Annotated in this window: 55 protein-coding genes and 1 tRNA gene (1 of these 56 running past the window's edge); 26 read left to right on the forward strand and 30 right to left on the reverse strand. The window is 66.9% G+C overall.

Going from position 1 to position 55,398, the window contains the following annotated elements:
- The first annotated feature begins 21 nt into the window (after window positions 1–21).
- The 7 genes from PG878_RS10430 (at window position 22) to PG878_RS10460 (ending at window position 8,917) form a co-directional block, all read left to right on the forward strand.
- A complete protein-coding gene (locus PG878_RS10430; RefSeq protein WP_152412167.1) occupies window positions 22–402 on the forward strand; it encodes a hypothetical protein in 381 nt (126 codons plus the stop codon).
- A 54-nt stretch (window positions 403–456) separates the two neighbouring features.
- A complete protein-coding gene (locus tag PG878_RS10435) occupies window positions 457–1,740 on the forward strand; it encodes a TolC family protein (protein WP_017160753.1) in 1,284 nt (427 codons plus the stop codon).
- Window positions 1,737–2,708 carry an efflux RND transporter periplasmic adaptor subunit gene (locus tag PG878_RS10440; RefSeq protein WP_017160752.1) on the forward strand — a complete coding sequence of 324 codons (972 nt, stop codon included), beginning with the start codon at window positions 1,737–1,739 and terminating at the stop codon, window positions 2,706–2,708. Before PG878_RS10435 ends, PG878_RS10440 begins: the two co-directional genes overlap by 4 nt.
- A 10-nt stretch (window positions 2,709–2,718) precedes the next feature.
- Window positions 2,719–5,874 carry an efflux RND transporter permease subunit gene (locus tag PG878_RS10445; protein ID WP_017160751.1) on the forward strand — a complete coding sequence of 1,052 codons (3,156 nt, stop codon included), beginning with the start codon at window positions 2,719–2,721 and terminating at the stop codon, window positions 5,872–5,874.
- Window positions 5,875–5,960: 86 nt separating this feature from the next.
- Window positions 5,961–6,866 (forward strand): cation diffusion facilitator family transporter, encoded by a 906-nt coding sequence (locus PG878_RS10450; RefSeq protein ID WP_017160750.1) that lies wholly within the window; start codon window positions 5,961–5,963, stop codon window positions 6,864–6,866.
- Complete coding sequence (locus PG878_RS10455) at window positions 6,847–8,502, forward strand: phosphoethanolamine transferase (protein WP_017160749.1); 1,656 nt, start codon at window positions 6,847–6,849, stop codon at window positions 8,500–8,502. Before PG878_RS10450 ends, PG878_RS10455 begins: the two co-directional genes overlap by 20 nt.
- Before the next feature lie 136 nt (window positions 8,503–8,638).
- Window positions 8,639–8,917, forward strand: coding sequence for a hypothetical protein (locus PG878_RS10460; RefSeq protein WP_017160748.1), 279 nt, complete (start codon window positions 8,639–8,641; stop codon window positions 8,915–8,917).
- A 15-nt stretch (window positions 8,918–8,932) separates the two neighbouring features.
- On the opposite strand, the gene PG878_RS10465 is transcribed toward PG878_RS10460, so the two are convergent.
- Together PG878_RS10465 and PG878_RS10470 are read right to left on the reverse strand one after the other, a co-directional pair.
- Window positions 8,933–10,030: a UvrD-helicase domain-containing protein gene (locus tag PG878_RS10465; protein WP_017160747.1), complete on the reverse strand. Its 1,098-nt coding sequence runs from the start codon at window positions 10,028–10,030 to the stop codon at window positions 8,933–8,935.
- Window positions 10,008–11,588 (reverse strand): ATP-dependent nuclease, encoded by a 1,581-nt coding sequence (locus tag PG878_RS10470; protein ID WP_017160746.1) that lies wholly within the window; start codon window positions 11,586–11,588, stop codon window positions 10,008–10,010. The genes PG878_RS10465 and PG878_RS10470 overlap by 23 nt, the downstream gene beginning before the upstream one ends.
- Window positions 11,589–11,861: 273 nt before the next feature.
- Between PG878_RS10470 and PG878_RS10475 the strand changes: the two genes are divergently transcribed.
- Window positions 11,862–12,914 carry a DNA-binding protein gene (locus tag PG878_RS10475; protein WP_046932389.1) on the forward strand — a complete coding sequence of 351 codons (1,053 nt, stop codon included), beginning with the start codon at window positions 11,862–11,864 and terminating at the stop codon, window positions 12,912–12,914.
- Window positions 12,915–12,959: 45 nt separating this feature from the next.
- On the forward strand, window positions 12,960–13,586 hold the full coding sequence (locus tag PG878_RS10480; protein ID WP_052757257.1) for an SEC-C domain-containing protein: 627 nt from the start codon (window positions 12,960–12,962) through the stop codon (window positions 13,584–13,586).
- 3 nt (window positions 13,587–13,589) lie between these two features.
- On the opposite strand, the gene PG878_RS10485 is transcribed toward PG878_RS10480, so the two are convergent.
- The 4 genes from PG878_RS10485 to PG878_RS10500 all read right to left on the reverse strand — a co-directional run bounded on the left by PG878_RS10485 (window position 13,590) and on the right by PG878_RS10500 (window position 16,723).
- Window positions 13,590–13,692: transfer RNA gene (locus tag PG878_RS10485), tRNA-Ile, on the reverse strand.
- A 92-nt stretch (window positions 13,693–13,784) separates the two neighbouring features.
- Window positions 13,785–14,336, reverse strand: a complete 552-nt coding sequence (locus PG878_RS10490; RefSeq protein WP_046932391.1) for a 3'-5' exoribonuclease — start codon at window positions 14,334–14,336, stop codon at window positions 13,785–13,787.
- A 74-nt stretch (window positions 14,337–14,410) separates the two neighbouring features.
- Window positions 14,411–14,956 carry a hypothetical protein gene (locus tag PG878_RS10495; RefSeq protein ID WP_209029308.1) on the reverse strand — a complete coding sequence of 182 codons (546 nt, stop codon included), beginning with the start codon at window positions 14,954–14,956 and terminating at the stop codon, window positions 14,411–14,413.
- Between the two features lie 549 nt (window positions 14,957–15,505).
- Entirely contained in the window at window positions 15,506–16,723 is a 1,218-nt protein-coding gene (locus tag PG878_RS10500) for an FAD-dependent monooxygenase (RefSeq protein WP_209029307.1), read from the reverse strand.
- A 137-nt stretch (window positions 16,724–16,860) separates the two neighbouring features.
- Between PG878_RS10500 and PG878_RS10505 the strand changes: the two genes are divergently transcribed.
- Window positions 16,861–17,778 (forward strand): LysR family transcriptional regulator, encoded by a 918-nt coding sequence (locus tag PG878_RS10505; protein WP_311163228.1) that lies wholly within the window; start codon window positions 16,861–16,863, stop codon window positions 17,776–17,778.
- A gap of 121 nt (window positions 17,779–17,899) precedes the next feature.
- On the opposite strand, the gene PG878_RS10510 is transcribed toward PG878_RS10505, so the two are convergent.
- Genes PG878_RS10510 through PG878_RS10535 form a run of 6 tightly spaced genes read right to left on the reverse strand, consistent with a single transcriptional unit; the run spans window position 17,900 to window position 22,466 of the window.
- Window positions 17,900–18,706, reverse strand: coding sequence for a hypothetical protein (locus PG878_RS10510; RefSeq protein WP_244663848.1), 807 nt, complete (start codon window positions 18,704–18,706; stop codon window positions 17,900–17,902).
- A 12-nt stretch (window positions 18,707–18,718) separates the two neighbouring features.
- Complete coding sequence (locus PG878_RS10515) at window positions 18,719–19,378, reverse strand: DUF3299 domain-containing protein (RefSeq protein WP_244663847.1); 660 nt, start codon at window positions 19,376–19,378, stop codon at window positions 18,719–18,721.
- Window positions 19,365–19,961: a DUF3299 domain-containing protein gene (locus PG878_RS10520; protein WP_209029306.1), complete on the reverse strand. Its 597-nt coding sequence runs from the start codon at window positions 19,959–19,961 to the stop codon at window positions 19,365–19,367. Before PG878_RS10520 ends, PG878_RS10515 begins: the two co-directional genes overlap by 14 nt.
- 2 nt (window positions 19,962–19,963) lie before the next feature.
- Window positions 19,964–21,217 carry an ABC transporter permease gene (locus PG878_RS10525; RefSeq protein ID WP_209029357.1) on the reverse strand — a complete coding sequence of 418 codons (1,254 nt, stop codon included), beginning with the start codon at window positions 21,215–21,217 and terminating at the stop codon, window positions 19,964–19,966.
- Between the two features lie 2 nt (window positions 21,218–21,219).
- Window positions 21,220–21,933: an ABC transporter ATP-binding protein gene (locus tag PG878_RS10530; RefSeq protein ID WP_209029305.1), complete on the reverse strand. Its 714-nt coding sequence runs from the start codon at window positions 21,931–21,933 to the stop codon at window positions 21,220–21,222.
- Window positions 21,930–22,466 (reverse strand): ZrgA family zinc uptake protein, encoded by a 537-nt coding sequence (locus PG878_RS10535; protein WP_311185946.1) that lies wholly within the window; start codon window positions 22,464–22,466, stop codon window positions 21,930–21,932. The genes PG878_RS10530 and PG878_RS10535 overlap by 4 nt, the downstream gene beginning before the upstream one ends.
- A 163-nt stretch (window positions 22,467–22,629) precedes the next feature.
- Between PG878_RS10535 and PG878_RS10540 the strand changes: the two genes are divergently transcribed.
- The 3 genes from PG878_RS10540 (at window position 22,630) to PG878_RS10550 (ending at window position 25,067) form a co-directional block, all read left to right on the forward strand.
- Window positions 22,630–22,860 carry a hypothetical protein gene (locus PG878_RS10540; protein ID WP_209029303.1) on the forward strand — a complete coding sequence of 77 codons (231 nt, stop codon included), beginning with the start codon at window positions 22,630–22,632 and terminating at the stop codon, window positions 22,858–22,860.
- A gap of 373 nt (window positions 22,861–23,233) precedes the next feature.
- Window positions 23,234–24,514, forward strand: a complete 1,281-nt coding sequence (locus PG878_RS10545) for a phospholipase D-like domain-containing protein (RefSeq protein ID WP_311185947.1) — start codon at window positions 23,234–23,236, stop codon at window positions 24,512–24,514.
- A gap of 271 nt (window positions 24,515–24,785) precedes the next feature.
- A complete protein-coding gene (locus PG878_RS10550) occupies window positions 24,786–25,067 on the forward strand; it encodes a hypothetical protein (protein WP_209029302.1) in 282 nt (93 codons plus the stop codon).
- Window positions 25,068–25,262: 195 nt separating this feature from the next.
- On the opposite strand, the gene PG878_RS10555 is transcribed toward PG878_RS10550, so the two are convergent.
- The 3 genes from PG878_RS10555 to PG878_RS10565 all read right to left on the reverse strand — a co-directional run bounded on the left by PG878_RS10555 (window position 25,263) and on the right by PG878_RS10565 (window position 28,988).
- Complete coding sequence (locus tag PG878_RS10555; RefSeq protein WP_209029301.1) at window positions 25,263–25,961, reverse strand: TraX family protein; 699 nt, start codon at window positions 25,959–25,961, stop codon at window positions 25,263–25,265.
- A 192-nt stretch (window positions 25,962–26,153) separates the two neighbouring features.
- Window positions 26,154–27,875, reverse strand: a complete 1,722-nt coding sequence (locus PG878_RS10560) for an ATP-binding cassette domain-containing protein (protein ID WP_209029300.1) — start codon at window positions 27,873–27,875, stop codon at window positions 26,154–26,156.
- Window positions 27,876–27,926: 51 nt separating this feature from the next.
- A complete protein-coding gene (locus PG878_RS10565) occupies window positions 27,927–28,988 on the reverse strand; it encodes a phosphoenolpyruvate carboxykinase (ATP) (RefSeq protein ID WP_209029299.1) in 1,062 nt (353 codons plus the stop codon).
- Between the two features lie 183 nt (window positions 28,989–29,171).
- Between PG878_RS10565 and PG878_RS10570 the strand changes: the two genes are divergently transcribed.
- Window positions 29,172–30,680: a B12-binding domain-containing radical SAM protein gene (locus tag PG878_RS10570; protein WP_209029298.1), complete on the forward strand. Its 1,509-nt coding sequence runs from the start codon at window positions 29,172–29,174 to the stop codon at window positions 30,678–30,680.
- A gap of 50 nt (window positions 30,681–30,730) precedes the next feature.
- Window positions 30,731–31,960, forward strand: a complete 1,230-nt coding sequence (locus tag PG878_RS10575; RefSeq protein ID WP_209029354.1) for a nucleotidyltransferase family protein — start codon at window positions 30,731–30,733, stop codon at window positions 31,958–31,960.
- 154 nt (window positions 31,961–32,114) lie between these two features.
- Here PG878_RS10575 and PG878_RS10580 read toward each other — a convergent pair whose 3' ends face one another.
- The 15 genes from PG878_RS10580 to PG878_RS10650 form a co-directional block, all read right to left on the reverse strand.
- Window positions 32,115–33,251: a glycosyltransferase family 4 protein gene (locus PG878_RS10580; protein ID WP_209029297.1), complete on the reverse strand. Its 1,137-nt coding sequence runs from the start codon at window positions 33,249–33,251 to the stop codon at window positions 32,115–32,117.
- On the reverse strand, window positions 33,248–34,396 hold the full coding sequence (locus PG878_RS10585; protein ID WP_209029296.1) for a glycosyltransferase family 4 protein: 1,149 nt from the start codon (window positions 34,394–34,396) through the stop codon (window positions 33,248–33,250). The genes PG878_RS10580 and PG878_RS10585 overlap by 4 nt, the downstream gene beginning before the upstream one ends.
- A 2-nt stretch (window positions 34,397–34,398) precedes the next feature.
- Window positions 34,399–35,937 (reverse strand): B12-binding domain-containing radical SAM protein, encoded by a 1,539-nt coding sequence (locus PG878_RS10590; protein ID WP_244672395.1) that lies wholly within the window; start codon window positions 35,935–35,937, stop codon window positions 34,399–34,401.
- Window positions 35,934–36,629, reverse strand: coding sequence for a class I SAM-dependent methyltransferase (locus PG878_RS10595; RefSeq protein ID WP_209029295.1), 696 nt, complete (start codon window positions 36,627–36,629; stop codon window positions 35,934–35,936). Before PG878_RS10595 ends, PG878_RS10590 begins: the two co-directional genes overlap by 4 nt.
- On the reverse strand, window positions 36,626–37,858 hold the full coding sequence (locus PG878_RS10600) for an amidohydrolase family protein (RefSeq protein ID WP_209029294.1): 1,233 nt from the start codon (window positions 37,856–37,858) through the stop codon (window positions 36,626–36,628). Before PG878_RS10600 ends, PG878_RS10595 begins: the two co-directional genes overlap by 4 nt.
- A 2-nt stretch (window positions 37,859–37,860) precedes the next feature.
- Entirely contained in the window at window positions 37,861–38,709 is an 849-nt protein-coding gene (locus tag PG878_RS10605; protein ID WP_209029293.1) for a class I SAM-dependent methyltransferase, read from the reverse strand.
- Window positions 38,710–38,817: 108 nt separating this feature from the next.
- Entirely contained in the window at window positions 38,818–39,666 is an 849-nt protein-coding gene (locus PG878_RS10610) for a Wzz/FepE/Etk N-terminal domain-containing protein (protein ID WP_209029351.1), read from the reverse strand.
- An 11-nt stretch (window positions 39,667–39,677) separates the two neighbouring features.
- The gene (locus PG878_RS10615) at window positions 39,678–40,844 is read right to left on the reverse strand and encodes a hypothetical protein (RefSeq protein WP_209029292.1); all 1,167 of its coding nucleotides are present in this window, start codon (window positions 40,842–40,844) and stop codon (window positions 39,678–39,680) included.
- Window positions 40,841–41,782 carry a glycosyltransferase gene (locus PG878_RS10620; RefSeq protein WP_209029291.1) on the reverse strand — a complete coding sequence of 314 codons (942 nt, stop codon included), beginning with the start codon at window positions 41,780–41,782 and terminating at the stop codon, window positions 40,841–40,843. The genes PG878_RS10615 and PG878_RS10620 overlap by 4 nt, the downstream gene beginning before the upstream one ends.
- Window positions 41,782–43,035, reverse strand: coding sequence for an O-antigen translocase (locus tag PG878_RS10625; protein ID WP_209029290.1), 1,254 nt, complete (start codon window positions 43,033–43,035; stop codon window positions 41,782–41,784). The genes PG878_RS10620 and PG878_RS10625 overlap by 1 nt, the downstream gene beginning before the upstream one ends.
- The gene (locus PG878_RS10630; RefSeq protein ID WP_209029289.1) at window positions 43,032–44,162 is read right to left on the reverse strand and encodes a DegT/DnrJ/EryC1/StrS family aminotransferase; all 1,131 of its coding nucleotides are present in this window, start codon (window positions 44,160–44,162) and stop codon (window positions 43,032–43,034) included. Before PG878_RS10630 ends, PG878_RS10625 begins: the two co-directional genes overlap by 4 nt.
- Window positions 44,159–45,094, reverse strand: coding sequence for a GNAT family N-acetyltransferase (locus PG878_RS10635; RefSeq protein WP_209029288.1), 936 nt, complete (start codon window positions 45,092–45,094; stop codon window positions 44,159–44,161). Before PG878_RS10635 ends, PG878_RS10630 begins: the two co-directional genes overlap by 4 nt.
- Window positions 45,081–46,040: a glycoside hydrolase family protein gene (locus PG878_RS10640; RefSeq protein ID WP_209029287.1), complete on the reverse strand. Its 960-nt coding sequence runs from the start codon at window positions 46,038–46,040 to the stop codon at window positions 45,081–45,083. Before PG878_RS10640 ends, PG878_RS10635 begins: the two co-directional genes overlap by 14 nt.
- A gap of 5 nt (window positions 46,041–46,045) precedes the next feature.
- The gene (locus PG878_RS10645) at window positions 46,046–46,711 is read right to left on the reverse strand and encodes an acetyltransferase (RefSeq protein WP_209029286.1); all 666 of its coding nucleotides are present in this window, start codon (window positions 46,709–46,711) and stop codon (window positions 46,046–46,048) included.
- A 3-nt stretch (window positions 46,712–46,714) separates the two neighbouring features.
- Window positions 46,715–47,131 carry a sugar 3,4-ketoisomerase gene (locus PG878_RS10650; RefSeq protein ID WP_209029285.1) on the reverse strand — a complete coding sequence of 139 codons (417 nt, stop codon included), beginning with the start codon at window positions 47,129–47,131 and terminating at the stop codon, window positions 46,715–46,717.
- Window positions 47,132–47,404: 273 nt separating this feature from the next.
- Between PG878_RS10650 and PG878_RS10655 the strand changes: the two genes are divergently transcribed.
- From PG878_RS10655 to PG878_RS10705, 11 genes are all read left to right on the forward strand, one after another.
- Complete coding sequence (locus PG878_RS10655; protein ID WP_209029349.1) at window positions 47,405–47,917, forward strand: cytochrome b; 513 nt, start codon at window positions 47,405–47,407, stop codon at window positions 47,915–47,917.
- A gap of 64 nt (window positions 47,918–47,981) precedes the next feature.
- On the forward strand, window positions 47,982–49,346 hold the full coding sequence (locus tag PG878_RS10660; protein WP_209029284.1) for a cytochrome C: 1,365 nt from the start codon (window positions 47,982–47,984) through the stop codon (window positions 49,344–49,346).
- Between the two features lie 23 nt (window positions 49,347–49,369).
- Entirely contained in the window at window positions 49,370–49,765 is a 396-nt protein-coding gene (locus PG878_RS10665; RefSeq protein WP_209029283.1) for a c-type cytochrome, read from the forward strand.
- 231 nt (window positions 49,766–49,996) lie between these two features.
- A complete protein-coding gene (locus tag PG878_RS10670; RefSeq protein WP_311185948.1) occupies window positions 49,997–50,674 on the forward strand; it encodes a hypothetical protein in 678 nt (225 codons plus the stop codon).
- Between the two features lie 63 nt (window positions 50,675–50,737).
- Window positions 50,738–51,319 (forward strand): RNA polymerase sigma factor, encoded by a 582-nt coding sequence (locus PG878_RS10675; RefSeq protein WP_209029282.1) that lies wholly within the window; start codon window positions 50,738–50,740, stop codon window positions 51,317–51,319.
- A complete protein-coding gene (locus tag PG878_RS10680) occupies window positions 51,319–51,960 on the forward strand; it encodes a zf-HC2 domain-containing protein (RefSeq protein WP_209029281.1) in 642 nt (213 codons plus the stop codon). The genes PG878_RS10675 and PG878_RS10680 overlap by 1 nt, the downstream gene beginning before the upstream one ends.
- Window positions 51,957–53,279 carry a S8 family serine peptidase gene (locus PG878_RS10685; RefSeq protein WP_209029280.1) on the forward strand — a complete coding sequence of 441 codons (1,323 nt, stop codon included), beginning with the start codon at window positions 51,957–51,959 and terminating at the stop codon, window positions 53,277–53,279. Before PG878_RS10680 ends, PG878_RS10685 begins: the two co-directional genes overlap by 4 nt.
- 10 nt (window positions 53,280–53,289) lie before the next feature.
- The gene (locus PG878_RS10690) at window positions 53,290–54,096 is read left to right on the forward strand and encodes a heme ABC transporter permease (RefSeq protein WP_209029279.1); all 807 of its coding nucleotides are present in this window, start codon (window positions 53,290–53,292) and stop codon (window positions 54,094–54,096) included.
- Window positions 54,093–54,305 (forward strand): heme exporter protein CcmD, encoded by a 213-nt coding sequence (gene ccmD, locus PG878_RS10695; protein ID WP_209029278.1) that lies wholly within the window; start codon window positions 54,093–54,095, stop codon window positions 54,303–54,305. Before PG878_RS10690 ends, ccmD begins: the two co-directional genes overlap by 4 nt.
- Window positions 54,289–54,768 carry a cytochrome c maturation protein CcmE gene (gene ccmE, locus PG878_RS10700; RefSeq protein WP_209029277.1) on the forward strand — a complete coding sequence of 160 codons (480 nt, stop codon included), beginning with the start codon at window positions 54,289–54,291 and terminating at the stop codon, window positions 54,766–54,768. The genes ccmD and ccmE overlap by 17 nt, the downstream gene beginning before the upstream one ends.
- 37 nt (window positions 54,769–54,805) lie before the next feature.
- Window positions 54,806–55,398, forward strand: the 5' end (the start) of a protein-coding gene (locus PG878_RS10705) for a heme lyase CcmF/NrfE family subunit (protein WP_209029276.1). The gene runs 1,378 nt beyond the window's last position; only the first 593 of its 1,971 coding nucleotides appear in the window; its start codon is at window positions 54,806–54,808; its stop codon lies beyond the right edge, outside the window.

Genomic DNA, 55,398 nt, shown 5'->3' on the forward strand with positions numbered 1-55,398 from the left:
GCTTTGAGTACTATCCTACAAATGTCTATTGTCGCATCACGACTCCGCCGCTACCTGCGCCTTCCGGCGCTGGTGTTGCTGCTGCTCGCGGTGCAGATAAACCCGATCTTCGCTGCCATAGGTGACACGCACGAAGCTGCGCGAGGCCTAGCTGAGCACCTGCACGATCGTGACGAGCAGGTTCTCACTCAGGATGCAGCTCATGACGAAGATGGTCAGGGCGGCGACTTCTTTCACGCTCTAATGCACGCCTCTCACTGCTGTGGCCATCTAAGTGCAATTCCATCTGCATTTGCATTAAGTCTTCCACTGGCAGTGGCGGCCAGCGCGCCTGAGTCCGGACAGTGGCAAGCACGTTCGGTGCGCATTCGTTTCGATATCCGTCCTCCGATCGGTCTGTAATGGTCTATCGCTCTTGCGGGCGATCACTGTTTTGACCTTTTCCGGAGAATTCCCATGTGGTTGCGATTGGCGACACTGGTCGCCTGTGCCTTTGCGCCTGCGCTTTATGCGCAAGAGCAAGTGCCTAGTCAAACGTTAACTCTTCAACAGGCGATCGAACATGTCGCCCAGACCCATCCCGATCTTCGCTTGGTAGACGGCCAGCGTGCTGTGCTGCAGGCCAACTATGACTCGGCAAGCTTCAAGCCTGCCCTGACCATTGGTGCAATGGTCGAAAATGCCCTGGGATCTGGCGCCTATCGCGCATTCGACCAGGCAGAAGTCACCGTAACGCTCGCCGGCACGCTGGAACGCGGTGGCAAGCTTGACGCGCGCAAAGCCTTGGCTCAAGCAAATATCGACAAGTTGGCGCCACAGCGCGAAGTAACGCGACTTGATCTATTGGCTGAGACCGCACGCCGCTACTTGGCTGTCGCTGCGGCTATACGCCAACGCGAGATTGCCGAGCTGGACATCGAGCAGCGCCGCCGTACGGTCGACGCTGCCAAGCGCCGATTTGCGGCAGGTGCATCTCCTGAGTCGGTGGTGCTCACGGCACTAGCTGCATTGGCTGAGGCAGAGCTGGATCGCGATCGCGCTAATCAGGCTGAGAAGGCTGCGCGACAATCGCTTTCATCGCTCTGGAACAGCCTAAGCCCCGCCGCTGGTGCGGTGTCTGGCGATCCCATGGTGTTGCCCAACCTGGAGGACTTCGCTCTGTTGAGTGGCTTTCTGGCGCGTACGCCAGAGCTAGCACAGCTCGCCGGCGAAGGGCGCATTCGGGAGGCGCAGCTGCGCTTGGCCCGAAGTGATGCCACACCTGACATCCAATGGCAGGTCGGTGGCCGGGCCTTTCGCAGTGGCAATGACGTCGGCATCTTGGCGGGCTTCACCATTCCACTAGGCGCGTCGCGTCGCGCACAGCCAGGTATACGTGCGGCGGAAGCAGAACTGGCACTAACAAACGTGGAGCGCGAGGCATTGCTGGTCGGAATGAACTCAGCTCTTGCTACGGCTTATGGTGATTACAGCACTGCACAGCTGGAAGTGCAGCGACTGCAGAGCGATGTTTTGCCTCGACTGGCAAAGGCCGAGACTGCGGCCGACCGGGCCTGGCGCGCAGGAGCCATCAGCTACATGGAGTGGGCGTTGTTACAAGACCAGCGCATCCAAGCGCGGCGGCGTCAGCTCAACGCGGCGCTCTCGGCACAGGCTGCGCTCATCGAAATCCAGCGATTGCTGGGACAACCCATCGTTAAGGCGCAAGGCGCCTCGAATACGGATACCCCTTCGAAATGAAAATCTCCAACCCCATGAACGTGTTGGTGTGGTTTCTCGTGCTTGCCCTTGCAGGCTGCGGAGGCTCGAAGCAGCCGACAGAAACCGAACCCGGTGCGGGTCCTGCGAACACGCAGGGAGATGAGCCAGGCGGGCATGCAGAAGAAGCGGTTGAATCGACCACGATCTCAGCTGCGGATGCGGAGGCAAACGGCGTCAAAGTCGCTGTCGTTGGCAGCGGCAAGGTGGCCAATGAAATCGATGTGCAAGGCGTAATCCGGGTCATCGATGGGAGCGTGGCTCACGTCAGCGCACGCTATCCAGGGCGTGTGGCGGCGCTTCGCGTCAATGTGGGCGACAAAGTCACGGCAGGACAGAATCTCGCCAGTATTGAGAGCAATCTGAGCCTCAGCACATATGGCGTTGTCTCGCCAATCTCGGGAGTGGTGCTAAGTCGTCAAGCGCAGACAGGCGGCGGAGCGGCCGAGGGGCAGACCTTGTTTGAGATCGCTAACTTCAGCCGAGTGTGGGCTGACCTGACTGTCTTTGGGCGCCAAATCAGCGACGTGCGGCCCGGACAGCAAGTCACGTTAGAGAGTCTATATGGTGGACAACAGATCACCACTACGATCGACAGCGTGCTGCCGGGCACGGCCAGCGCATCACAGAGCACAGTAGCGCGATTGACATTGGATAACGCTAAGGACCAATGGCGCCCAGGTATTGCAGTGACTGGCAAGATTGCGACTCGCGCGCGCGACGCCGCTGTAGTCGTCCCACTTCAAGCTATCCAGACAATGGATGGTCATGAAGCAGTGTTTGTTCGCACCGGAGAACTCTACTCCTCTCGCGCCGTGAAATTGGGCGAGAAGGATGCGCGAGTCGTCGAGGTGCTGGATGGCCTAAAAGCTGGCGAAGAGGTTGTCATTGAGCAGAGCTACCTGATCAAGGCAGACATCGAAAAGTCTGGCGCCTCGCACGAGCACTAAGGAGACCGACATGCTAGAAAAAATTATTAGGATCTCCGTCAGCCACAGATGGTTGATGATGGCACTTACTGTTGTGCTGATTGCGGTTGGTGTGTGGAGCTTCAAACAGCTGCCCATTGACGTCACCCCAGACATCACCAACGTCCAAGTGCAGGTCAACACGGCAGCGCCTGGCTATTCGCCGCTAGAAGCAGAGCAACGCATCACCTATGCGGTCGAAACGGCGATGGCCGGCTTGCCGAGAATGGATTACTTCAGATCGATTTCTAGATACGGACTGTCGCAGATTACGGTGGTCTTCAAAGATGGCACCGATATCTACTTCGCTCGCCAGCAAGTGGCCGAACGCCTGCAACAGGTCAAGTCGCAAATTCCTGTCGGCATCGAGCCAACCTTGGGACCAATCGCCACGGGCATGGGGGAAATCTTCTCCTACACGATCGATGCCGATCCAAAAGCACGAAAAGCTGATGGCACGCCTTTTACTGCAACAGATCTACGAACTCTGCAGGACTGGGTAATTCGCCCTCAATTGCGCAACGTGCCTGGTGTCACTGAGGTGAACACGCTCGGCGGTTACAAACGTGAAGTGCACATCACGCCTGATCCGGCTCGCCTGCGTTCACTGGACTTGACTCTGGAGAGTTTAGTCGAAGCGCTACAGAAAAATAACCAAAACGTAGGCGCCGGCTACATCGAGCGCAATGGTCAACAATTTTTGGTGCGGATGCCAGCGCAAGTGGCGGACATCCCGCAAATCGAACAGATCGTCGTGGCCAACCGCGGTGGGGCCGTCATTCGTGTGCAAGACATCGCGCAGGTGGCGGACGGTGCAGAATTGCGCACTGGTGCAGCTACGCAGAACGGACACGAAGTTGTTCTGGGTACGGTTGTGATGTTGGTTGGCTCGAACAGTCGTGACGTGGCACAGGCCGCTGCGGCGCGCTTGAAAGAAGCAGAAAAGAGCTTGCCGAAGGGTGTCACTGCAACACCGGTCTATGACCGCACTGTGCTGGTGGATCGCACGATCAGCACGGTGGCGAAAAATCTGATCGAAGGCGCATTACTCGTCATTGTTATCCTTTTCCTGCTACTAGGAAACTTCCGTGCGGCCTTGATCACTGCTTTGGTGATCCCGCTGGCCATGCTATTCACGCTAACTGGCATGGCCCGTGGCGGGGTTTCAGCCAACCTGATGAGCCTGGGTGCGCTGGACTTCGGCCTGATTGTTGATGGCGCAGTCATCATCATCGAGAACTGCTTACGGCGCTTCGGCGAACGCCAGCACCATCTTGGCCGTCAGATGGACTTGGCTGAACGTTTCGAAGAAACGGCAGCTGCGACCGCCGAGGTGATCCGTCCTAGTCTGTTTGGCCTGGGCATTATTACTGCGGTTTATTTGCCGATCTTCGCGCTTACAGGGGTGGAGGGGAAGATGTTCCACCCGATGGCCATCACTGTAGTGCTGGCGCTGACGGGTGCCATGATCTTGTCGTTGACCTTTGTGCCGGCCGCAATTGCCCTTGCGCTCAGTGGGAAGGTCGATGAGAAGGAAAATCGCATCATGGCCTGGATGCGGCGAGGTTACGAGCCACTGTTGAACTTCAGTCTACGACGTGGTGCGCTGGTCGGCATTGCGGCTGTGGTGTTACTTGGCATCAGCGCATTAATGGCATCGCGGCTAGGCAGCGAATTTGTACCCAGCCTGGATGAAGGCGACATTGCACTGCAGGCGATGCGTATACCCGGCACAAGCCTGACGCAATCGATCGGGATGCAGCGAGTCCTTGAGGAGCGCTTGGCGAAAATGCCCGAGGTTGAACGGGTGTTCTCAAAGATTGGAACATCTGAAGTAGCCTCTGACCCCATGCCACCTTCTGTGGCCGATACATTCGTGATGATCAAGCCGCGCGATCAGTGGCCCAACCCCAAAAAACTAAAAGCCGATCTGGTCTCGGAGGTGGAAAAAAGCTTAGAGACAATTCCGGGGAACAACTATGAGTTCAGTCAGCCGATCCAGATGAGAACGAACGAGCTCATCTCGGGCGTGCGAGCGGACGTGGCCATCAATGTATACGGCGACGACCTGGCGACGTTGCTGCAGATCGGACAGAAGGTTGAACAAGTTGCGAAGAACGTCGCCGGCGCGGCAGATGTCAGGGTCGAACAGGCCAGCGGACTTCCGTTGCTGACAATTGAACCTGATCGGCGAGCCTTAGCGATCTATGGCCTCAGTGCGGATGATGTGCAACGTACGGTTTCCACAGCCGTGGGCGGTGAAGTAGCCGGACAGCTATTTGAAGGTGACCGTCGATTTGATCTGGTAGTCCGGCTGCCCGAATCATTACGACAGAATCCTGCTGCGATAGAGAGCCTGCCGATTCCTCTGCCCGCCGATGCTAGTGCTGCAGCCGGCAGTGTTGCCCGGACAGTGCCGTTAAGTGAGGTAGCCAAGGTGATCGCAAGCGAAGGGGCTAACCAGATCAATCGCTACAACGGCAAACGTCGCATCGCTGTCACTGCAAACGTGCGGGATCGCGACCTGGGTGGCTTTGTGGCCGAACTGCAAAGCCAAGTGGGCAGTAAGGTGCAGGTGCCGAGTGGTTACTGGTTGGAATACGGTGGCAGCTTCGAGCAGCTGATTTCAGCGAGCGAGCGGTTGGCTATTGTTGTGCCGGTGACGCTGGTGTTGATCTTCGCTTTGCTTTTTATGGCTTTTGGCTCGATCAAGGATGCGGCAATCGTTTTCAGTGGAGTACCGCTGGCACTGACTGGTGGCATCCTGGCGCTGACCGTGCGTGGCATCCCCTTGTCCATCTCGGCAGGAATCGGTTTCATTGCGCTGTCCGGCGTGGCAGTGCTTAACGGTCTTGTGTTGATCAGCTTCATCAAGTCTTTGCGCGAAACTGGCACAAGCTTGGCGGATGCTGTGCGCGAGGGCGCGCTAAGCCGACTGCGACCAGTTTTGATGACCGCCCTGGTAGCGTCACTTGGCTTTGTACCCATGGCCTTGAATGTGGGGGCTGGCTCGGAGGTGCAGCGCCCGTTGGCGACGGTAGTGATCGGTGGAATCATTTCATCAACTTTGCTGACACTGGTCGTGCTGCCGGTGCTTTATCGCTGGGTACATAGCAGGTTTGCGAATCGCGCAAGCACGGCGTCCTAAGTCAATCAGTATTGCCCCTGCCGTGAAGTCACGGCCGGGGCCATCGGCTGGGCCCAGCTTCAACTCTGGTCCATGGGAGAACTCAAATGAGTGGAAACCACGATCACGGTGTTTCCGAGGTCAAATTCGAGAAGCCACTATGGTGGGCGCTCGTCCTGACGGCCACGTTTCTGGTCGCGGAAGTCATCGGCGGGCTGATCACTAATAGCCTCGCTTTGCTGTCCGATGCTGCGCACATGATGACCGACGTCATCGCGCTCGGTGTCTCCTTGTTCGCTGTTCGCATGGCCAAGCGGCCTGCAGATCTCAGCAATACTTATGGCTATGCTCGCATGGAGGCACTGGGGGCATTGATCAATGGGGGCCTGTTGTTCCTTGTGGCTTTCTACATCCTGTGGGAGGCAGTGGGCCGCTTTCGGCAGCCTCCAGAGGTTGCTTCAACTGGCATGTTTGTAGTGGCGGTACTTGGGCTGGTCGTCAATCTGATCTCGATGCGCCTATTGAAAGCAGGTAGTGGGGATTCGCTCAATGTTAGAGGTGCATACCTGGAAGTGTGGAGCGACATGCTGGGCTCCATTGGCGTGATCGTGGGCGCAGTCATTATCCGATTCACGGGCTGGACGCTAATCGATCCCATCATTGCTGTCGCGATTGGCCTGTGGGTGCTCCCGCGCACGTGGACCTTGCTGAAAGCAGCCTCACATGTATTGATGCAGGGTGCTCCATCTGGAGTTGCAGTCGAAGACGTGCGCGCTGCACTGATACGCAATCGCAACGTAAGCGAGGTGCATGACCTGCACGTATGGTCACTGTCCAGCAAACGTCCGGTCTTGACCGCGCATGTAGTGTTGCAGAAAGAGAGCGCTCCTTTAGATGAGGTCCGGAGCGAACTCAGCGCGACTGTGGATGAGCTATTTGGGATCGAGGAGATCACCCTACAGATTGAACAAGTGTCATGCGCTGATGAGGGCAATGCGCATGGGCATTCATGAGCGCGCTCGTGCGCTACTGAAGCGACCGCTTATCAGTCCCGAACTTTTAGTCTGGAGCGTCGCAGTCTATGCGGCGCTGATGCTGAATCCCGCGTTTTGGCGGGCAGTCACTGCCTCAGAGGCCTTGAACGGTTTCACAGGCGCAACATCCCGAGTCTGTATTGCGCTCGTTATGGTGGCTCTGAATGTCATTGTGGTACGACTTCTATGTACACGCTGGACAATCAAGCCAGTGCTGATCAGTTTTACTTTGATCACTGCAGTGCTGTCCTATTTCTCGCTCCAGTATGGCGTGCACTTCGACGTAGGTATGGCGCGAAATATCCTGGCAACAGACGCATCCGAATCTAACCAACTATTGACCCGCAACCTAGTTATGGGTGTGGCGTGGTCTGCTAGCTTCCCTATCCTTGTGCTGCTCTTTGTTCAGGTGACCTGGAGACCGCCGCTCGCTTCGCTGCTGCGGGCATTGGGTACGGTCGCCATCGCATTGGTCGTGTTGGTGGGCGCGGCAATCGCCGGATTTAAGGATATCTCGCCGCTAATGCACAACAATCGGGAAATGCGACATCTAATTGCTCCCGAAAACTTGCTGGTCTCATTTGTCCGTGTCGCTGCAAAGGATGGCTTGGGGCCATATCGGGGCCCTCGGACTGTGCTCGCGCCCGATGCGATCCTGACACCTGGACACAGCACGTCTCAGCGGCCTCATGCCCTGATCATCGTTATAGGTGAGACAGTCAGGGCTCAAAACTGGGGCCTGAATGGGTATTCACGGCAGACGACCCCCAGGCTTGTGACAGAAGACGTTACAAACTTTCGTAATGTTCGGGCCTGTGGATCGAGTACAGCGGTCTCATTGCCGTGCATGTTCTCAGCGTTTGGCCGCAGCAATTACGATGAGCAGAAGATTGAACGATCAGAGTCGCTGCTTCACATCCTGGCGCGAGCTGGCGCCGATGTCAGTTGGCGAGACAACCAAGGCGGCTGCAAGGGCGTATGCGATGGCTTGCCGTTTGAGTCGTTCCGTGATCAGCAAGACCCCGCCTTGTGCAGTAGCGAAGGCTGCATGGATCAGATACTGCTTAAAGGCCTACAAGAACGTATCGCTAGCTCGCCCGGTGATGTTGTGATCGTGCTCCACCAATTAGGAAATCACGGGCCTAGCTACTACCAGCGGTATCCGCAGCGGCTCCGCAAGTTCACGCCGGATTGTCGAAGCCCGGACATAGGAGAATGTACCGTCGAGGAGGTCGTTAACGCTTACGACAATGCCATCCTGGCTACTGACGAGATGGTAGCTGCTGCCATTGATCTACTGAAGGGCGTCACCACACACGACAGTGCGTTGATTTATCTATCAGATCACGGTGAATCTCTAGGCGAACGCAATTTGTATCTGCATGGCCTGCCGTATGCGATCGCGCCTGATACCCAAATGAAAGTTCCGATGTTGACGTGGCTATCCGAAGGCATGGCCCGATGGCGCGGGTTGAATCGTCCTTGTCTTGAGCGGCGTGCTCGGGAACCTGCCTCGCACGATAATCTTTTTCATTCGGTTCTGGGTCTAATGCAAGTTGGATCAAAGGTCTACGACCCTCGCAAAGATGTGTTCGCAGGTTGTACAAAATCATGAAGAGGCCGTCAGGAACTGCCGAGGCACGAAGCATGGGGCTGCATTTTCATATCCTGTCAGAGCTCCCGCGCTCTAGAGTGGATGCGTTGCGGCCTACCAGCCGCGTCTGTTGCACTGCCTTGGAGTCCTCGACACTATGAACGAGATGAACATCGAACAAGTTCGTGCGGCGATGTTTACCGACCCCGGTGTGAAGGCGGTGGACGATCTACGCCTGGTCCCCGGGAAAGAACATGGCCGTGCGATCACGGCCACCATCACTGTCGCTGCGCCCTCGGTCGATCTGAATCTGGTGCACGCCGTGATTGCCAAGGTGCTTGCCGATCAATTCGACATTGATCAAGTCATGCTGTGCTTCAACGACCCGGGCCCGGTACCGCCGCCGCCCACCGGCGCGCCGTTAGAGAAGATGTGATCGCTGCCCGTGGCTCTATGCGTCTGCGCTGGCAGGCGCATAGAGCTGATGACCCGGCAGCGCACACGCGCCGGCATACACGAATGCCACGCTCTGGCGTGCTCGGGTGAAGGCCACATAGTATTTCGGTGGCGCGGTGACGCGGGATGCATCGGCCGTGCGCAGGTACAGCGTCAATGGCCCGTTGGGGAAGATCAGTACACGCCCATAGGTCCGGCCCTTGCACTGGCCGAAGTTCACGGCCGGCAACCCATCACACGCTTGCCGCCGGTCGTACCGAAGCACGGTGGGAGCGAATTCCTGCATGTACGCAGCCACATGCTCGGGAGCGATGAGGTAGATGCCATCGTGCCCGGTGACCTCGCCATTGCCTGACTCGGTCCGTGGCATCTGCGGGTAGAGCGCGTCGGCCAAGTCGCAGAGCGTCTGGACACAGCGCAAGCTGATGAGGCGGTGATCGAGCTGGCATAATCCATCCGCTTCCCAAATCCGGAACAACGCTGCCAGGTTCGGCCCGCGATATTGACTATGCCTTTGCGCATAGTTGGTGGCATACGTCGCCTGCCGCGTATCACCTACCAACGTAATGGCGATATCGCTCTTCAACAGCCGCTCGACCAGATCCAGATCGTAGCCGGCCAGGTCCTGGACCTCGTCGATGTAGAGCTCGTCGTACATGGCCGCCAGGCGCGCCATCACTTGACCTTGGGTCAGTTCATCGCATCGCACAGCAAAGTCGGCCGCCCGATCGGAATACATCCGGTTGCCCGCCAGATAGTGTCGCGCGGCTTGGGTGCGTGGGGCCCGATTGTTGGTGAGACCTTCCACGAACAGGATCGTCTCTACCCGAGGCTCGGCGCAAAGCGCAGCTTGGTACGGGCGGATGCACTCGCGCAGCAGAAAGCCATACCAGCTGTGCAAGGTGACATGCGCGGGGACTGCGCCGGCGTGAACCTCAAACGAGCGCCGGATCTCTTCAAGGTTCTCCAGCGTGTAGGTAACAATCGCGATGCGGCGCCCAGGCCGCTCCAAGGCCTGCCGAACCAGCAACGTGGTCTTGCCCGAGCCGGCCGCTGAGAGCAGGACCCGGTTAGGTGATGGCACGCTGGACATAGTCCGGGAACCTGATCGAGTGCCGGCTGTTGAAGATCGCCAGGGCCGTATCGGTCTTGTGACCTTTCATGTACTTGAGCAACGCCACCTCATCGGCGAATGACTTGTCCAGCACGGTGTTGAGCTCGGACACAGAATTGGCTTTTATCAGTTGCTCTTCCAGCGACGGGGCGCTTTCGTCGGAATCGTAGTAGATGGCGTTGGGATAGTCGGCGTAGCGTTCCTGCACAACGGCGATATCGCCATCGTTGTCGGTGATCACCTTGGCTTGAATTCTCAGCCGATCTGCAATCTGCAAGAAGCGCTTGAATGCCAGCGACTTGACCGAAATGATGTCTACGCCATGAGCCATCGGCGCCACGCCGTGGTGGTCGCTGTAGGCACGCTGCACGATCAGCTCATCAGAAGGGCCCTCCACCAGGATTGCCTGCTTGGCCAGGATCAGCCGCAGCGTGTCGTGGCCTGGCAGCTTCATGAAATAGTCGTGTGTATCGCTCGGCAGCTGGTCCAGCTTCATCTGGCCCTGCGCGCTGAACAGGATCACGTTGTCCACGCCCAGCTTGTTCAACACGAAGCTGCTGTGGGTGGCGATGATCACCTGCTGCGCGGTGGAGAGGGTCGCAATCTTGTCGATCAGTTGGGTCATGCTGGAGAAGGACAGATGGTTCTCCGGCTCCTCGATCAGCAGCACGTGGGCCGCCCCTGCCGCGTGCATGGCCAGCTTCATCTTCACCGCGCTCTGTTCCCCCTTGCCGGCCTGGGTGAAGGGGAGCTCATCCAGGTACGGAGACAGGCTGGTTTCCCATGTTGAGCGCGGCGATGTATCCACCCCCACCGTCAGCGCTCGGTGGCTGATGTCCCCGGTGTGCTCGGTCAGGTAGGCATTGATGGCCGCCACATCGGCTTCTTCGGAGAAACTCTGCCGCATGCGACGGAAGCTCAGCGACAGCGAGACGCGCTGCGCAGGCGTCAGTGCCTGCTCGATGATGCCGGCAATATAGCGATCGGCACCGGACAAGGTCTTGATGCCGTGCGTGTCGATGATGGTCGAGTCGAACGGAATACTGCGGGCGGTGACGCCATTGTTGGCGAAGGAATACCATCGCACCGTGTAGTACTCCACCGGCAGGCTGACCGCACCCTGGTGCTGCTGCAGGTAGGCGTTGAACTCCTCGCGGTAGTCGTCGTTGAGCTCGACCAGCAGCCGGATGCCGGCGGTATCTAGGCGCAGGGAGTTGTTGGTGCCGCGTAACGACGCCAGCGCGGCATCGCCGCCCAGATAGGCTTCGATGGAGATCCGTGGCGGCGAGGCCGGCGTGCCTGCTGCAAGCGCCGCGAAGTACTCCCGCACCGTCGGCTGATGGAACAGGTAGGGCGTGAGCTCGTAGGCGAGATTGCGCCCATGCAGCTGGCCGGTGACCACCGCGTGGATGGCCTCCAGCAGAGTGGACTTGCCGACCTCGTTATCGCCCACCACCAAGTTCATGTGGGCGTTGAGCGGCAGGTCCAGATGGCGAAACGACTTGAAGTTGTCGATGACGATACGTTCGATCGGCATGCACAGTCCTTTGATGGCCAACGAGTTCGGTGGCGGCGCCTGCTTGCACCCCGGCTGGCCTCCTTTCCGCTCTGGGCCATACTACCCAGCGATCGCCGGCCTTGGGCGGTTTCGTACCGTTTTGACGACTTGAAATGGCCGAAACGCCGGTTACGCGGGATAATTCCATATTATCCCGCTTGATGTTTAGGCCGCAGGCTCGGCCCTCATTGACGTTGAATAGTACGTAATTACATGGTATGTAATCAATTACGAAATAACCGGAGTGGACGCATGGCTCGGTCTGGCTTGTACAAAAGCGATGTGCAGCGTGCCCGGGACACCCTCCGGGCCGAAGGCAAGAACCCCTCGGTAGACGCCGTCCGCGTAGCGCTGGGCAACACGGGGTCTAAAACCACCATCCACCGCTACCTGAAGGAGCTGGAAGTGGAGGAAGGGCAAGGCCCAGGCGCCAAAATCGCGATCAGCGACGCCCTGCAGGACTTGGTCGGTCGTCTGGCCGAACGGCTGCATGTCGACGCCGAAACGATGGTCGCGCAGGCACAGGAACGGTTCCAGGCCGAGCTGCACGAGCGCACCCAAGCCTTGGAACAGGCCCGGCAAGAGGCCGGGAACCTCAGTGTGCAGCTTCAGCGCACCGAGACAGCTCTGCAGACAGAACGCGAGGCGAGCGAAGCCGCCAGGGGCGAGGTGGCCAGCCGCACCACCGAGCTGGCAAAACTGCAGGAACGCATTGTGGGCCTCACTGCGCGGCTGGCAGAGCACGAAAGTCACGCGCGCTCCCTGGAGCAGAAGCACGAGCATGCCAGGGAAGCCCTTGAGCACTACCGCACCTCGGTTAAAGACCAACGCGAGCAGGAGCAACGCCGGCACGAGCACCAGGTGCAGGAATTGCAGGTCACTCTGCGCCAGGCCAACGAAGCATTGACCGCCAAGAACCACGACCTGGTGCAGCTCAACCGGGAGAACGGCCAGTGGCTGGAGCGTCACACTCGATTGGAAAAGGAGGTGGCGCAGCTGCGCCAGACCATCCAGACGCAACAGGGCGACCTCGATACGCTGCGCCTGACGGCGGTCGAACACCAGGCGCTGCAGGTGCGCTGGGGCCAAGACGCTCAGAGTTTGGACGCCGCTCGGCAGGACCTCGCACAAGCCAGAACCGAGCTGGCCCAGGAGCGCGAACGACGCGAGCAGGCCGAAGCGGAAACCCTGCGCGCCACAGTGCGCCTGAGCACTCTGGAGCCGCTGTTGGCCCAGCTGCAGCCGGCCAGAGCCGGCGGCAAAGGCACCAAGCGGATCTCATCGGAAGAGACGCCGGGGTCATAGCCTAGGAAGAGAACATCAGGCGCCACGATCGCAAGGAGCTTCACCATGAGCGTAGTCACCACCACACCCCCGGAAATCACCCGTGCGGTGCGGCGCTTAACCGATTCGGTCGTACGCGGCGCAGAACCGGTCTATCTCGATGTACGGCCGGAAGCCGACGCGATCGTGCGCGAGTGCTTTCCCAACGTGCAGGCCAAGGTCGCGCGCGACGGTGGTCAGATGCTGTGCGGGTGGCAGCTGTGGGAATGGCCGCACGTGCTGGTCGAGGCAGAATTCCATGCGGTGTGGGTCAGCCCTGAAGGGGAAATGATCGACATCACGCCAAAGCCCGAAGGCGAGAAGCGCATTCTCTTCGTGCCGGACCCGCGCAGACGCTACGAGGGCCTGGCCATCGACAACGTCCGCATGCCATTACGCGATGACCTGCTGATCAAGCACTTCATCCAGATGTCCGAAGCGATCGTCCGGGTGATGAACCGCGGCGAGCGATCATCCCAGTATGGCGAGGTCAGCGTGCCCGCCGATGAAATCCAGCCCCTGCTACAGGCGAGGGATTTCTTGGGCCAGTCACTCGGTGCGGGATTGCGCGAGCATGCACCGTGCCTGTGCGGCAGCGGCAGCAAGTACAAGCGCTGTCATGGGACGCAAGTAGAAGCATTCTTCCGTCGTTGACGGTGGTGCCCCTGGTCGGAATCGAACCAACGTGTACGCGCTTATCTGGCGCGTGCTCTCACCGGGGTATAAGGCCGGCGCTCTGACCATCATGAGCAACAGGGGCGTGATCGATCGATGCGATCACGCCGGTATTCGAAGGTCGAGCTGGCTCAGGCGGTTCATGGGGCAAGCATACCGGGGATGGACGCCATGCCGCTATCCCCGGGCGCGGCGGTAGGAGTGGGCCCACGCCGGAGCAGGGATGCGGTCGGTCGCCACCAGCCAAGCCATCCGCAAGGCCTGCGCGTCCACCAAGGCATGGTGGCGCCTGGCCCTATGTTCCGGATGGGCCGCGAACCAATCTTCCACCAGCAATCCCGGAAGACCTTCCTTCGACATGCGTGTCATGACCGGCGCCGGCCGGGGCCCGCACGCGGCAACCTGGTCATCGGGTAACTCAAACCCATCAAGGGCGTACCGCAGCAGCTGGAGATCGTTCGGGAAATCCGCCATCACTGCCGGCGCGTCGACCTCGCTGAGGAAGGCGCGCAGCTCGGTAGTCAAGACAGCATCAGCCAGGGCTGCGTCGCCGCGGTCTAGCAGCGGGTAGACGCTTTGACGAACGAAGTCGGTGGGAGCCTCGGGCAGGCTGGCTCGCTCAGCGTAGAAAAGGCGGTCTCCACCTTCGTTCACCAGCGCCAGACTCACCAGCTCGCTGCCCGTCACATCGGCCCACTCGGTGTCCAAGAAGTAGTACGTGGTGGTCATGGTTGAATGGTGCCACAGCTCCCTGGGGAGGGCCGCCCCTGGAAGTGCGGCCGAGGGTAGAATTCACCGATCCATCAATCGGTTATCGAAGATCTGGCCGTGTTCGTAACGATTCCCTGCCAACCCTCTGATTCGCGTGCGACTGGATCGATTTTTGCAATATCAGAAAGGTGGCTGAGATCAATCCGATGGCCCATCTCATGAGCAAGCGTGACGGCAAGCCCATACATCTGTGCTAGTTCGCCACACTGCGAAGGCGATACGTAAGCTTTGCATTCCTCGTAAAGACCCCTCGCGTCAGGATGTGTAGTCAACCAGCTTGATGTGCTTACGAAGGTCCTCAGCTGATGCAGGTGCATACACAGCGCATCTGTTAGAAGAATGATGACACGCTCTCCTTCAAACTCAATCGTCCCGGTCGCTTGACGATCAGCTTTGATCCCCCATACGCCACATACTTCTGGGAACAACCCTGAGAGCGAATGCTCCAAGAGTATGTCGCACATGCTTGCACTGCAAGAAAGGATTGGGTCTTTCCTCACTTGATCCGGTGACAGCGGCATACTTTCGTAGCCAATGTTGACCAGCTCCTCGTAACTCTCTTCCAAGCCTAGGATCACGATGACCTCCTGCCTCAGTTGGGATATGGCGAGCGCGCGTGGTTTTCTTGCCTCACTTAGCACATCGCGCAAAAAACGCCGTCTCGATGCACTCCTTTGCCACCAATGCTCTTGATGGGGTCCACCCTACACCCCGATAAATCTTCCTAATTACTTCTCAGCCACACTTGCTCTATACCAAAAAAGAACATTTCACGATGTTGGCCTAAGCCTAGCTAGAAGCCGGTTTGGCGAGTCCCACTTTACCTCTCTTCACCTAGGGGCGGATGTATACATGCGATGCCTTGTCTACGGCACGAACCAAATACCTAATAGTTGGCTCGGACTCGTGTTACGCCGAGGTGCCATTCGGGCCGCCTGATACCTCAACGGGGCGCAAATCTCTCTCATACACCCCTCGCTCGGAAAGCGTCTTTTAGCTACAGCACGGACAATGAAGTGGAAGGTCTCTGATCAGCATGACTTAGCAACCCAATAAAATGGATCTTCCAATCCGATGGAAATGCTTCTTTCGGGAGATATCGAGGGAGATCTGATCAGGACTGTCTGTCATAGGCGATACAGACTACCAACACCGCTCGCCGTCGCCGCGTCTGTGCAGTCCGCCATCGGCAACCCCTGCGACCATCCCGCTGCCATGGCCTGCGCATCACGCAAGGGATCGGACGCCTTGGCGCGCGCATTGCGAAGACGGCAGGTTTCGCGGTCTTGGGCGAACAGGCCGCGTGCGAACAGTCTGCCCTGATCTGCCAGTTTCGTGGTCTTGGGTCCGCGGATTGCGGCAAAACGCGACAATGCTCGATCCAGCGCACCGCTGGCCTCTTCGAGGCACCGCGCCAGATGCCAGGCATCTTCCAACGCCTGACAGGCGCCCTGGCCCGAGGTCGGCAGTGGCGCGTGCGCCGCATCGCCGACGAGCAGCACATTTGCTCGGCTCCAGGTGTGAAGCGGCTCCACGTCGTGCACGGCGATCAGTTGGATGGAGTGCGCCGGCGTGGCTTCGATGAGGCGGGCGACAGGCTCGGGCCATCCTGCAAACAGATCCATCACGTCCTTGCGCATCTCCGCTGCTGGCGTCGCCTCAGGCAATGGCCGCGCCTGCGCGGCGGCCCAGTACACCAGATCCGTCCGGATCGGTACGCAACCGAAGCGATCGCCTGACCCCCAGTAATCGTGAATTGCGAGGTCGCTGACCAACGCGCCACTTCCCTGCGCAACGCCGATCCAGTTCACGAACCCTTGGTAGATGGGCGTGTTGTCCCCTGCGACGAACTTGCGCGCCACCGAGCCCATTCGGCCATCCGCGCCAATGAGCAGATCCGGACAGATGCTCTTGCCGTTCTCGAATCTCGCGACGGCCTTGCCGTTGGCATCCAGGTCGATCGCGATGGCTCGATGCCCGAACTCCACCTGGATACCAGCGCGTGCCACGTGGTCCAGCAGTACCGCCTGCAAGTCGCGGCGCAGGATCGTATGGGTCGGGTAGCCCATGAGTTGGTCCAGCAGCGTGATGTCCAGGCCTCCCAGCGCGTTACCCGCTGCGTCTTTGCGGTGTACCGAGAATGGCCGACCGCCCACCGCCCCGACATCCTCCAACAACCCGAGTTCTTGCAGCACAAAGCCCGCGTTGGGCCAAAGCGTCACGCCAGCGCCCATGGTCGCCGGCCCGTTCCGACGTTCATAGACGCGGAGGGTGTGCCCCTGCTTGTGCAACGCGAGAACCGCGCTCAAGCCTGCGATGCCGCCACCCAGTATTCCGATCTCCATGCCGATGCATCCCGATTCAATTGGTCCAGGCGTGCCGTTGAAGGGCAGCCGTTGGACGGGAGTGCATCTTGGACCTCGCCAATTCTGCCAACTAGCATGCAAAAATGGCGGGATTTCATACCCCAGTTGGGATAATCGTGCGCAGCGACCTCGACCTCAATGCAGTCCGCGTCTATGTGGCCGTCGTCGACGCGCAGAGCTTTTCCGGGGCTGGGCGCCTGCTGGCGTTGCCGTCGTCCAATGTCAGCCGTCACGTCGCGGCGCTGGAGCGCAGGCTGGGCGTTCGCTTGCTGGAACGCAGCACGCGCCATCTGCGCATGACGGAAGCCGGAAAGCTGGTGTACGCGCGCGCCAAGCCGGTCCTCGACGCCTTGCTGGCCACGGAGGAGGAGCTTGGCTTAGTCCAGCGCGAATTGAAGGGGCCCCTCAGGATGTGCATGCCCAACGAAGCGCCCAGGCTGCTCGCGCCTATCCTCGCGGAATTCTGCAGCCTCCATCCGGGCATCGAGCTGGAATGCGACACCCGCCTCACCGGCCTGGAGGTGTTGCGCGAGGACATGGACCTCTCCATCGTCTTCCACCGCGGGCGTCAGGATGACAGTGCGTTCATCACCCGCGAACTGGCGACGTTGCCCAGCATTGTGGTCGCGTCCCCCGCGCTATTGGCCCAAACCGGAACGCCGCGTCACGTGCGCGAACTCAAGTCCTTGCCTTGCATCACCACCGTGAGCGCGCTGAAGGGCCAGCCCTGGCAGTTTCTCGATCCTGCGGGCGAGATCGTGAAGGTGCCTGTGCGCGGCCGCTACCGCGTTAACAGTGGTGAACTTGCGGTGGCAGGTGCGCGCCAGGGGCTTGGCTTCGCGATCGTTGCGGCCTACCCATGCCAGGAAGATCTTGCCGCGGGTCGATTGCAGGAAGTGCCGCTGGATCTAAGCCCTGCACCGCTGCAATTGCTTGGCGCCTACAGTCATCGGCATTCGGTCACTGCGCGGGTTCGGGCGTTGTTGGAGTTCATCCAGGTGCGGCTGCTGGTGTTCGGGGGGAAGTCAACGTAAGGCCCAACGCGATAACGTGGCGTGGGAGCCCCCCCTACTCAGCTGCTTCGCGAACTTCTGTCTTTGCCAACTCCTGCCGTTCGCAGCCGGTAGCTTCCGCCGTGCAAAAGCACGTGTGCGCTCAGCGACAGGATTCCGGCAACTTCTCCAGCAAACCCGCCACCACCGGCGTCAGCCAGTTCGCGACTTCCGGCGGAATCGCGTCACCCGCCCCCTGCCCGACTTCGCTGCGGGCCTGCTCACAGGCCTTGACGATCCGCGGGCGCATGCCGGACCACAGCGCCCTGCACTGCCAGCCATCCCGGCCCAGGGGCAGCACAGCGTAGGCGATCGACTCGCATTCCTGCGCGGCGCGGGCGCCCAGCGGTTGACCGGCGTACTCGTGCGGCACGGTGTCCAGCGTCGGTTGGTAGTAGCTGTCGGGGAACGCGGCCGCATAGCGCTCCGGGTCCAGTTGCAGCCGCAGGCCGGTCGCTGTCAGGTCGAGCGTGCGGCCGCAGGGTGCCGCGGCGGCGATGCGCTGGATTGCCTGGTAGATCGGATGGTCCAGGTCGTGTTCGCGTGCGGTTACCTCGGACGTCGCGGCCAGCACCGGCAGGCGCGCGCGGTTGGCCATCTTGGCCAGTTCACCAGAATGGGCCGGCGCGCAGCGTTCGCGGACGCTGGCCACGATCAGGAATGTGGCGTCGCGCGCGAATGCGGGATCGCTGTGCAGCAGTGCGGTGATGCGCTTGTCGGCTGCATCGTCGGACAATGGCGCGACATGAAATGCGGGCACAGTTGGCGGGTGGATCGCCGTGGTCGCATCAGCATGCGTTTTCGGCGCCACATGCCCCCGCGTGCGCAATGCCAACAGCACGCCGCCGGCAACGATGACCCCACAGGCGGCGATCACGATCGCCAAAAGCATCTGCGACTTCAGGCGCATCGATCCACGCATTCAGCCCTGCACCGGGGCGATTGTGGCGTCCTCTGCCTCGTAGGTGGCATTGGCGATATCGGCCTTGAAGTCGGTCAGATGCAGCCGCCCCTGCAGGTGGAACGGGTCCCATAGCTCCGGCACGTCGATCGGGGTGCGCAGCACCACGTGCAGGATCTGGTTCGGTGGCGGCGGTGGTACGTGGATGCAGGCGCCATAGAACGGCACGAACAGCAGTTCGCTGACCTTGCCCTGGTCGTCGCTTTCCAGCGGCACCACGTAGCCGTCCAGGGCGAAGCGTTTGCCTTCCAGCGCTTTCACCACCTGCGAGGAACCGAACTGCGCGGCGCGCTGGGTGCCGGAATGGTCGATCGGCATGCCGTTGACCACCGACGGGCCATCGTCGACCGGCGCCGGCTGGTCCATCACCGCGGCGTCGCCTCGCCAGGACGCGCTGATCCGCGGCGGTGGACGCTGGTAGATGTCGTTGGCCGGCGCCAGTTGTTCCCAGCGTTCGACAGTGTCCGGGACAGCGTCGGCTGCTGCGGTCGTGTGGGCGGGCGCATGCGTCGCAGCGCGTGCTGATGCCGACGTGGTGCCGGCCTGCCCGCCGTCGCCGTGGCAAGCCGCCAGCAGAAATAGCATCGCAACCAGCAGGAAATGGCGATCAGCCTTTTTCATAGGGATGCAGGTGCGCCTGCTCCATCGTGTAGGCGGTGCCGGCGAGTTCGCCGTGGAGGGTTTCCGCGCGCAGTTGGCCGGTCAGGTAGAACGGGCTGTACATGTCGGGCGGGTCGATCGGGGTGTCCAGGCGCACATGCACGATCTGGTTCGGCGGCGGAGGCGGCACGTGGATGCAGGCGCCGTAGTACGGCACGAACAGGAACTCGCGCACGCGGCCGGCGTCGTCGCTGTCCAGCGGTACCACGTAGCCCGGCAGGCGGACCTTGCGCGCCAGCACGGCAGCCACGGTGTTGTAGGTGCCGGTCTGGGGCATCGCACGCTTGCCGGTGTGGTTGACCGGCGCTTCGTCGCTGTTTTCCAGCGCCTTCAGCTCGGCTGGCGGCAGCATCGCGCTCCAGTCCAGCTCGCGATAGCCGTCGGCGTCGGGCTCGCCCAGTGGCGGGTCGATCGCGGCGTCGTTGGCCGGTGCTGGCTGCGCCGCCGCTATCGCCTGCGCTTTTTCCGGAGCGGTGGGTTGCTGCTGCCGGCCGCAGCCGCACAGCATCGCGAGCGCCAGCAAGGGAAGGATCCAGCGGGTCATGCTCACAGCTCCGGCGACAGGCCATCGGCCAGCGTGCGGCGATAAGCCAGCAAGGCCGGCACGATGCCGGCGAGCACGCCGGCCAGCACCACACAGCCGAGCCAGCCCCACTCCGTCGCGCTGGGCGCGATGCGGTTGATCGCCAGGCCGAAATGATCGAGCACCCAGCCGCGCGCCAGCCAGCTGGCCGCGATCACCACCAGCAACGCCAGTACGCACGACACCACGGTGACCAGGCCGGCCTCGAACAGCAGCAACCAGGCGATGTCGCGCGGCCGTGCGCCGACCGCGCGCAGGATCGCCATCTCGCGCCGGCGCTCCTGCAGCGTGGCCACCAGCAGCGCGACCATCGACACCAGGCCGAGCAGCACCACCAGCGAGGCGATCATGCGCAGCGCGCCTTCGGCGGTGCCCAGCGTGCCCCACAACTGCTGCAGGGTGACGCCCGGCATGATCGCCAGCATCGCTTCTTCCGGGTACTCGTTGATCCGCCGCTGCACCGAGAAGGTGGCGATGCGAGTCTTCAGGCCGAGCATGAAGGCGGTGATGGTGTCCGGGGTCAGGTCCCTCGCCCGCGCCTGCGCGGCGCTGACGTGCTGGCCCGGCAGGCGCACGCCGGAATGCCAGTCGATATGGATGGCCTCGATCGCCTGCAGCGAGACCAGCACGCTGGAATCCACCGGCGTGCCGGTGCGGCGCAGGATGCCGACGATCCGGAACGGCTTGTCGGCATGGTTGGCCAGGCTGATGCGTCCGGTGCCGTGGGTCAGCACGATCTCGTCGCCGAGGTGGCGGCCGAGCGCGGCGGCGACGTCGGCGCCGATCACCGCATCGTAGAGGTCGTCGAATGCCCTGCCCTGCGCGAACGCCAGGGGATGCTTGGCGCCGTAGTGGTAGTGCTCGAAGAATCCGGTGCTGGTGCCGACCACCCGGTAGCCGCGATAGGAATCGCCCAGCGACAGCGGCACCGCCCACTTGACCTCGGGCATCGCGCTCAGGTCCTGGTAGCTCTTCCAGGAGACGTTGTTGGTGGCGTCGCCGATGTGGAACACCGAGTACAGCAACAGGTTCACCGGGCCCGAGCGCGCGCCGACGATCAGGTCGGTGCCCGACACGGTGCTGGCGAAGCCTTCGTGCGCCTGCGTGCGGATCCGCTCCACGCCCAGCAGCAGTGTCACGCTCAGGGTGATCACCAGCACGGTCAACGCCACGCCCAGGCGCCGGCTGCGCAGGCTGGCCAGTGCAAGCTTCAACAGGCTCATCGCGCACCTCCGGCGCTGGCGCGGTTGAGCGTGGCCAGGTCGGCCTGCGCGTCGAACAGCGGTGCGATCGACGGATCATGGCTGACCACGATCGAACTGGTACCGCCCTGCCGGCACTCGGCGAACAGCAACTGCAGGAAGGCCTGCGCCGCGACGGGGTCGAGCGCGGAGGTGGGCTCGTCGGCGAGCAGCAACGGCGGCCGCGCGATCAACGCGCGCGCAGCGGCCACGCGTTGCTGCTGGCCGACGCTGAGGCGCGCGGCCGGGCGCGACCACAGCGCCGCCACGTCCAGGCCCAGCGCGACCATCAGCCGCTCGATCTCCGTGTCCAGCGCCTGTGTGCCTGGTGCCAATCGCCCGCGGCGCGCGGAGAACTGCAGGCCCAGGGCGATGTTGTCGCGGGTGCTCAGGAACGGCAGCAGGTTGAACTGCTGGAAGACCACGCCGCAGTGGTCGGCGCGGAAACGGTCGCGTGCGGCCTTGCGCAACGCCGCCAGGTCCTGCCCGGCCACACGCACGCAGCCGGCGGTGGGCTGCAGCACGCCGGCGATCAACGCCAGCAAGGTGCTCTTGCCCGATCCGCTGGCGCCGCGTAGCAACAGTTGTTGCCCACGCGGCAGCGCGAACGATGCGATGTCCAGCACCGGAGCGGCGCTGCCGGGATAGCCGAAGCGCACCTCGGCCAGTTCGACGACGGGCTGCTGGTTCATTCCGGCAACTTCACCCGGGTCTGCCCGTGCACGACCTCGGTGCGGCCCTGCCCGGCCGCGGTGGCGACATCTACCACCGCCGTGTGCAGCCCCGGGAAACGTTGCGGGAGCAACACCTGCAGGTGATCGAGTCGCGTCGGCTGGGCGCAGTTGAATGCGTAGTGGGCGTGGAATTCTGCATGGCTGTGGCCGGGTTCGTCCGGATCGGCCATCGCCACGTCGTAGCCCTCGGTGGTGACCTGCGCACTGCGCAGCGAGCAGGCCGCCGCGACCGGGAACTGCAGCCAGTCGGCACCGCGCAGGATGGCGACGGCGGCCTCCAGCCGCTGGCGCTCGCCGGCATCGCGCGCCGGGTGTTCGAAATCGAGGATGCCGATGCCCGGCGCGTTGAGCTGCACGTCCACGGCCGTGCCATCCACGGCCACTTCCAGGTTGGCCTGGCCGTGCACATGCGGCCCGTGGTGGCGGACCGCAGCGGCGGCGGGCGAACTGGCGGAGAGGAGCAACAGGATCAGGGGAATGCCAGGTCGCATAAAGCACGCGTCGGTTGAGTTACACTATAACATTAGTGAACAATCGAGCTTGCGTGCAAGCCTGCCGCTGCCGTCAGTCAGCCGCGGTTCGCCTCCGGCCACCGCAGACGTGCGTTGCCCAGCCGGCCTGTGCCGCGCTGGGCGTTGAACTTCAAGGACCTCCATGTCTTTCTCCATCATTCCCGACAGCTACACCGCCTGGCGCCACTGCATCGAGGTCGACTGCGGCTTGCGTCTGGAACCGGCCTACATCGCGCAGCGCATCGCTGCGCTCAACGACCCCACTGACCATCACACCCAGCAGTTCGTGCGCTGCTGGGGCGAGCCGCATCGCCAGCAGGTGCTGCAGTGGTTTGCGCAGGCGCAGGCTGCATGCGCCGACGGTCGCGTTTGAACCCTCTCGCATCGCGCGACGCGGTCGCGGGTGCCGTTGACCGCGATGCGTTTCTTCTGCGACCGCTGCTCAGCCGGGCGTGTCGGTCGCGGCGCAGCCCTGTATGGCAACGTCCTGATCCAATGCGGGCAGTGAGTCCTCAAGCGATGGAGGTCGGCCCCGACCGGCGCGCGCATCGGCGGCGCGCTCTACGCTGACGCGCTGACGCGCCTGGACAGGGCCGCGCCAAGCTATCCGGAACCCATCGGCACCGGGGCATCTCGCTGACACGTGCGTTGCCGCAACGGGCTGCCAAGCTACGACGGCTGCCGGTAGCATGCACGCGCATCGCCGCCCGGCGTCCACTTCCCAAGCTCCCGCAAGGACACCCAACGTGCCGCTCGCTTCCATCGCCAGCGCGTATCCCGCGCGCCGTTTCCTGTCCGCCGCCATGGCGTGCCTGTTGCTGTCGGCCGCATTCGGTGCCGACGCCCGGACGCAGCCCTCGCAGTTCCAGATCGTCGAGAGCGTGCCCGAGGCCAGCGTCTACGGCGAACCCGGGGTGCCGCGCACCCAGCAGACCTGGCTGGCGATGATCAATGGGGCCAAACAGCGCATCGACATCGCCGCGTTTTACATTTCCGAGAAGCCCGGCACCGGCCTGACGCCGGTACTGGACGCACTGTCCGCCCGCGCCCGCGCCGGCGTGGCGGTGCACCTGCTGGTCGACCACACCTTCCTGGCCAAGAACCCGGACAGCGTCGCCTGGCTGGGCAAGGTGCCGGGCATCACCGTGCGGGTGCTGCCGGTCGACACGCTGACCGGTGGCGTGCTGCACGCCAAGTACATGATCGTCGACGACGCCAGCGTGTTCGTCGGCAGCCAGAACTGGGACTGGCGGGCGCTGGAGCAGATCCACGAGATCGGCGCGCGCATCGACGACGCGCGCTTCGCCAAGACCTTCGCCGCCAGTTTCGACTACAGTTGGCGCCTGGCCGACGAAGGCGATCTGGCCAAAGCGCAGGCGCGCGGCGTGCAGCCGCCGGACTTCGCGCCGGTCACCGCCACCGATCCGGTGCTGCTGGACGCCGGCAGCGCCGCGCCGCTGGTCGCCTTCCCCGCGTTCAGCCCGCCGGCGCTGCAGCCGGCGTGGGTCAGCGCCGAGGAGCCGGCGCTGGTCGAGATGATCCACGCCAGCCAGCATGCGCTGCGCATCCAGGTGATGACGCTCTCGGCGATCCGCAGCTTCGGGCCCAAGGGCTGGTGGGCGCCGGTCGACGGCGCCATTCGCGATGCTGCTGCGCGCGGCGTGCAGGTGCACATCATCGTCGCTGACTGGGCGCTGCGCGAACCGATGCAGGCGTACCTGAAGAGCCTGGCCGCGCTGCCCAACATCACCGTGAAGTTCAGCCGGTTGCCGCTGGCGCCGCAGGGCTTCATTCCGTACGCGCGGGTCGAGCACGCCAAGTACGCGGTCGCCGACGACCGCAGCAGCGTCATCGGCACCGGCAACTGGGAATGGAGCTACTTCAACACCGCGGTGGATGCTTCGGTGTTCGTCAAAGGCAAAGGGCCGGCCGAGACGCTAACGCGCATCTTCGATCGTGACTGGAACGGCCCTTATGTGACGACGCTGCAGCCTGGCCAGAACTATGAGGCGCCGCGTACCGAGTAGCTTCTACTGTCGCGCTGGCGGCATGCACCTTCATGTGAGCGACCCGGGCCGGTGTGCGCCTCATCGCGCATCGGCCAGGGGCGCAGCCGAGACGGAAATACGCCGTTGATGCGCGGGTGGCGCTTCGAGGTGGGGACGCAGCCATCCCCACGAAGCCTTAACCACCCCTCCCTATCCTAACCCCGCGCTGGAAGGCGGCCGTTGCGCCAGGCATTGCCGCCTATGCGGCGACGCACGCCTCTGCGTAAGGACATCCAAACAAGGAGACGCCATGAAGAAGCTGCACGCACTCGTGTTCGCAGGAAGCCTGTTGGGCCTCGCCTCGCCGGCCTTCGCCGAGGTCGCCAATCTCACCAACAGCGCCGACGGTGCCAACCGCGACGCAGGCATCGCCGCCGTCAAGAAGAAGTTGCAGGACGCCTGCACTGAACGCAAGGGCAAGCCGGATCCGAATTCGTTCGAGGTGGTGTTCGAGAAGACCAGCCAGAATCCGGACGTGCCCAAGCCGTACTACGTGGATGGAAAGATGAAGTGCGATCTTCCGCAGGGTTGAGTTCGACCTACGTGGCGCGATGCGTCATATCGGTTACGTAAGAACAAGGCCCCGCATTTGCGGGGCCTTGTTCTTGTGCGTTTGACGAACGTCCGACCGGCCGGTGGATGGCTGGATTGGGTCGGGCAATGAGCAGTCTTTCGGCGTTATGCCAACGGCGGTGGCCGGCAAGCAAGTCCACCGGTGTCTCGACTCCTACGACGGCAACACCTTCGTCAGTACCGCCAGCACCGCCAAATGTCCCAGGTAGTATCCGTAGAACGCCCAGCGCGTACGCGGGACCGGGACGTTGCGCGGTGCAAGCGCTACGAGCAACGGAATCGCGAGAAGTGCCCAGCCGTTGCGGTTGTACCAGCACAACAGGCCGAAGCCGGCGGCGACCAGGATCAGACGCAGACTGCGTCCGCTCCACGGCGCCGTAGCGCCCGGCACGATCGCCACGGATGTTCCACTTCGCGCTTCGACTGAGAAACGGAACAGCCACCAGGACGACAGCACCAGCGCCAGGCCGAACCACTGGTAATCCACCAGAAACGGTGCGACGACACTGCACATGCCCATCAGCACCCACTGCCGCTGCTGGATGCTCCAGATAGCAGCGCTGGCCAAGGCGAAACTCAACAGGACGTTGAACGGCGCCCAGTAGCCGAAGGCCAGACCGTGCACAGGTTGCGCCAGTATGCCCCACAGCAGTAGCCGGCGAAACGATTTGAGTGCGTCCACCCCGGGCTGCGCGAGGTTGTAGGCCAGAACGATGGCGAACACCGGGAAGGCGGTGCGTCCTAGTTCGGACACGATCGGGACATAACCGCCGTAAAACACCTTGGCGACATGGTCGCCGGTCATCAGGACCAACGCGATCCACTTCAGCAGTTCACGGGCTCCGCTGGTCATCATGTCAATTCGAGGCTCGCTATTGGCGATCGCATTGCACCTACCGCCGTCGCCCACGACCTGCGCCGGATCTGGCGCAAGGGGATGCGCTGCGAACGAAACGACGCACTGTAGCGGGTCGGACGTGCAGATGGGAGAAAAGCAAGTTCCGCCGCGCCGGTATAGACCACACACAGACGGATGCCGAACGACTCAGGACGCGCGGTCGGCGAGCAGCAGCGGCGCAGCGGTCCCGCGTTGCACCATCACGCATTGGTCGGCGATGGCAGACAGGCCGAGCCGATGCGAAACCGCCACCAGGGCCGTCTGCGGCAGGCGGCGACGCAGCGTGCTTAGGACCTGTTGTTCGGCGACGGCGTCGAGGGCGCTGGTGGCTTCGTCGAGCAAGGCCACGCGCGGTTGCCGCAGCAGCACCTGGGCCAGCAGCAGCCGTTGCAGTTCGCCACCGGACAGGCGCGCGCCGGCGCCATGTGCCGCGGTGTCCAGGCCGGCGCCGCCCTGCAGGCGCGCGGCCAGGCCGACGTCGCGCAGGGCCTCCCACATCGCTGCCTCGCTCGCGGCCGGCGCCGCCCAGGCCAGGCACTGCCGCACGGTGTGCTGCCACGGCCGCACGCCCTGGGCGACGTAGGCCAAGGGCTGCAGCGCGGCACGATAGCCAGCGAAGTCGAGCGCGCGGCCATCGCAGTGGGCGGCGAACTGCGGTGGCGCGACCATGCCGGCCAGCGCGTCCATCAGGCTGCTCTTGCCGACGCCGGACGGGCCGCTGATCAGGGTCAGCGTGCCCGGCGCCAGAACCAGATCGGTCAAGGCCACCGCGGCCAGCGGCGGCGCCAGGCCGATGCGTTCGATCTGGATCGGCGCCGGCACCGCCGCCTCGACCGCTGCAGCGGACTGCGCTGCCACTTTGATCGGCACCGCGGGCGATGGCGCGCCAAGTGCGACGTAGCGCTGCCACAGTTCCAGCGCCGGGGCAGCCGAGCGCAATTGCTGCACGCTCTGCCGGGTCGAGACCAGGTACGGCAGCAGCCGCCCCAGCAGCAGGCCGACGGTGATCAGCGCGCCGCGGTCGATGCCATGCCACATCCCGGCCAGCAGCATGATCGCGGCGATGGCGGCCACCGCCGCCAGTTCCAGCACCAATCGGCCGGACGCCACCAGCGCCTGCTGCCGTGCATAGCCATGCGCCAGCCGGCCGGCGATCGCGTCGTAGGCTTCCTGCTCGCGCGCTTCGCGGGCGAACGAGCGCACGTGGCGCAGGCGCCGCGGGAAGTCCTCGCTGAGCCAGAACAGCCGGGTCATGTCGGCGACGTACTCGCGGCTGACCCGGGCCTGTTCGTGGCCGGCGATGCGGAAGGCGAGCAGGCCCAGCGCCAGCAGCGGCGGCAGTGCCAGCACCAGTATGGGCGAGACCAGGAACGCGGCGGCCAGGCTCACCGCCGCGGTGATCGCCGCCACCAGCAGTTGCAACAGGGCGCTGAAGCCCTGCACCACGATTTCGACGTTGTAGGTGAGCAGGTTGGCGATTTCCGCCGAGCTGGCGTCGGCCAGCGCCGGCAGCGGCGCCTGCAGCAGCCGCGCATGCACCTGCCGGCGCAGGTCCAGCGCATGGCGGCTGGCCAAGTCCGCGGCCAGGCGCGTGCCCCACCAGCGCAGCAGGGCGAAGCCGCTGCTGGCGGCGACGAACAGCAGGGTCTGCGCGAGGAAGTGCTCCGGCAACGGCAGGGCGTGGCCGGCCAGGGTCAGCACATGGCCCGGTTGCACCAGCGGTACCAGCGCGACCGCAGCGAGCGCGCCGGCGAGCGCGCCGAGCAGCGACAGCAGCACGTACCAGGCGATGCGCAGGCGCTCGCCACCGCCGAGCACGGCGATGAAGGCGCGCAGCAAATGCGAGGCCGGATCCGGGCGCGCGCTCATCGGCACGCGCCAGCGGTGCGCATTGCCGCCTTCCTCGCGCGGCGCGGATCGTCAGGCCAGCAGCGTCTGCAGCGCATCGACCGAGGCCTCCGGATGCGTGCCGCGCTGCAGTTCGTACACGCCCAGCCGCTGCAACTGGCGCGCAAACAATGACCAGTGCGGCTGGCCCGAAGCGTAGGGCTGGTCCGCGGCCAGGCGTGCCGCCACGTCCGCGTCGGGCATCGGCTGCAGCAGCCGATGCGGATCGGCCGCCATGGTGGAAGAGACGAACACGGCCGCGACCAGCCGCAACGGTGCCTGTGCCAGGCGTCCCTCGCCCTGGCGGATGTCCACCTCGTGCTTGAGCGCACCGCTGCGGCGGCGAATCATCGGCGCCGCGGCGATCCAGGCGCGGGTCTGCGGGTCGAGCAGGCGCAGCAGTTCCGGCCGCAGATGCAGGAAATTGCCGATACCGGTGGCGAGCAGATACTGCGGGGCAACGAACAGGGCGTCCTCGGCGAGGAACTCCAGTCCGCGCAGCAGGCTGTGCAGGGCCAGTGTGGATTTGCCGGCGCCGCTGCCGCCGAGCAGCAGCACGCCACGGCCGTCGCGGCCGACGCAGGCGCCGTGCAGCGGTACCAGGCGCATGCCGTGCGCGGCAAGCACGAACACGGCGAACTCGATCAGTTCGTAACGCACGTGGTAGGCGTGCGCGAGCATGTCCTCGGACACCACCACCAGCGCCCTGCCCTGCTCGGGCACCAGCACGACGTAGTTGTGCGCATCGATCACCCCGCTCAGTACGCCGGCGCCGGATTGGGTCTGCACCGGTGGCGGTTCGACCGCCAACGCGTAGGGCGCCTCGCCGCGGTCCACCAGGGTCAGTTCGATGCGGAACGCAGCGCTCTCCGGCAGGCGGTGCGCCGGCACCGCACCGAATGCCGCTTCCACCAAGGCCAGCAGCGCCGGACTGTTGCTCTCGAAGTGGAAGCGGCCGCCGAGCAGTTGCTTGCTGAGCGTGTGCGGGCGGCGCAGCTGGGTGTGGAACGGATCGCAGGCGCCGTCAACGGCGACGACAGGTGCGGCGTGGTCGCTTGGTTCCACGTCCAGAACACGCGCGGTCGATCGCTGCATCGGAGAAGAGTCGCTTGAGTGGATGCAGCGTGGGTGCGCCTGCCGCGGCCAAAGGTTGCGCGGGCGATGCCGGCACTTCGCACAACCAAACGGCACAGCCCCGGCACCTACCGCCACGGCCACCTGCGCGCGGCCATCGCTGCATGCGCCCTCCCCCACGGCGCCGAACGAGACCTTTCGCCGATGCTCAAGATCCAGGTCAGCCACGCCTACTTCCTGCGCTACGACCCCAAGCAATGGGAGCGTGGCAAGCCGTATCCGCCGCTGGCCACGCTGCAGGTGGCGGCGCTGCTGCGCCAGCACGGGCACGCGGTGACGCTGTTCGACGCGATGCTGGCCGAGGGCGTGGAGGACTACGACCACGCCATCCGCACGCAGCGGCCGGACCTGGTGGTGTTCTACGAGGACAACTTCAACTTCCTCACCAAGATGTGCCTGAGCCGGATGCGCGAGGCCGCGTGCCGGATGATCGCCGAGGCGCGCGCAGGCGGCAGTCGGGTGATCGTCGCCGGCTCCGACGCGTCGGATCATCCGGAGGCATTCCTCGCCGCCGGTGCCGACGCGGTGCTGATCGGCGAAGGCATCGCGGCGTTGCTGGAACTGGTGGCACGCCTGCAGGCGGATCCGGACATCGACCCGGCGCGCTGGGTGGCCGGCGTCGCCGAGGTGGCCAGCGCGGTGCTGCCGCAACTCAAGCGCGCGCAGATCGGCGCACGGCCGCCGGATCCGCGGCTGTCGGTGACGGCGGCCTGGGACCTGCTGGACATCGCCCGCTACCGTGCGTTCTGGCAGCAGCGGCACGGCCATTTCAGCCTGAACATGGCCGCGTCGCGTGGCTGCCCGTTCCGCTGCAACTGGTGCGCCAAGCCGATCTGGGGCAATCACTACAAACGCCGCGAGGCGCAGGACGTGGCCGCGGAGATGACCCAGCTCAAGCGCAGCTTCGCGCCCGACCATGTGTGGATGGCCGACGACATCTTCGGCTTCCACGTCGACTGGGTGGAGGACTTCGCCGATGCGCTGGCCGCCGCCGACGGCGCGGTGCCCTTCACCATCCAGACCCGTTCCGACCTGTGCAGCGAGCGCATGACCGCCGCGCTGGCGCGGGCCGGTTGCCGCGAGGCCTGGATCGGCGCGGAGAGCGGCAGCCAGCGCATCCTCGACAAGATGACCAAGGGCACCGAGGTGGACGGCGTGATCGCCGCGCGCCAGCGCCTCGGCGCGCAGGGCATCCGCGTCGGCTTCTTCCTGCAATTGGGCTACCTGGACGAGCAACTGGACGACATCCTCGCCACCCGCCAACTGGTGGCGCAGGCGCGGCCGGACGACATTGGCGTCAGCGTGTCCTATCCCCTGCCCGGCACCGTGTTCTACCAGCAGGTCAAGGACCAGCTCGGGCGCAAGACGCATTGGCAGGACAGCGACGACCTGGCGATGATGTTCCGCGGCGCCTACGACTCGGCGTTCTACCGGCAGGTGCGCGACCTGCTGCACCGGCAGGTGGACCTGCAATGTCGCGAGGATGCGTGTCCGGCACCGGTGCATGCGCAGGACCGGGCGACGCTGGAAGCGGACTGGGACGCACTGATCGCGCGCGAGGCGCAGCATCGGACCGACGCGCCGCCAGCGCCGGCGGCCAGGGCGGTCGCCGCTGGCGGCAGCCGCCGCATCCCGCTGGTGCAGCGCTCATGAACGACCTGGCGACGCCCTCGTCTCCGGCCGTGGTGGCCGACCTGCCGGCAATGGCACCCGCGGCGACGCCGGCGCATCTGCCGTTGCGGCGCATCGGCCGCGGTCTGCGCCTGGCCACCGAAACCCTGGCGCACGAACTGGCACGCCCCGGTGCGCCGATGCCGGACTGGAGCGGCCTGCACTGGCAGCTGGCCGCAGCGGCGGCCGTGGCGCACGGCGTGGCGCCGCTGTTGAGCCAGCGCTCGCAATGGCCGGACCTGCCGTGGCGCGCGTTCCTGGAGGGGCAGCGCGAGCACGTGGCGCAGCGCTACCAGCGCATCGCCGCGTTGCTGCAGCGGATCGACGCCCTGGCGCAGACCGCCGGCCTGGCGATCGTGCCGCTGAAGGGCGCGGCGCTGCATGCGCTGGGCCTGTATCGGCCTGGCGACCGGCCGATGGCGGACATCGACCTGCTGGTGCGCCCGGAGGACGCCGAGCGTGCCGCGACGCTGCTCGCCGCGCTGGGCTACGTGGCCGAGCTCGCGCAGTGGAAACACCAGACCTTCCGACCGGTACAGGCGCAGGCGGTGGGTGGCCTGGGCGAGCACCGCGACACGCCGATCAACATCGAACTGCACGTCCGCATTCAGGAGCGCCTGCCGCTGCGCACGGCCGACCTCGGCACGCAGCTCCTGCCGCGCGACGGCAAGCCCGGCTTGAATCCCTATCCGAACAACGGCGCACTGATGCGCCACCTGCTGCTGCACGCGGCCGGCGGCCTGTGCAGCCGCAGCCTGCGGCTGATGCACCTGCACGACCTCGCCATGCTCGCTCCACGCATGCGCGCCAGCGACTGGCAGGTGCTGATCGGCACCGACGCCTGGTGGGCATGGCCGCCGCTGCGGCTGATGTTGCGCTACTACCGCGCCACGATTCCGCCGGCTGTGATCAAGCAGCTGCGCGCGCGGTGTCCGCCGCTGCTGCGCCTGCGCGCGCGTGGGCTGGACCTGACCGCGGCGTCGTGTTCGCAACTCTGGCTGCCGGCGCTGCCGGGCATCGAGTGGGCGCGTTCGGGCCGCGAGGTACTGGACTATCTGCGCCAGCGCTTGCAGCCGTCGGCGGAAAGCCGGCAGGAACGCGCCGAGATGATCCGCACCCAGCTGTGGTTGCAGGGCCAGGACTGGGTGCGCCTGCCGCAACGTCGTCGCGTGCTGCAGCGCCTGCTGCGCCCGGTGCCGCGGATGGATACGCTGTATGCCGTGCGCAGTGCGCTGCAGGGCTATGCGCCGTCGTCGGATTGACGCGCGCCCTCATAGAGCGCGCAGTAAACGACCGTCGTAGGAGCGGCTTGAGCCGCGACAGCCGTTGTGGAGACAAGTGTCGCGGCTGAAGCCGCTCCTACGACAAAGCGCGATTCCGTCTTGAAGGCGAAGCGCCGGAATGCCGCGCTGCGCGTCAACCATCCCGTGCCGCGCGCCGCTCATCGGCATTGCGCGGTGCACACAGGCGCTGGTACAGCGCGGTGAAGCCACGCGCGCTGCAGTCGGCATCCTCGCGCACGGCCCGGCATTGCGCCGCCCAGGCCAGGCGCAGGCGCAGTTCGTCGTCGCCGAGCACCTGGCGCAGCGCATCGGCCAGCCCGGCCCAGTCGCCCACCGGCACCGCCAGCGCCGCCGATGGCGCCCACTCCTGCAGATGCCCGACCGCAGTGCCCACCGTCGGCACCCCGGCCACCGCTGCTTCCAGCAGTACCAGCGGCCCGGCTTCGTGCAGCGACGACAGCACCAGCAGATCCGCCGCCTCCACCAGCGGCCGCAGGTCGCGCTGGGTCTTGAAGCCGAGGAAGCGCACGCGCTCGCTCAGGCCCAGCGTGGCGACCAGGCGCTGCATCGCGCCGTCGAGGGTGTCCACGCCGACCAGGTCGATGCGGAAGTCGACCCCGGCGCGGGCCAGCGCCGCGAGGGCGCGCAGCAGGGTGCTCTGGTCCTTGACCGGATTGAGGCTGGCGACATGCAGCAGCCGCGCCGGCCCATCGCCGCGCGCACGCGGCGCGCGCGGCGGCCAGGCGCGCAGATCCACGCCCAACGGCACGCGTTCGGCGGCGATGCCCAACGCCCGCAGGCTGTCGAGGATGGGCGCGCTGGCGGCGGTCACCGCGCTCGCCAGACGCAACACCAATGCCTCGCGCAGCCGCCCCTGCCATTTGCGTCGGCCGCCGTAGCCGATCGCGTGCAGCGCGACCAGTTCGCCGCCGGCGATGTGCACCAGGCTCGGCCGCCGCAGCCAGCGCGCCGCCGCCACCGCGATCAGGCTGCAGTGGCCGGAAAACAGCGACTGCACTACGTCGAACGGCGCGCGGCGGTGCTCGGCGCGGATCGCGGCGATCGCGCGCCAGCGCGTGCGCACCGCGCCGATGTTGTGGATGCGCGCACCCAGCAGTTCCCATTGCGCCGGCAGCGGTTCCTGATGCAGCACGAACACGTGCAGGTCGTGCACGCGCGCCAGCCGCTCGATCAGGCTCAGGAAGGCCGGAATCACCCGGTACTCGCCGCCGCGGTCGACGCCGCCCGGCACCACCAGCGCCAGCTTCATGCCAAGCTCCGCGGCGCGGCGCCGAGCAACTGCGCATAGGCGCGCGCCCAGCGCCGGCCGACCGCCGCGAACGACAGCTGCGCATCGAAATGCGCGCGCACCAGCGCCCGCGAGGGGCCGTCGCGCGAGGCCTGCAGCAGCGCGGCCGCCAGGCGCTCGGCGTCGCCGCAGGGCCATAGTGCGCCGACCCGGCCGCCATCGCTGAGTGCGCGGAACGACGGGATATCGGTCAGCACCGGCACCGCGCCGCAGGCATAGGCCTCCAGCGCGGCGTAGCCGCAGCTCTCGCCCAGGCTGCCCGACACGAACAGGTCGGCCGCACGCATCAGCGTCTGGATCTGCGCGTGCTCCACCCGGCCCAGCAGGTGAACGCGGCCGGCGAGGCGTGGATCGGCCCGGATGCGCTGCTGCACGACCGGCAGCAGCGGCGCCTCGCCGAACGCGCAGAACAACTGCAGCCCCGGCAAGCGCACGCTGGCGCGGGCCACGCCGTCGAGCACGGTGAGCGGATCCTTGCCCTCGCTCAGGTGGCCGACCCACAGCACGCAGGGCGCGCCGTGCAACCCGCTGTCGCGGCGCGCCTGGTCGCGCTCGCCCGGAGTGAAGCGGCAACTGGATTCGGGAATGGCGAACAGCCGCGTGGATCCGGCGAACAGCCCGGCACCGACGAAGCCGCGCGCCAGGTCCAGCGAGGTGAAGGCGATGCCGGCGGCGGCGGCGTACCAGCGCCGCCACTGCGGTCGCCGCCACCAGCGCGGCGGGCGGTTGGCGTGATCCTGCAGCAGGATCGGCCGCGACGGCCGCCAGCGCGCCAGCGTCGCCGCCTCGCGCGCGAACTGCAGGCCGTGCACGTGCACCACGTCGGCGTCGAGCTCGGCCAGCAAGGCGGCGATGCGTCGCAGATGGCGCCGGCGCCCGGCCTCGGCACGGCGCACGAAGTGGTAGTCGACGCCGTTGCGTTGCAGTTGCGCATCGACCGCCGCGGCCTGGATCACCGACACGCGGGTACCGGCGCTGGCCACCGCCTCGGCGATGTCGGCCAGCGATGGCCACAGCGCGAAGGCCTGCTCTGGCGTCACCCCGTCCGGCAGCGGCACGAAGTTGAGTTGCACGGCATGCACGGCGCGGGCGACATTGCCGGCCATGCTCAGATCCCGGACACCTGCGGCCGGTGCAGGCGCACCAGCCGGTTGGCCAGGTTCAGTTCCCACGGCCGGTCATAGCGCCGGTAGCGGTAGCGCCACGCGGCCAGCGCGCTGAGCCCACGCTTGGCCCAGCCAGGCGAACGCTGGTCCTGCGCGGTGGGATAGCGGCAGCCGAGCACGGTGACGAAATCGCGGATGCGCTGGCGCAGCGCATCGCTGAGCCAGGGCGCATCGGCATGGCAGGCGTAGTCGACCCACTGCGGCTGCGCCCACTCCTCCGGCGTGCGCGGGAACTGCACCGGCACGCCGTCGCGGTCGAGCAAGAGCATGCCGGCGTGGCGGCCGCGGTCCTTCTCGTGGCGGCTGCTGTCCGGCAGCGGTGTATACACGTAGACGATGATTTCCGACTGCGGGTTGATCCGCTTCAGCTCGCGGATGAACTCGAAGGTCTGCTCGGTCTCGCGCTCGCTGTCCTGCGGCGGCGCGACCATGAACGACAGTTCCGGGATCACCCCGTTGCGCCGGCACAGCTCGGCCACTTCCAGGGTCTGGTCCGGCCGCGTGCCCTTGCGGATCTCCTTGAGCATCGCCCCGCTCGGCGATTCGGCGCCGATGTAGGCCATGCGCAGGCGGCTCTTGCGCACCAGCTTCCAGGTGCTCTCGGACAGGTTGAGCAACGCGTCGGCGCGCGCATAGCACCACCACGGCAGTTCCAGCTTCGCCATCACCTCTAGCAGCGGGATCATGTCGGCTTCGCGGTCGAAGAAGTTGTGGTCGAAGAACTGGATCGAGTCGGCGCCCAGGCCATACTTGAGATATCCCAGCTCGCGCTCCAGGCGTGCCGCGGTCGGCAAGGCGGTGGCACCGCCGAACATCGCCGCCACCCCGCAGAACGTGCAGCGGAAGCGGCAGCCCAGCGCGGCCTGGTGCGAGGCGGTGCGCTGGCCGAGGAAGGTGCGGCCGAGATAGCGGCGTGGCTCGCCGAGTTTTTCGTAGGGGAGCGACGGCAGTGCATCGCCGCGCTGGAAGGCGCGGTTGCGGTTGTGCACCACCACCCCGTCCTGCTTCCAGGACAGCCCGTCGACCTGCGCCAGCGTCGGCCCTTCGCCGCGCACCGCGGCCAGCAGCTCCGGCAGGGTGTCCTCGCCCTGCGCGCGGATCGCATAGTCCACGTACGGCGCGGCCAGCGCGGTGTCCGGGTACAGCGTGGGGAAATAGCCGCCCCAGACGATCGGCAGCGCCGGGAAGCGCGCGCGGATGGCCTGCGACAGCGCGATCGACGGCGCCAGTTGCGGTCCGCCCATCACGCTGATGCCGACCGCATCGTAGTGCCGCTCCTGCAGTGCCTGCAGGCTGCGCTCGATGAAGTCGCGGTCGACGTTGCCGTCGATGATGCGGCTGTCGCCATGGCGATCCAGCGCCGCCGCCAGGTTGAGCAGCGACAGCGGAAAGCGGGCGCTGGACGGCTTGGTGATGGTGGGATTGACCAGCAGCGTATTGGGTGTGGAAGACATACCGGGCGGACGCAGGACGGAGGTCATGGCAGGCGCCGCAGGCGCAGCACCAGGGCCACCGGCACCTGCAATGCGACGCGATCGAAATGGGCGTCGGCGGGAATGTCCGCCGGGTCGAGCAGCGGTTCGCTGACCGCATCGATGGCCAGCCCGAGCGCGGCGCAGGCGGCGTGCCAGTGGCTGTACAGGTGCTGGGTGTGGTGCACCGCGTAGCGCTGGCCGCCGGCCTTGAAGTCGCGGCGCCAGCCCAGCGCCGGGCCGATCGGGTGCACGTCGCTGCACAGTACCCAGCCGCCGGGCCGGGTGACGCGGCGCAGCTCGGCCAGGGCCGGCGGCAACTGCGGTAGATGCCCCAGTGCAAGCGCGCAGAGGCTCAGGTCGACGCTGGCGTCGGCAAGCGGCAAAGCCTCCAGGCTACCTTCGCGCAGCGTGTAGCGGGCGGCATCGACGTCGCCAAGTTCTTGCGCGGCGCGTGCCAGCATCTGCGGCGACAGGTCCACGCCGGTGACGTGCGCGGCGCCACGCTGTAGCGCATGCAGCAGGTAGCGGCCGCTGCCGCAGCCGGCATCGAGCACGTGCTGGCCGCGCAACGACGGCGGCAGCAGGGCCAGCATGGCGCGCTGTTCGGCCTGCATCACCGGGTTGTGCGCCTGCGCCGGGTAGCTGTCCGCCCATAGCGCGTAGGCGGCAAGCGGATCGAGGGTCGGGACGGCGCTCATGCGGGGCATTCCTGCGACAGGTGCGTCGTGCGTGAACACAGCGGCGCAACCTGGAATTCCAGGCCAGGCTCCAACGCGAGCAGCGCGGGGTCGGCCAGTTCTGCGGCCAGCAGCTTCGGCATGCCGTCCAGCGTCACCGGCACCGTGTCCACGCCGGCGGCGGCGAACCACGGCGCGAAATCGGGATCGGCGATGCGCGGCCGCCCGTCGCGGACCACTGCGCGCAGTGCGCTGCGCGGCAGCCCGACCAGACTGTTTGCAGGCGCGCCGCCACGGTCGGCGACGATCAGCAGATCGGCGTGTGCGCCCGGCGCCAGATGTCCGCGATCCGGCAAGCGCAGGATGTCGGCCGCGGCGGTGGTGGCCAGGGCCAGCGCATGGCTCGCGTCCAGGCCGTGGGCGGCGGTCTGACGCAGGTCGTCGAGCAGGTCGCGGCCGCCGCTGACCCGCGCATCGCTGCCCAGCGCCAGGCGTCTGGCTGCGCTCAGGCGCTGCGGGTCCAGGGTGCGTCCGAGCAGGGTCAGGTTGCTGCTCGGGCACCACACCACGGCCGCGCCGCAGGCGAGCACGCGTGCGACGTCGTCCTCGCCCAGGCCCACCCCGTGGATCAGCACCGTGTTGTCGGCCAGGTAGCCGCGCCGCTCCAGTTCGGCGAGTTCGCCGGCGGCCACCGCGTCGGTACCTTCGGCCAGGTGGATCATCCACGGCCAGCCGGCGGCGGACGCCGCGGCGAAGCTCTGCGCCAGCGGCGGCCCGTAATCGGGTCCATGCAAGGTGTAGCTCCAGCCGAACTCGCGCAGCAGCGCCACCGGGAAGTCGGGAGCGTCCAGCGCCGCATGCCAGGGGTCGTGGTGGGCCACGCAGGTCACCCCGGCCAGCAGGTTCTTCAACCCGCCATGGCGCAGCCGCAGCGACTTGGGCAGGGCCAACGCGGCCGCCACCGCCGGGGCGCGGAAATGCGCGGCAAAGGCCTCGATCCAGGCGTAGCTGTTGGCGAACGGCGCGGCCTGGGGCAACGGCGGTACCGCATTGACGTGCAGATGCTCGTGGGCGTTGATCAAGCCGGGCAGCACCAATTGCCCGTGCAACTCGATGCGCAGCGCGCCCGGCGTGGCCGCCGCGGCGATGCGGCCGGCGCGCAGCGCCAGCGGGGCGTGCACCGCGCCCTCGGCATGCGCGATGCGCGCACCGTCTAGGCAGACATCGACGGCGGCAGCAGGCGCGGCCATGCTCAGCGCTTGCGCAGCACGATCAGGAAGTGATCGCCCATGTCGCGCAGCAGCGGCCAGCCGCCGATGCGGTCGTCGAGGCGGCCCAGCGCCTCGCCCAGGCGCGGATGGCGCTGGTAGTGGTCGACCAGGTACGGCGGCGGCAGGCACAGGCTGAGCGCGCGGTACGACGCCAATTCGAAATGCGGCGCGAACGCGCGGTAGAACTCGCGCGGGAAGTAGTACCAGGTCCAGATCGTGTGCCCGTTCATGCCCACCGCGGTGGCGGCCCGCGCGGCGCGGACCGCGGCACGGCGCAGGCGGCCACGCAGCAGGTAGTGGCCCAGCTCCCACGGGCACAGGCGGCCGATCACCGAGAACACCAGGCGGCCGTCGCGGCGCAGCAGCCGCGCGCAGTGGCGCGCGACGTCGGGCAGGTCCGGCGCGCAGTTGAGCGGGCCGAAGTTGGAGTACATGCCGTCGAACTCGCCGTCGAGCAGGTCCAGTTGCTGGATGCCGACGTGCGCCACGCTGAGCCTGCCGTGCAGGCTGGGATCCTGCGCGCGGGCACGGGTGCGCTCGACCATCTGCGGCGACCAGTCGGTGGCCAGCACGCGATAACCGCGCTGGGCGAAGGCATGTGCGTCCAGGCCGGTGCCGCAGCCCAGGTCGACCAGGCGCGAGCCGACCGGCAACTGCGTGGCCACCGTGTCCCACAGCGTGGTGCGCATGCGCTGGATCAGCGCGTTGTTGCCGCGCGGGCCATCGTAGTCGGCGGCCACGCTGTCGAAGGCGCGCTGCGTGTCCAGCAACTGCACCGGGTCGAGCGTCGTCGTATGCGCCGCGGCGCCCGCCTTGCCATTCGCTGTCACCTGCACCTCTCCACTGCCCTGCCCGTGTGGGAATCCGCGCGCATCGAGCGCGCGGTACTGCAGGTAGGTGCGGCTACGGGGGCGTTTGGTTGAATCGGTGAGGTGCCGTTATGCGGCAGCCGCAGTCGTCGGCACCGGCCGCACCTGGCGCCGACGCAGCGCGTTGCGCACCACCGCCGCCAGTACGCCGCCACCGAGCCCGGCCAGCAGCGCCGCCGCCAGCACCAGCACCGGGTTGGGGAACGCGGCGCGTGGCGGCACATAGGTGTCCCAGGGCGCCGAGGTATCGTAGGTGTAGCGCGCACCGAGCCGGCCGAGCAGGTCCTCGCGCTCGGCCTTGAGGCCGCGCAGCGTGGTGGTCTTCTCCGACAGCAACATGTTGCCGAGCAATTGCTGCTCGACGCTGCCGCGCCCTTCACGTTGCTGCTGCAGCAGGCGCTCGCGCTCGGCCTGGGTGGCGGCGATGTCCGCGGCCAGCTCCTGCAGCCGCGCACTGGCCTGCTGCAGCGGACCGGCCTGGATACGCCGGTGCAGCGCCTGCAGTTGCGCGATGGTGGCCGTGGCCAGTTGCCGTGCCTGCTGCGGCGATTGCGCGCGCAGGGTCAGCTGGATCAGGTTGGCGTAGGGATCCGGATCCAGCTTCAGGCTGTTGCGGTACAGCGCGGCCTGGCGGCTGTCCGATGCCACGCCGACGCTGTGCAGCACCTGTTCCTGGAATTGCCGGGTCTTGATCCGGTCGATCACCCGCTGGAACGGCTCCAGCTTGGGGTCGCGCCCGGACGGGGTCGGACCGAACTCGCCCACCTGCACCCAGGCGGTGGCCTGCCACTGGCGGGTCGCGCCGTGCAGGAACAGCGCCGCGAGCGCCAATGCCAGCAGCAGCGGCAGCAGGCACCAGCGCCGTTCGCGCCGCAGGATCCGCCACAGGTCGATCAGGTAGATTTCGTCGTGGTGCATGGCGGTGTCGGTCATGGCAGCGGGGATCTCGGGGAAACGGAAGGCAGGGCCGCAACTGGTGCGGCATCACGGCGGTTCGGCAGCAAGGCGCTGCACGCGTGCAGCAGCAGGCACAGCGCGACGAAGCCGGCGTTGGTCCAGGTGAACGCCTGCGGCGCGAACGGCGACATCACGCAGGCGTAGGCGATGCGCAGGAACACCAGCACGTTGAACAGCGCCACGCCGCGGCCGAGCAGGCGCACGCTCCACAGCAGCGCCGCATACAGCGCCAGCATCGCTGCCAGCGCGGCGGCGGGGCCGCCGGCCAGCAGGAACGGCAGGAATTCGGTACCGACATTGATGTTCGGCGCATCCAGCGGGATGCCGGTGCCTGCGGTGGCGATGGAACCGCTCAGCGGCACCAGTTGGTTGACCAGGAAACTGGCGTTCTCGTAGCCCTTGCTGAGCAGCGCGCCGAAGTTGTACGGGCCGGCGCCGATGTACAGCAGCAGCCACTTGATGCCCTGCGGTGCGGCCCGGTACAGCGCGCCGAACGGCAGCGCCACCGACTCCAGCGAGCCGGAGCGCAGCGTGCCCAGCAGCGAGAACGCGGCGGCGCCGGCGCACAGCAGCGCCAGCACCCGTTTCCACGGCAGCGGCCGCGCCGGGTCGCGGCGCAGCAAGACCAACAGGCCGACGCTGAATACCGCCGCGAACAGGCGGTTGCGGTCGATCACCAGCACCGGGAAGGCGAAGCCGGCCAGCAGCAGCACGTTGCGCACGCTGCGCTCGCGCACGCACAGCAGGCCGATCGGTGGCAGGATCCAGCACATGTTCGACACATGCCGCACGTGCGATTGCAGCGGACTCAGGTCGGCGTAGGCGGACGGGTTGTGCAGTAGCGGGATCGGGAACAGCAGCAGATCCAGCACGCAGAACAGCCCCACCGCGGCGGCCAGGCCCAGTGCGACGAAGGCCTCGCGGGTGCCGGCGTACTCGCGCGACCGGAATGCCGCCAGCGGCGGCAGACGGATGCCGAGCAACATATCCAGTCCCAGCGTCGCAAGTGCCACGGCGGCCAGCAGCGCAATGCCGGTGAGATAGCCATGCGGAAGGTCGAAGGTGAGCAAGGTCAACGCGCAGCTCAGCAGCAACGGCAGGCCGAAATACGCCGACGGCAGGCGCAGCAGCCGGCTCATGCGTGCTCGGCCAGCGCGGGCTGGCCCGCCTGGCGCAGCCGCGCCAACAGCGACAGCCACGCATGCGCCAACAGATGCCCTGCCAGCGCCAGCGGGCTGCGCCGCAGGAACGCGATCTTCGCGGCGATGTAGTGCGCCTGCGCGTGCAGCAAGGTACGGCAGGCCGGATCGAACAAACGCGCACGGCGCAACGCCACCTGCCGCGACTCGGCCAGGTTGGCCAGGCGGCTGGGCAGATGGCGGGTGCGGCTGGCATTGTGGTCGTGCACGCGGTAGGCGCAGACCGCCACGTCCAGGAAGCCGAGGGCGTCGCGCGCCACCAGGCGCAGGAAGAAATCCCAGTCCTCGATGCGCAGGCCCTCATCCCATTCCGCGCCCGGCTGCAGCGCGCTGCGCCGGACCAGCGCCACCGCCCCGCTCACCGCCCAGTGGCGGATCACCGCGCGGCGGATGCCGGCCTCGCTCAGGTACAGCCGTTTGTCCACGCCGTGCAGGTCGCGCATGCTGCTCTGGTGCACGGTGCGGCCCTGCGGGTCGACCACGATGGCGTCGCCGATCACCGCGGCCTTGTGCGGATGCGCGCCCAGGTAGGCGACCTGCACGCCCAGTCCGCCGGGCAGCAGATAGTCGTCGCTGGCGCCCAGGCGCAGGAACTCGCCGCGCGCCATCGCCACCAGGTGGTTGAGCGTGGCGGCGATGCCGAGGTTCTCGCGTGGCCAGAAGCGCACGTGCAGTCTGTCGCCGTGCTGCGCGATCCACGCGGCGATGCGCTCGGCGGTGCCGTCGCTGGAGCCGTCGTCGACGATCACCAGTTCCTTGTTCGGGTACGGGTCTTCCAGCACGCTGTCCAGGCAGCGCTGCACGAAGCGTGCATGGTTGTAGGCCGGGATCAGGACCGAGACCAACGGCAGCGTCGGCAGGGTGTACGGTGCGTCCATCAGCCCAGTCCTCGCAGGTAGCGGCGCACGACCAGCACGTTGAACGCCAGGTACAGCGCGTAGTTGCAGGCGAACGCATAGGCCGCGCCGATCAGGCCCATGCGCGCGGTGAACAGCACCACCAGGCCCAGGTAGCTGGCGGCGAACAGGCATTCGGAGAGCACGAACAGCCGCGTCATCGCCTTGGCCAGCATCAGGTAGGACAGCACGAACGAGGCGATCTTGAGCACGTCGCCGAGCAGTTGCGGCGCGTACAGCGGCAGCGCGGCGGCGAAATCGGCCGAGAACAGCAGCCGGGTGATCCAGTCGCGGCACAGGTACACCGCCGTCGCGGCCAGGATCACCGCCGGTAGCACATAGCGGTAGGCACCGCGCAGCTCCTGCCACAATGCCTGCCGCGTACGCAGTGCCGCCAGCTTGGGCAGGTAGTAGACGTTGATCGCGGTGGTGAAGAACAGCAGGTAGGCATCGGAGACGCGGCTCACCGCCTGCCAGTAACCGACCTGTTGCCAGCCGACCTGGCCGGCCAGGTGATCGCGCACGCCGATGTTGACCAGCAGCGGCAGCAGCGCCGAGGCCAGGGTCATCGCCGAGAAGGCCGCCAGCCGCCGCACCATTACCCGATCGAAGCGAATGCGCAGCATCTCGCTGCGGAAGTACGGGCTGCGGCGCAGCGCCGGCACCCCCGTGCACAGCCAGGCCACCTGCCCCAGCACCAGGCCCAGCAGTGCGCCAGACAGGCCCATGCCGTGCGCCAGCACGGCCACCAGCAGCACGCTCAGCACTGCGCCGGCGACCTGGATGAAGGCCAGCCGGCGCACGTCCATGAAGCCGTTGACCACGGCCAGGATATGGTTGGCCAGGGCGATGCCGAGCTGCGCCACCGCCAGCACGCAGATCAGCGGCTGGTACTGCGCATCGCCGAGCAGACGCTCGGCGATCAGGCGGCTGCACAGCAGGGCGACCATGCCCATCGCGCCGGCAGCGGCGCAAGCGTAGCCCAGTGCGCTGCCGAGCAGCCGGTTCAGCGCCGCCGCATCATCGCGGTACTCGGCCACGTACTTGACCACCCCGGCGCCGATGCCGCCGCCAGCCACGACCGCCAGCAGCGACATCAGACTGGTGAACTGGCCGAGCCGGGCGACCCCGGCCGGGCCGGCGTACACCGCCACCAGCTTGAGCACCAGCAACGCGGACAGCAGCTTGGCCGCGGTGGCCAGGCCGCTGTACACGCCGCTGCGCAGCACGTTCATGCCGCCACGCCGGCAAAACGCTGGCAGGCGTCGATCACCTGCGATACCGCCGCGTCGTCCAGGGTCGGGCCGATCGGCAGGCTGAGCACTTCTGCTCCCAGCCGCTCGCACAGCGGCAGTTGCAGCATCGCCAGCTCCGGATAGGCGGGCTGGCGGTGCGGCGGCGTCGGGTAGTGCACCAGGCACTGCACGCCCTGGGCCTGCAGATGCTGTTGCAGCGCGTCGCGTTGCGCGCAGCGCACCACGAACAGGTGCCAGGCGTGCGCGGCCGGATCGGCCACATGCGGCAAGGCGATCTGCGGATGCGCGATGCCGTGCAGGTAGCGTTCGGCGATCGCGCGGCGCGCGGCGATGTCGGCATCCAGGTAGCGCAGCTTGACCCGCAACAGCGCGGCCTGCAGTTCGTCCAGGCGCGAGTTCACGCCCTGCAGCAGGTGCCGGTACTTGATGTCCGAGCCGTAGTTGCGCAGCACCCGGATCTGCGTCGCCAGCGCGTCGTCGTCGGTGGTCACCGCGCCGCCGTCGCCGAGCGCGCCCAGGTTCTTGCCGGGGAAGAAGCTGAAACCCGCGGCGTCGCCGAAGCTGCCGGCGTGGCGGCCGTCGCGGCGGGCGCCATGCGCCTGCGCGGCGTCCTCGAGCAGCAACAGGCCGTGGCGCTCGGCGATGGCGCGTAGCGCGGCCATGTCGGCAAGCTGGCCATACAGGTGCACCGCCAGGATCGCCTTGGTACGTGGGCCGATCGCTCGTTCCACCTGCGCCGGGTCCAGATTGAAGCTGGCCGCCTCCGGCTCCAGCGGCACCGGCCGCAGCCGGCTCTCGCTGATCGCCAGGACGCTGGCGATGAAGGTATTGCCCGGCACCAGCACCTCGTCGCCGTCGCGCAGCCGGCCCAGCACCCGGTAGCCGCGCAGGATCAGGGTCAGCGCGTCCATGCCGTTGCCGACGCCGATGGCATGGGCGGTGCCGCAGTAGGCGGCGAACTCGCGCTCGAACGCGTCCAGTTCCTCGCCCAGCACATACCAGCCGGAATCGATCACCCGCGCTGCGGCGGCCTTCAGTTCGTCGGCATAGCGGGCGTTGCTGGCACGCAGGTCGAGGAACGGCACGCTGGCCGGCGGCAGGCTCATTGCAATTCCCAACGGTAGAAATCGTGGACGATGGCGCGCGCGCCGAAACGCTCCTTCTGCTCGACCAGGCCGGCATTGAGCACCTGGCCCTGCTGCTCGGTGGAAATGCCCAGGCTGAGGAACCCGCGCTGCGCGTAGACCTGTTCGATCAGCTCGGCGAGCAGCAGGCTCAGCGCATCGGCGCGGCGGCCCTGCTCCGAGCAGGCCAGGTACTGGGTGTGCACGACGTGGCCGAAGTCATAGACCAGCGTGGCGGCCAGCAGCTCGGCGCCGTCGCGCACTTCGTAGGGCACGATCTGCGTGGGGAAACGCGCGCACAGCAGGCGCAGTTCGTCCAGGCTGTGGGTCGGACGCGCGTCGTGGCGTTGCAGGACCTCGCCCAGCAGCGCATGCAACGGCGCGGGGTCGTCCACGCGCTGCACGCGCAGGCCGGCGCGGCGCGCCTTGGCCACCGAACGCTTGCGCGCAGCGGCGAAGCGCAGCGGCGCGCGCAGCGGCACCGCCGAGGACAGGTCGCGGCGGTAGAGGTGCGCACCCAACCGATGCAGCGCGTACAGGTCCTCTTCCGCCGGGCTGCGGTGGAACAGATGCGGCACCGCCTTGTACAGCAGCGTGCGTACGCCGGCGCCGCGGTAATGCGCCGCGATGCGCTCGAACGCCTCCAGCGTCGCCGTCGCGCGCAGCGCGTGGGTCGACACCAAACCGGCATAGCTGAGGCCGGCATGGCTGGTCACCGCATCGCCATCGCGGTTGGCCGGGAACACCGCCACCGGCGTGCGGGCGTCCTCGACCAGCAAGGAGGCGTCGTCGAAGCGCGCCCCGTGGTAGTCCATGTAGCCGCGCCGGTGCAGCAGATTGCCGTTGCGCGACGCCTCCACCAGGGAATCCCACAGCGGTGCGTCGGCGGCGGTGTAGGCCCTAACCGACAGCATCGGCATCCTCCCAGACCATACCCGCCGGCAGCGCCGCCTCGGCCACGCCGAAGCCGTCGCGGCCCATGTCGTTGCCGTTGTAGAACAGCAGCAGCCGCTCGCCGTGGCGGATCAGCGCCGGATAGCACAGCGAGCGCGCGTCCCAGCCCTCGGCCGACAGCGGCAGGCCCAGCGCGGTGTCGCAGCGCTGCCAGTGGCGTCCGTCGTCGCTGACCGCCATGCCGGGCAGATAGGCGCCGGTGCGGCTGCCGTGGGTGAACAGCATCAGATGGCGGCCATCGTGCCGATACACCCGCGGGCGGCCGATGCGGTACTCGTCGCCCTGCGGCTGCAGGCACACCGTGTCCTGCCGCGGGATCGCCTGCAGGTCGTCGGTCTCCACGCAGCGGATGTGGTAGCGCGGATACGGCGTGCCGCCGATCCAATCCCAGTCGTCGCCCACCGCGTACCAAAGCTGCCAGCGGCCATCGCGATGGCGCGCCGAATGCACCGCGGCGATGGTGCTGCGACCCGGCGCGCGATCCAGCAGCGGCGTGTCCTGGCGGCGGCTGAACGTGTCGCCGCCGTCGGTGGAGACCGCCAGGCCGGTAAAGGCCAGGAACTTGGCCCGCGCCACCTGCTGGAAGCCGACGTAGAACAGGTACAGGCCGTCCGGCCCGTGCACCACGTCGCCGAGGATCATGCCGTTGTCGTCGAAGCAGCCGGGGCGGCCGATGTCCAGCACCGGCGCGGCGCTGACGCCCAGCACCCGCGTCGGATCGTCGGCGCACACGTCGACGTAGCCGATGCGGCTGACGCCGGCGTCATCGCGGAAACCGGCATAGACGCGCAGGCGCTCGGCATCCAGCCGCAGCGGCGTCGGCGTCAACGCCGAATGCCGCATCCAGCCGCCCACGCCGTCGCGCGCGGTGTCGAACACCAGTCCGCGTTTGTGCCAGGCGAACATATGCGTCACAGGTCCACGTCGAAGCTGGACTTGCCGGCCACCGCCCGCGCCGGCGCACCGACGTAGATGCGTCCCGGCTCGGTGTCGCGGGTCAGCAGCGCGCCGGCGCCGATCACGTTGTCGGCAGCCACCTTGACCCGGTCGCTGAGCGTGGCGTTGACCCCGACGAAGCTGCTGGCACCGATCTCGCAGTAGCCGGAAATCACCGCATGCGAGGCCAGGAACACGTGGTCGTGCAGGACCGTGCGGTGGCCGACGTGGTTACCGCTCCACAGGATGCAGTTGGCGCCGATGCGGGTGAACGGCTGCAGCACGTTGTGCTCGAACACGAAACAGTGTTCGCCCAGTTCCACGTTGCGCCAGACGAAGGCCTGCGAGCTGACGTAGCTGGCCATGCGGTAGCCGCGGCGCTTGGCGTCCAGGTAGAACCGCGTGCGCAGCCGATTGAGGCCGCTGGCGGGAATGGCCACGAACAGCTCCACCTGCGACGGCGGATAGTGCTGTTCGAGTTCCTCGTAGGCCACCACCGGCAGGCCGGCCAGGGTCGGCGTGGCCAGGTAGTCGCGCTCCACGCTGAAGGCCAGCACGGCGTAGTCGCTGTCGTGGGTGAAGTATTCGCAGGCGATCTGCGCCAGCTCGCCTGCACCGACGATGACCAGGGGACGTGCCATCGCCTAGGCCTCCTGCCGGCGCACGCCCGCGGCTTCGCGCAGGAATTCGTCGTAGTCGAAGATGTAGTCGGTCGGGTCGTAGGCCTGGTCGGCGAGCACCATCAGCACGCAGTCGGCGCTGAAGTCGTACAGATCGCGCCAGACCATGCTGCCGAGCAACAGGCCCTGGCGCGGATCGTCCAGCACCACCTGCATCGGTCCGCTGCCGTCGTCGAGCAGGAACGACACCGACCCGTGCAGCGCCACCGCCAGCTGGTTGAGATGGCGGTGCGCATGCTGGCCGCGGTGCACGCCATTGCGGGTGGCGAACAGGTAGTACACGCGGCGGATGTCGAAGGGCACATCGCGCTGCTGTTCCAGCGCCACGAGTTGGCCGCGCGCGTCGCCGTGCGTCCGCAACTGGATTCGTTCGATTGCCATCAGAGTGCCCGACCGGGCTCCACATCGGAGTGTCCAGGCTGAGTGCCGCGGGTCCGCGGAAAGGTTGCGCGAGGCCGACACGCACCGCGACGCAACCTTTCGCTGCAGCGCCGGCACCCATCGACGCATAGCTGCAGCGATGCCTCCCGCATGGCGCAGCGCCCCACTTCGTCGCCTCCAAGGACACCGCGTACCGCCATGACCTCGCCCACGCCGGCTGCGCCGACACCGCCCGTTTCCTCTCCTGCTGCATCGGCCGCGTTGCCACGGCCGATGGTGTGGCTGCACTGGCTGACCGTGCTGTGCCTGGTGCTGGCGGCGGGACTGATCCTGCTGCGCGAAGAGGTCGAAGGTCGCATGTGGCGGCAGTGGCTGCTGGAAGGCCACCGCCACTTCGGCCTGTTCGTGCTCGGCCTGTTCTGCCTGCGCGTCGTGCTGCGCATGCGCCTGGGCAAGCGCCAGGATCCGGAGGCCGGCGCGGCGCTGATGCGTTTCCTGGCCGGCGCCACCCACGTGGTGATGTACGCGCTGCTGCTGACACTGCCGGTGCTGGGCTGGGCGCTGAGCCAGTCGATGGGCAAGCCGGTGCATCTGTTCGGCGCGACCCTGCCGGAGCTGGTCGCCGCCGATCCCGATCTCGCCGACCGCCTCGGCGCCTGGCACGTGGACGCCGCCTGGCTGCTGCTGGGCCTGATCCTGCTGCACATCGGCGCAGCGCTCTGGCATCACTTCGTCCGCCGCGATGGCGTGCTGCAACGGATGCTGCCGTTCCTGCGCCGACGCTGAGCCGCCCTTGCCTCCCCTGTTTCGTCCGCCGCCGCACCCACCCGCCTGCCAAAGGACTTTCCGCATGCACCAGTCCCCGTCGTCCCCCTCCACCTCCTCCCGCAGCGACAGGACGCGCGGCGCCGAGCAGGCGCTGCTGTGGTCGGCGCTGGGCTCGCTGCTGCTGGTGCTGAGCCCGCGCGCCGCCGCCGTGCCGGCGTTCGCGCGGCAGACCGGCTCGTCCTGCGCCGACTGCCACATCGGCGCCTACGGCCCGGCGCTGACCCCGTACGGCATGCGCTTCAAGCTCGGCGGCTACACCGACAGCGACGGCAACGGCACCAAGATCCCGGCCTCCGCGCAGCTCACCGCCACCCGCAGCGTGCCGGCGCGCGGCGAGAGCCGCACCCGCTTCAGCGAGGCCGACCTGTACCTGGCCGGGCGCATCACCGACAACGTCGGCGGCTACGTCAAGGTCGCCACCACCAACAACGGCAAGAACGACTACACCACGCGCCTGGACAACGTCGACCTGCGTGCGGTGGTCAAGAGTTTCCAGCTCGGCGGCAAGGACACCCTGCTCGGCGTCAGCGTCAACAACAATCCCGGCAGCCAGGACCCGATCGGCATGTTGCCCAACGCCTCCGGCCTGGGCCCGGCCTCGGCCTACTCCAGCTCGACCACCCTGCTCAACCAGTCGTCGCTGTCCAACCGCGTGATCGGCACCAGCGTCTACGGCCTGTACGACCGCAACTGGTACGGCGAAGTCGGCACCTACACCGCCCTTCCCGTGTCGACCCAGGACGACCTGGGCTACGCCATCGGCGGCGATCCCGGCAAGCTCAGCGACACCGGCTACCTGCGCCTGAGCTACATGAAGGACCTCAAACGGCAGTTCTTCTCCGCCGGCGTGGTCGCACTCACCACGCGTCGGCAACTGCCGCGCAGCACCGGCCCGCGCGACGACTTCACCGACCTCGGCTACGACCTCAACTACCAGTTCCTGGGCACCCGCGAGCACATCCTCAAGCTCGGCTATCTCAACATCTACGAGCGCCGCCGCTACGGCAGCGCGCTGATCGACCCCACCGACCCGTCCGTGGCCGGCCCGCGCCGGGCCAGCGTGCGCGACCAGTCGTTCAGCCTCAACTACACCTACAAGCAGAGCTACAGCCTGCTGCTGGCGCACTTCATCAACACCGGCTCGGACGATCCGTTCCGCTACCGCCCGTACGGCGCGCCGGACACCACCAGCAACCTGATCAGCGCCTCGTGGGCGCCGTTCGGGAAGGACGACAGCTACTCGTCGATCTCCAACCTGCGCCTGTCCGCGACCTGGTTCCGTTTCAGCAAGTTCAACGGCACCACGGGGAACGTGTTCGGGGCCACCCCGGTCACCCGCCCGCGCGACCTCAACCAGTTCTCGCTGGGCCTGAGCCTGGCCTTCTGATTCCCCCGCACGGAGCTTCCCCCATGAAACGCATCACTGCCCTCCCCTTGTGCTCGCTGCTGGCCGGCCTGCTGCCGCTGGCCGCCGCGGTGGCGCCGTCCGCGCATGCCGCCGGCGGCGTGCCCGGCGCAGGCGTGTTCGCCAGCGAATGCGCCGAATGCCACAGCGCCGCACCGGCCAAGAACAAGAAAGGCCCGACCCTGTTCGGCGTGGCCGGGCGCCGCGCCGGCAGCGTGCCGGACTACGCCTATTCCGACGCGATGAAGCAGAGCCAGTGGACCTGGAGCGACGACAAGCTGCGCAGCTACCTGTCGCAGCCGGCGTCCAAGGCGCTGCCCGGCGGCAAGATGAAGTACGACGGCCTGGACGATGCCAAGCAGTTGCAGGACCTGATCGCCTACCTGCACAGCCTGCATTGAACTGGCTGGCCGATCCGGTCATATTCGGCGCCCGACGGGCCGGCCAGCGTGCCGCGCCCGTCGCCGATTCCTGACCTGCGAGCATCGAGCCACCGTGCGTTTGCCCCCTGCCGTCCGCGGCGCCTTGTCGCCGCTCTGCGCCTCCGCCCGTCGCAGCCAGGCGGTCCGCGCATGCTGAGCGCGCGCGCGGCCCGACGGTCGGGGCGTCCAGGAACCTGGGTCGCACCGGCTGTGGCCCTGGCACTCGCCGCCCTGCACGCACCGGCCGCGACGGCCGGCGACATCGGCGGCGCCGCCGGAATCAGCTCGCAACTGGTCGACCGCGGCATCGCCGTGACCCGCAGCACCCCGACCCTGCAGGGCGCGCTGTTCTGGCTGCCGGCGCCGGGCTGGTCGCTGAGCGGTTCGGCCAGCGTGGCGTTGGACGCGCCGGGCACGGTGCTGATGAGCAGCCTCGGCCTGTCGCGCAGTTGGACCCTGTCCGACAGCTGGCAACTGCAGGCCGAGGCGCTGCTGTACCGCTACCCCGGCGCGCGCGCCAACCGCCTGTTCAACCGCGACGAGGTCAGCCTGGGCTGGAGCTACCGCGACCGCCTGAGCCTGTCGCTGGCCGCCTTCCGCATGCCCGACAGCGGCCTGCAGCAGCGCTGGTACGGGGCGCTGGACCTGACCGCGCACCAGCCGCTGAGCGGCCCGCTGTCGCTGTCGGCCGGCATCGGCGTCAGCCAGGCGCCGCCGGCCCTGTACGGACTGGAGTATGTCGCGCACTATCGCTACGGCCACGCCGGGCTGATCTGGAACGCCGGGCGCTGGAGCCTGGAGGTGGACCGTGTGTTCAGCAACGCCCGCACCGGCTATGCCGACCGCGGCCTGTGGCCCTGGGTGGCCAGCGTCTCCCGCAGCTTCTGAGGCGAGCGCAACCTTTCCGTGCCGCCCCGGCACATACCGGTGCCCGTTGCCACACCTGCCCCCATGAACGACACCGACCTGCTCGGCGATGCCACCGACCGCATGCTGCTCCGGCGCATGGCAGCCAGCGACCGCGAGGCGCTGGCGCGCCTGTACCGCGCCTACCACGGCCGCCTGTGCCGGTTCCTGTCGCGGCTGACCCGGCGCCCGGACATCATCGAGGAGGCGATCAACGACTGCTTCTGGATCGTCTGGCAGAAGGCCGGCGACTTCCGTGGCGACTCGCAGGTCTCGACCTGGATCATGGGCATCGCCTACCGCTGCGGGCTCAAGGCGATCCGCCACCACAGCGACGACGCCATCGACGACGGCGCGATGGCCGAGGATCACGCGGCGGCGGCCGACCCGGACGAGGACCGCGAGCTGCGCGACTGGCTGGGCAAGGGCCTGGACCGGCTGTCGGCCGACCAGCGTCTGGTGGTGGAACTGGTCTACGGCCTCGGCCACAAGCTGGAAGAGGTCGCGGAGATCATGCAGTGCCCGGTGGGCACCATCAAGGCCCGGCTGTTCCATGCCCGGGTCAAGCTTCGCAACGTGTTGCCGGGATTGGCCGGCGACGCATCCACGCTGACGGAGAGCGCGTGATGAAAACGGGCTTCAACGAGCCGGGCAACGAGTGCGCGCATGCCTGGGAACTGATGCCGTGGGTGCTGCAGGACAGCGCCACGGAACAGGAAAACGAGTGGCTGGTGGCGCACCTGGCCAAGTGCCGGCACTGCAGCGCCGAGTTCGCCCAGCAGAGCCGCCTGCGCATGGCCATGACCCTGCCCAGCGACGTGCCGGTGGACGCCGAGGCCGGCCTGCAGCGCCTGCTGCAGCGCCTGGACGCGCCGGTCCAGCAGACGCGGCAGCCGCGCAGCCGCGCCAGCTGGACCACGCGGGCGCTGGTCGCCGCCGCGCTGCTGCAGGCGGTGGGCCTGGGCGTGCTGGGTCTGCGCCTGTCCGCCGAGCACGAGCGCAGCACCGCCTACCGCACGCTCAGCGATGCCGCGCAGCCGCTGGCGGCCGATGCGATCCGGGTGGTGCCGGACGCGCGCATGACCCTGGCCGACTGGGACGCGCTGCTGCGCAAGCTGCAGCTACGGGTGATCGGCGGCCCCAACGCCGCCGGCGCCTACACCGTGGTGCCGACCCAGGCCGGGTCGCCGGCGCAGCCGCAGCGCAGCGTGCAGCAGTTGCGCGCCACCGCCGGCATCCGCCTGGCGGAGCCGATCGCCGCGCCATGAAGCTGCATCTTGCCTGCCTGCTCGTCGCCTGCCTGGGCCTGGGCGCCTGTGCCCATGCCGCGCCGGCGGCCGTCGCCGATCCGGCGCCCGCGGCCAAGGCGCCCAGCCTGGATCCGTCGCCGGCGCTGGACAGCGAGCGCCAGATCGTCCTCGCCGTGGCCAACCCGATGGCCGCGCCGAGCCGCCACGCCGGCTCCAACCTGCTCGGCTACGCCTCGGCCCGCTACTACGGCGCAGGCACTCAGGCGGTGACCACCCTGGACGCGCTGAACAAGCGCTACGGCCTGCGCCAGGTCGCTGGCTGGCCGATCAAGGCGCTGGGGCTGTACTGCGTGGTGCTGGAGCCGGCGCCGGGCAGCGACCGCGCCGCGCTGCTGGCGCAACTGGCCAAGGACGACCGCGTGGCGCTGTCGCAGCCGCTGCAGGACTTCGGCACGTATTCGGCCGATAGCCAGGCCACGGCCGCGCCGGCACAGCCGCTGCGCTACAACGACCCCTACGTGGACATGCAGCGCGGCTTCGCCGCCACCAATGCGGCCACCGCGCAGGCGCTGAGCCAGGGCCAGGGCGTGGACGTGGCGATCGTCGACACCGGGGTGGATACCGCGCATCCGGACCTGCGCGGGCGCCTGCGCAACACCCGCGACCTGGTCGCCGCCGACCCGGCTGCGTTCAACCGCGACCACCACGGCACCGAGGTCGCCGGCATCATCGCCGCCGGCAGCAACAACCACCTGGGCATCGTCGGCATCGCGCCGAAGGCGATGCTCGACGTGTACAAGGCCTGCTGGTATCCGCAGCGCCCCGGCGCGGGCGCCGGCTGCAATTCCTTCACCCTGGCCAAGGCGCTGGCGGCGATCGGCGACACCCGCACCCGCATCATCAATCTCAGCCTCGGCGGCCCGGCCGACCCGCTGCTGCGCAAGCTGCTGGAACAGTTGCTGCGCGAAGGCCGCATCGTGATCGCGGCAATGCCGCCCAATGGCCGCCTGGACGGATTTCCCGACGGCATTCCCGGAGTGATCGTGGTGCGCAGCAGCGCCGCCACGCCGGCACCGACGGGCGTGCTCAGCGCACCGGGCGAGGACATCCTCACCACCCAGCCCAACGGGGGCTACGACTTCACTTCCGGCTCGTCGATGGCCACCGCGCACGTCAGCGGCGTGGTCGCGCTGTTGCTGGCGCTGGCGCCGCAACTGGATGCGCGCGGCGTGCACGACCTGCTGCTGCGCACCAGCCGCACGCGCGACGGGCTGCTGCAGGTGGACGCCGCCGCGGCGGTGCAGGCGTTGCCGCGCAGCGCTCCCCTCGCCCGCTGAGGTCATCGCCATGCGTTCCTGGATCCCGCTCTGGCTGCACCGGCTCGGCGCACCGCCGACGGCCTATCGCGTCGCCGGCGCGGTGCGTCCGTGGAGTCTGGCCGCGGCGGTGCTGCTCGGTGCCGTGGCCGCCTACGGCGGGCTGGTGCTGGCGCCGCCGGACTACCAGCAGCACGACGCCTACCGCATCATTTTCGTGCACGTGCCGTGCGCGTGGATGAGCCTGTTCGTGTACGCGGCGATGGGCATGGCCGGCCTGGTCGCGCTGGTGTGGCGGATCAAGCTGGCGGAAATCGCCTGCATGGCCTCGGCGCCGATCGGTGCCGCCTTCACCTTCGTCACCCTGTGCACCGGCTCGCTGTGGGGCCGGCCGATGTGGGGCACCTGGTGGACCTGGGACGCGCGGCTGACCTCGGAACTGGTGCTGCTGTTCCTGTACCTGGGCGTGATCGGCCTGCACCGCGCCATCGACGATCCGCGCCAGGGCGCGCGCGCCGCCGCGCTGCTGGCGCTGGTCGGGCTGATCAACCTGCCGATCGTGCATTACTCGGTGGTGTGGTGGAACACGCTGCACCAGGGTTCCACGGTGCGCGTGCTGGGTCCGTCGACGATGCCGCTGTCGATGCTGTGGCCGCTGCTGATCGGCGTGGTCGCCAGCAAGTGCTACTACGTCGCCAGCCTGTGCGGGCGCATGCGCACCGATTTGCTGGCGCTGGAGCGCGGCAAGGCCTGGGTGCGTGCGATCGCCACGCAGGCCGCGCCGATGCCTGCGTCGCCAGCCGACACCGTGCCGCTGCCCGCGGAGCACCTGGCATGAGCGGGTTCTGGGCGATGGGCGGCTACGCGGTCTACGTGTGGAGTGCGTACGCGCTGGCGCTGGTGGTGCTGATCCTGGACTGCGTGCTGCCGCGCCGTCGCCAGCGCCGTCTGCTCGCCGAGATCCGTGCGCAAGTGGCCCGCGAACAGGCCCGCCGCGCCCGCGGCACCGCCGCCGCTGTTGGAGTTCGCGATGCATCCCACCCGTAAGCGCCGCCTGCTGCTGGTGCTGCTGTTGCTCGGCGCCGCGGCGCTGGCCACCGGCCTGTTCGTGCTGGCCCTGCAGCACAACATCAGTTACCTGTTCACGCCCAGCCAGGTGCAGGCCGGTGCGGCCAAGGACTACCGGGTGTTCCGGCTCGGCGGCATGGTCAAGGCGGGCTCGATCGTGCGCAGCGCCGATGCGCTGCAGGTGCGATTCACCGTGATCGACAAGGCCGGCGCCACCGCGGTTGCCTACGCCGGCATCCTCCCCGACCTGTTCCGCGACAACCAGGCGGTGATCGCCACCGGCTCGATGCAGGGCGCGCGCTTCGTCGCCACCGAAGTGCTGGCCAAGCACGACGAGACCTACATGCCGCAGGAACTGAAGGACGCGATGGCGCAGGCGCATGCCGATCGCGCGCACGTCGGCAACACCTCGGCGGCCGCTGCGGCGCCGGCACGACCATGAGGTCGATCGCGTCCCGCCGCGCCGGAACAGCCGCACCATGAGCGCCGAACTCGGCCAATGCGCGCTGATCCTGGCCTTGCTGCTGGCGCTGGTGCAGGGTGTGTTGCCGCTGCTCGGCGCCTGGCGCGGCCAGCGCGCCTGGATGGCGGTGGCGCGGCCGGCCGCCTACGCCCAGGCCGGTTTCGCCTGGCTGGCCTTCGGCCTGCTCGCTTACGTGTTGCTGCAGCTGGATTTCTCGGTGCGCTACGTCGCCGCCAACGCCAACCTGGCGCAGCCCTGGTACTACCGGCTGGCCGCGGTGTGGGGTGCGCACGAAGGCTCGCTGCTGCTGTGGATCGCCATCCTCAATCTGTGGACGGTGGCGCTGGCGCGCAGTGGCCGGTATCTGCCCGAGGCCTTCGCCGCGCGCGTGCTCGGCGTCCTCGGGCTGATCTCCAGCGGCTTCCTCGCCTTCGTCCTGTTCACCTCCAATCCGTTCGCGCGGCTGTCGCCGATGCCGCGCGACGGCAGCGAACTCAACCCCGTGCTGCAAGACCCGGGCATGGTGTTCCACCCGCCGGTGCTGTACACCGGCTATGTCGGTTTTTCGGTGGCCTTCGCCTTCGCCATCGCCGCCCTGCTCGGCGGCGA

It is taken from the genome of Xanthomonas hawaiiensis (assembly GCF_031834635.1).
Lineage (GTDB): Bacteria > Pseudomonadota > Gammaproteobacteria > Xanthomonadales > Xanthomonadaceae > Xanthomonas_A > Xanthomonas_A sacchari.

What these genes read in the sequence shown, in the direction of transcription:
- PG878_RS10430 (WP_152412167.1), top strand. Translation starts at nt 22, where the DNA reads ATGTCTATTGTCGCATCACGACTCCGCCGCTACCTGCGCCTTCCGGCG.
- PG878_RS10435 (WP_017160753.1), top strand. Translation starts at nt 457, where the DNA reads ATGTGGTTGCGATTGGCGACACTGGTCGCCTGTGCCTTTGCGCCTGCG.
- PG878_RS10440 (WP_017160752.1), top strand. Translation starts at nt 1,737, where the DNA reads ATGAAAATCTCCAACCCCATGAACGTGTTGGTGTGGTTTCTCGTGCTT.
- PG878_RS10445 (WP_017160751.1), top strand. Translation starts at nt 2,719, where the DNA reads ATGCTAGAAAAAATTATTAGGATCTCCGTCAGCCACAGATGGTTGATG.
- PG878_RS10450 (WP_017160750.1), top strand. Translation starts at nt 5,961, where the DNA reads ATGAGTGGAAACCACGATCACGGTGTTTCCGAGGTCAAATTCGAGAAG.
- PG878_RS10455 (WP_017160749.1), top strand. Translation starts at nt 6,847, where the DNA reads ATGCGCATGGGCATTCATGAGCGCGCTCGTGCGCTACTGAAGCGACCG.
- PG878_RS10460 (WP_017160748.1), top strand. Translation starts at nt 8,639, where the DNA reads ATGAACGAGATGAACATCGAACAAGTTCGTGCGGCGATGTTTACCGAC.
- PG878_RS10465 (WP_017160747.1), bottom strand. Translation starts at nt 10,030, where the DNA reads ATGTCCAGCGTGCCATCACCTAACCGGGTCCTGCTCTCAGCGGCCGGC.
- PG878_RS10470 (WP_017160746.1), bottom strand. Translation starts at nt 11,588, where the DNA reads ATGCCGATCGAACGTATCGTCATCGACAACTTCAAGTCGTTTCGCCAT.
- PG878_RS10475 (WP_046932389.1), top strand. Translation starts at nt 11,862, where the DNA reads ATGGCTCGGTCTGGCTTGTACAAAAGCGATGTGCAGCGTGCCCGGGAC.
- PG878_RS10480 (WP_052757257.1), top strand. Translation starts at nt 12,960, where the DNA reads ATGAGCGTAGTCACCACCACACCCCCGGAAATCACCCGTGCGGTGCGG.
- PG878_RS10490 (WP_046932391.1), bottom strand. Translation starts at nt 14,336, where the DNA reads ATGACCACCACGTACTACTTCTTGGACACCGAGTGGGCCGATGTGACG.
- PG878_RS10500 (WP_209029307.1), bottom strand. Translation starts at nt 16,723, where the DNA reads ATGGAGATCGGAATACTGGGTGGCGGCATCGCAGGCTTGAGCGCGGTT.
- PG878_RS10510 (WP_244663848.1), bottom strand. Translation starts at nt 18,706, where the DNA reads ATGCGCCTGAAGTCGCAGATGCTTTTGGCGATCGTGATCGCCGCCTGT.
- PG878_RS10515 (WP_244663847.1), bottom strand. Translation starts at nt 19,378, where the DNA reads ATGAAAAAGGCTGATCGCCATTTCCTGCTGGTTGCGATGCTATTTCTG.
- PG878_RS10520 (WP_209029306.1), bottom strand. Translation starts at nt 19,961, where the DNA reads ATGACCCGCTGGATCCTTCCCTTGCTGGCGCTCGCGATGCTGTGCGGC.
- PG878_RS10530 (WP_209029305.1), bottom strand. Translation starts at nt 21,933, where the DNA reads ATGAACCAGCAGCCCGTCGTCGAACTGGCCGAGGTGCGCTTCGGCTAT.
- PG878_RS10535 (WP_311185946.1), bottom strand. Translation starts at nt 22,466, where the DNA reads ATGCGACCTGGCATTCCCCTGATCCTGTTGCTCCTCTCCGCCAGTTCG.
- PG878_RS10540 (WP_209029303.1), top strand. Translation starts at nt 22,630, where the DNA reads ATGTCTTTCTCCATCATTCCCGACAGCTACACCGCCTGGCGCCACTGC.
- PG878_RS10550 (WP_209029302.1), top strand. Translation starts at nt 24,786, where the DNA reads ATGAAGAAGCTGCACGCACTCGTGTTCGCAGGAAGCCTGTTGGGCCTC.
- PG878_RS10555 (WP_209029301.1), bottom strand. Translation starts at nt 25,961, where the DNA reads ATGACCAGCGGAGCCCGTGAACTGCTGAAGTGGATCGCGTTGGTCCTG.
- PG878_RS10560 (WP_209029300.1), bottom strand. Translation starts at nt 27,875, where the DNA reads ATGAGCGCGCGCCCGGATCCGGCCTCGCATTTGCTGCGCGCCTTCATC.
- PG878_RS10565 (WP_209029299.1), bottom strand. Translation starts at nt 28,988, where the DNA reads ATGCAGCGATCGACCGCGCGTGTTCTGGACGTGGAACCAAGCGACCAC.
- PG878_RS10570 (WP_209029298.1), top strand. Translation starts at nt 29,172, where the DNA reads ATGCTCAAGATCCAGGTCAGCCACGCCTACTTCCTGCGCTACGACCCC.
- PG878_RS10575 (WP_209029354.1), top strand. Translation starts at nt 30,731, where the DNA reads ATGGCACCCGCGGCGACGCCGGCGCATCTGCCGTTGCGGCGCATCGGC.
- PG878_RS10580 (WP_209029297.1), bottom strand. Translation starts at nt 33,251, where the DNA reads ATGAAGCTGGCGCTGGTGGTGCCGGGCGGCGTCGACCGCGGCGGCGAG.
- PG878_RS10585 (WP_209029296.1), bottom strand. Translation starts at nt 34,396, where the DNA reads ATGGCCGGCAATGTCGCCCGCGCCGTGCATGCCGTGCAACTCAACTTC.
- PG878_RS10590 (WP_244672395.1), bottom strand. Translation starts at nt 35,937, where the DNA reads ATGACCTCCGTCCTGCGTCCGCCCGGTATGTCTTCCACACCCAATACG.
- PG878_RS10595 (WP_209029295.1), bottom strand. Translation starts at nt 36,629, where the DNA reads ATGAGCGCCGTCCCGACCCTCGATCCGCTTGCCGCCTACGCGCTATGG.
- PG878_RS10600 (WP_209029294.1), bottom strand. Translation starts at nt 37,858, where the DNA reads ATGGCCGCGCCTGCTGCCGCCGTCGATGTCTGCCTAGACGGTGCGCGC.
- PG878_RS10610 (WP_209029351.1), bottom strand. Translation starts at nt 39,666, where the DNA reads ATGCACCACGACGAAATCTACCTGATCGACCTGTGGCGGATCCTGCGG.
- PG878_RS10615 (WP_209029292.1), bottom strand. Translation starts at nt 40,844, where the DNA reads ATGAGCCGGCTGCTGCGCCTGCCGTCGGCGTATTTCGGCCTGCCGTTG.
- PG878_RS10620 (WP_209029291.1), bottom strand. Translation starts at nt 41,782, where the DNA reads ATGGACGCACCGTACACCCTGCCGACGCTGCCGTTGGTCTCGGTCCTG.
- PG878_RS10625 (WP_209029290.1), bottom strand. Translation starts at nt 43,035, where the DNA reads ATGAACGTGCTGCGCAGCGGCGTGTACAGCGGCCTGGCCACCGCGGCC.
- PG878_RS10630 (WP_209029289.1), bottom strand. Translation starts at nt 44,162, where the DNA reads ATGAGCCTGCCGCCGGCCAGCGTGCCGTTCCTCGACCTGCGTGCCAGC.
- PG878_RS10635 (WP_209029288.1), bottom strand. Translation starts at nt 45,094, where the DNA reads ATGCTGTCGGTTAGGGCCTACACCGCCGCCGACGCACCGCTGTGGGAT.
- PG878_RS10640 (WP_209029287.1), bottom strand. Translation starts at nt 46,040, where the DNA reads ATGTTCGCCTGGCACAAACGCGGACTGGTGTTCGACACCGCGCGCGAC.
- PG878_RS10645 (WP_209029286.1), bottom strand. Translation starts at nt 46,711, where the DNA reads ATGGCACGTCCCCTGGTCATCGTCGGTGCAGGCGAGCTGGCGCAGATC.
- PG878_RS10650 (WP_209029285.1), bottom strand. Translation starts at nt 47,131, where the DNA reads ATGGCAATCGAACGAATCCAGTTGCGGACGCACGGCGACGCGCGCGGC.
- PG878_RS10655 (WP_209029349.1), top strand. Translation starts at nt 47,405, where the DNA reads ATGGTGTGGCTGCACTGGCTGACCGTGCTGTGCCTGGTGCTGGCGGCG.
- PG878_RS10660 (WP_209029284.1), top strand. Translation starts at nt 47,982, where the DNA reads ATGCACCAGTCCCCGTCGTCCCCCTCCACCTCCTCCCGCAGCGACAGG.
- PG878_RS10665 (WP_209029283.1), top strand. Translation starts at nt 49,370, where the DNA reads ATGAAACGCATCACTGCCCTCCCCTTGTGCTCGCTGCTGGCCGGCCTG.
- PG878_RS10675 (WP_209029282.1), top strand. Translation starts at nt 50,738, where the DNA reads ATGAACGACACCGACCTGCTCGGCGATGCCACCGACCGCATGCTGCTC.
- PG878_RS10680 (WP_209029281.1), top strand. Translation starts at nt 51,319, where the DNA reads ATGAAAACGGGCTTCAACGAGCCGGGCAACGAGTGCGCGCATGCCTGG.
- PG878_RS10685 (WP_209029280.1), top strand. Translation starts at nt 51,957, where the DNA reads ATGAAGCTGCATCTTGCCTGCCTGCTCGTCGCCTGCCTGGGCCTGGGC.
- PG878_RS10690 (WP_209029279.1), top strand. Translation starts at nt 53,290, where the DNA reads ATGCGTTCCTGGATCCCGCTCTGGCTGCACCGGCTCGGCGCACCGCCG.
- ccmD (WP_209029278.1), top strand. Translation starts at nt 54,093, where the DNA reads ATGAGCGGGTTCTGGGCGATGGGCGGCTACGCGGTCTACGTGTGGAGT.
- ccmE (WP_209029277.1), top strand. Translation starts at nt 54,289, where the DNA reads ATGCATCCCACCCGTAAGCGCCGCCTGCTGCTGGTGCTGCTGTTGCTC.